At 37.7% G+C, this 44,945-nt stretch carries 39 protein-coding genes, 3 pseudogenes and 1 riboswitch; of the genes and pseudogenes, 19 read left to right on the forward strand and 23 right to left on the reverse strand.

Annotation, left to right across the window (positions count from 1 at the left end):
- The 3 genes and pseudogenes from ED2_RS08555 to ED2_RS08565 form a co-directional block, all read right to left on the reverse strand.
- Positions 1-758 (reverse strand): ABC transporter permease (locus tag ED2_RS08555; RefSeq protein WP_164703922.1); only part of this gene is annotated, 758 nt, incomplete at its 3' end.
- Positions 759-1,006: 248 nt separating this feature from the next.
- Positions 1,007-2,266 (reverse strand): extracellular solute-binding protein, encoded by a 1,260-nt coding sequence (locus ED2_RS08560; protein WP_016176626.1) that lies wholly within the window; start codon positions 2,264-2,266, stop codon positions 1,007-1,009.
- Between the two features lie 99 nt (positions 2,267-2,365).
- Positions 2,366-4,134, reverse strand: a pseudogene (locus ED2_RS08565) (glycoside hydrolase family 13 protein).
- A 1,208-nt stretch (positions 4,135-5,342) separates the two neighbouring features.
- Here ED2_RS08565 and ED2_RS08570 point away from each other — a divergent pair.
- The 6 genes and pseudogenes from ED2_RS08570 (at position 5,343) to bsh (ending at position 10,105) form a co-directional block, all read left to right on the forward strand.
- Positions 5,343-6,191 carry a YitT family protein gene (locus tag ED2_RS08570; RefSeq protein ID WP_005877607.1) on the forward strand — a complete coding sequence of 283 codons (849 nt, stop codon included), beginning with the start codon at positions 5,343-5,345 and terminating at the stop codon, positions 6,189-6,191.
- Positions 6,192-6,666: 475 nt separating this feature from the next.
- Positions 6,667-7,077 carry an organic hydroperoxide resistance protein gene (locus ED2_RS08575; RefSeq protein ID WP_005877605.1) on the forward strand — a complete coding sequence of 137 codons (411 nt, stop codon included), beginning with the start codon at positions 6,667-6,669 and terminating at the stop codon, positions 7,075-7,077.
- A 59-nt stretch (positions 7,078-7,136) separates the two neighbouring features.
- Positions 7,137-7,568 (forward strand): MarR family winged helix-turn-helix transcriptional regulator, encoded by a 432-nt coding sequence (locus tag ED2_RS08580; protein WP_005877603.1) that lies wholly within the window; start codon positions 7,137-7,139, stop codon positions 7,566-7,568.
- Between the two features lie 120 nt (positions 7,569-7,688).
- Positions 7,689-8,723 (forward strand): AI-2E family transporter, encoded by a 1,035-nt coding sequence (locus ED2_RS08585; protein ID WP_025481333.1) that lies wholly within the window; start codon positions 7,689-7,691, stop codon positions 8,721-8,723.
- Positions 8,724-8,876: 153 nt separating this feature from the next.
- Positions 8,877-9,000 (forward strand): annotated as a pseudogene (locus ED2_RS16385) (DUF3788 family protein); the annotation flags it as partial.
- A gap of 130 nt (positions 9,001-9,130) precedes the next feature.
- Positions 9,131-10,105 (forward strand): choloylglycine hydrolase, encoded by a 975-nt coding sequence (gene bsh / locus ED2_RS08590; RefSeq protein WP_016176622.1) that lies wholly within the window; start codon positions 9,131-9,133, stop codon positions 10,103-10,105.
- A 425-nt stretch (positions 10,106-10,530) separates the two neighbouring features.
- Here bsh and ED2_RS08595 read toward each other — a convergent pair whose 3' ends face one another.
- Together ED2_RS08595 and ED2_RS15690 are read right to left on the reverse strand one after the other, a co-directional pair.
- On the reverse strand, positions 10,531-10,836 hold the full coding sequence (locus ED2_RS08595) for an LPXTG cell wall anchor domain-containing protein (RefSeq protein ID WP_016176621.1): 306 nt from the start codon (positions 10,834-10,836) through the stop codon (positions 10,531-10,533).
- Between the two features lie 120 nt (positions 10,837-10,956).
- The gene (locus ED2_RS15690) at positions 10,957-11,688 is read right to left on the reverse strand and encodes a prolipoprotein diacylglyceryl transferase (protein WP_016176620.1); all 732 of its coding nucleotides are present in this window, start codon (positions 11,686-11,688) and stop codon (positions 10,957-10,959) included.
- A 143-nt stretch (positions 11,689-11,831) separates the two neighbouring features.
- Between ED2_RS15690 and ED2_RS08605 the strand changes: the two genes are divergently transcribed.
- From ED2_RS08605 to ED2_RS08640, 8 genes are all read left to right on the forward strand, one after another.
- Entirely contained in the window at positions 11,832-13,205 is a 1,374-nt protein-coding gene (locus tag ED2_RS08605) for a hypothetical protein (protein WP_016176619.1), read from the forward strand.
- 152 nt (positions 13,206-13,357) lie between these two features.
- Positions 13,358-13,921, forward strand: a complete 564-nt coding sequence (gene ahpC, locus ED2_RS08610) for an alkyl hydroperoxide reductase subunit C (RefSeq protein WP_016176618.1) — start codon at positions 13,358-13,360, stop codon at positions 13,919-13,921.
- A gap of 11 nt (positions 13,922-13,932) precedes the next feature.
- Positions 13,933-15,462: an alkyl hydroperoxide reductase subunit F gene (gene ahpF / locus ED2_RS08615; protein ID WP_016176617.1), complete on the forward strand. Its 1,530-nt coding sequence runs from the start codon at positions 13,933-13,935 to the stop codon at positions 15,460-15,462.
- Positions 15,463-15,819: 357 nt separating this feature from the next.
- A complete protein-coding gene (locus tag ED2_RS08620) occupies positions 15,820-16,167 on the forward strand; it encodes a DUF2200 domain-containing protein (RefSeq protein ID WP_005877591.1) in 348 nt (115 codons plus the stop codon).
- A 71-nt stretch (positions 16,168-16,238) separates the two neighbouring features.
- Positions 16,239-16,763 (forward strand): HdeD family acid-resistance protein, encoded by a 525-nt coding sequence (locus ED2_RS08625; protein WP_016176616.1) that lies wholly within the window; start codon positions 16,239-16,241, stop codon positions 16,761-16,763.
- 148 nt (positions 16,764-16,911) lie between these two features.
- Positions 16,912-18,063: a cation:proton antiporter gene (locus ED2_RS08630; protein ID WP_005877587.1), complete on the forward strand. Its 1,152-nt coding sequence runs from the start codon at positions 16,912-16,914 to the stop codon at positions 18,061-18,063.
- A 73-nt stretch (positions 18,064-18,136) separates the two neighbouring features.
- Complete coding sequence (locus ED2_RS08635; protein ID WP_016176615.1) at positions 18,137-18,601, forward strand: MarR family transcriptional regulator; 465 nt, start codon at positions 18,137-18,139, stop codon at positions 18,599-18,601.
- Between the two features lie 95 nt (positions 18,602-18,696).
- On the forward strand, positions 18,697-19,914 hold the full coding sequence (locus tag ED2_RS08640; RefSeq protein ID WP_016176614.1) for a tetracycline resistance MFS efflux pump: 1,218 nt from the start codon (positions 18,697-18,699) through the stop codon (positions 19,912-19,914).
- A 184-nt stretch (positions 19,915-20,098) separates the two neighbouring features.
- Here ED2_RS08640 and pbp4 read toward each other — a convergent pair whose 3' ends face one another.
- The 5 genes and pseudogenes from pbp4 to ED2_RS08665 all read right to left on the reverse strand — a co-directional run bounded on the left by pbp4 (position 20,099) and on the right by ED2_RS08665 (position 25,801).
- Complete coding sequence (gene pbp4 / locus ED2_RS08645) at positions 20,099-22,138, reverse strand: penicillin-binding protein PBP4(5) (RefSeq protein WP_016176613.1); 2,040 nt, start codon at positions 22,136-22,138, stop codon at positions 20,099-20,101.
- Between the two features lie 105 nt (positions 22,139-22,243).
- Positions 22,244-23,121: pseudogene (locus ED2_RS08650) on the reverse strand (LCP family protein).
- Between the two features lie 81 nt (positions 23,122-23,202).
- Positions 23,203-24,393, reverse strand: a complete 1,191-nt coding sequence (locus tag ED2_RS08655; RefSeq protein ID WP_016176611.1) for an FtsW/RodA/SpoVE family cell cycle protein — start codon at positions 24,391-24,393, stop codon at positions 23,203-23,205.
- Positions 24,394-24,503: 110 nt separating this feature from the next.
- Positions 24,504-24,669: riboswitch (M-box (ykoK) riboswitch) on the reverse strand.
- Positions 24,670-24,870: 201 nt separating this feature from the next.
- On the reverse strand, positions 24,871-25,077 hold the full coding sequence (locus tag ED2_RS08660; RefSeq protein WP_016176610.1) for a hypothetical protein: 207 nt from the start codon (positions 25,075-25,077) through the stop codon (positions 24,871-24,873).
- A gap of 109 nt (positions 25,078-25,186) precedes the next feature.
- Positions 25,187-25,801, reverse strand: a complete 615-nt coding sequence (locus ED2_RS08665; protein WP_016176609.1) for a flavin reductase family protein — start codon at positions 25,799-25,801, stop codon at positions 25,187-25,189.
- A gap of 203 nt (positions 25,802-26,004) precedes the next feature.
- Between ED2_RS08665 and ED2_RS08670 the strand changes: the two genes are divergently transcribed.
- Both ED2_RS08670 and ED2_RS08675 read left to right on the forward strand, forming a co-directional pair.
- Positions 26,005-26,772 carry an ankyrin repeat domain-containing protein gene (locus ED2_RS08670; RefSeq protein WP_016176608.1) on the forward strand — a complete coding sequence of 256 codons (768 nt, stop codon included), beginning with the start codon at positions 26,005-26,007 and terminating at the stop codon, positions 26,770-26,772.
- Positions 26,773-27,016: 244 nt separating this feature from the next.
- Positions 27,017-28,195 (forward strand): IS256-like element ISEfm2 family transposase, encoded by a 1,179-nt coding sequence (locus tag ED2_RS08675; protein ID WP_060789748.1) that lies wholly within the window; start codon positions 27,017-27,019, stop codon positions 28,193-28,195.
- A gap of 300 nt (positions 28,196-28,495) precedes the next feature.
- Here the strand turns inward: ED2_RS08675 and ED2_RS08680 are convergent, their stop codons facing one another.
- Both ED2_RS08680 and ED2_RS08685 read right to left on the reverse strand, forming a co-directional pair.
- Positions 28,496-30,256 carry a 1-deoxy-D-xylulose-5-phosphate synthase gene (locus ED2_RS08680; protein WP_060789749.1) on the reverse strand — a complete coding sequence of 587 codons (1,761 nt, stop codon included), beginning with the start codon at positions 30,254-30,256 and terminating at the stop codon, positions 28,496-28,498.
- An 855-nt stretch (positions 30,257-31,111) separates the two neighbouring features.
- Complete coding sequence (locus ED2_RS08685; RefSeq protein WP_005875238.1) at positions 31,112-31,507, reverse strand: carboxymuconolactone decarboxylase family protein; 396 nt, start codon at positions 31,505-31,507, stop codon at positions 31,112-31,114.
- Between the two features lie 161 nt (positions 31,508-31,668).
- Between ED2_RS08685 and ED2_RS08690 the strand changes: the two genes are divergently transcribed.
- Positions 31,669-32,028 carry a MerR family transcriptional regulator gene (locus ED2_RS08690; protein WP_005875240.1) on the forward strand — a complete coding sequence of 120 codons (360 nt, stop codon included), beginning with the start codon at positions 31,669-31,671 and terminating at the stop codon, positions 32,026-32,028.
- 186 nt (positions 32,029-32,214) lie between these two features.
- Here ED2_RS08690 and ED2_RS08695 read toward each other — a convergent pair whose 3' ends face one another.
- The 4 genes from ED2_RS08695 to amaP are packed head-to-tail and all read right to left on the reverse strand — an operon-like array spanning position 32,215 to position 33,837.
- Positions 32,215-32,457, reverse strand: coding sequence for a GlsB/YeaQ/YmgE family stress response membrane protein (locus tag ED2_RS08695; protein WP_005875242.1), 243 nt, complete (start codon positions 32,455-32,457; stop codon positions 32,215-32,217).
- A 46-nt stretch (positions 32,458-32,503) separates the two neighbouring features.
- Positions 32,504-33,061: an Asp23/Gls24 family envelope stress response protein gene (locus tag ED2_RS08700; RefSeq protein ID WP_016176606.1), complete on the reverse strand. Its 558-nt coding sequence runs from the start codon at positions 33,059-33,061 to the stop codon at positions 32,504-32,506.
- 12 nt (positions 33,062-33,073) lie between these two features.
- Complete coding sequence (locus ED2_RS08705) at positions 33,074-33,262, reverse strand: DUF2273 domain-containing protein (protein WP_005875246.1); 189 nt, start codon at positions 33,260-33,262, stop codon at positions 33,074-33,076.
- A gap of 11 nt (positions 33,263-33,273) precedes the next feature.
- Complete coding sequence (gene amaP / locus ED2_RS08710) at positions 33,274-33,837, reverse strand: alkaline shock response membrane anchor protein AmaP (protein ID WP_005875247.1); 564 nt, start codon at positions 33,835-33,837, stop codon at positions 33,274-33,276.
- 1,049 nt (positions 33,838-34,886) lie between these two features.
- Here amaP and ED2_RS08715 point away from each other — a divergent pair.
- Both ED2_RS08715 and ED2_RS08720 read left to right on the forward strand, forming a co-directional pair.
- The gene (locus tag ED2_RS08715; protein ID WP_005875248.1) at positions 34,887-35,351 is read left to right on the forward strand and encodes a DUF2975 domain-containing protein; all 465 of its coding nucleotides are present in this window, start codon (positions 34,887-34,889) and stop codon (positions 35,349-35,351) included.
- An 11-nt stretch (positions 35,352-35,362) separates the two neighbouring features.
- The gene (locus ED2_RS08720; protein WP_005875249.1) at positions 35,363-35,584 is read left to right on the forward strand and encodes a helix-turn-helix domain-containing protein; all 222 of its coding nucleotides are present in this window, start codon (positions 35,363-35,365) and stop codon (positions 35,582-35,584) included.
- Between the two features lie 321 nt (positions 35,585-35,905).
- Here the strand turns inward: ED2_RS08720 and ED2_RS08725 are convergent, their stop codons facing one another.
- The 7 genes from ED2_RS08725 to ED2_RS08755 all read right to left on the reverse strand — a co-directional run bounded on the left by ED2_RS08725 (position 35,906) and on the right by ED2_RS08755 (position 44,569).
- Positions 35,906-36,250 carry a type II toxin-antitoxin system PemK/MazF family toxin gene (locus tag ED2_RS08725; RefSeq protein ID WP_005875250.1) on the reverse strand — a complete coding sequence of 115 codons (345 nt, stop codon included), beginning with the start codon at positions 36,248-36,250 and terminating at the stop codon, positions 35,906-35,908.
- Complete coding sequence (locus ED2_RS08730) at positions 36,240-36,521, reverse strand: type II toxin-antitoxin system RelB/DinJ family antitoxin (protein ID WP_016176605.1); 282 nt, start codon at positions 36,519-36,521, stop codon at positions 36,240-36,242. The genes ED2_RS08725 and ED2_RS08730 overlap by 11 nt, the downstream gene beginning before the upstream one ends.
- 746 nt (positions 36,522-37,267) lie before the next feature.
- On the reverse strand, positions 37,268-37,624 hold the full coding sequence (locus ED2_RS08735; protein ID WP_016176604.1) for a hypothetical protein: 357 nt from the start codon (positions 37,622-37,624) through the stop codon (positions 37,268-37,270).
- A gap of 8 nt (positions 37,625-37,632) precedes the next feature.
- Positions 37,633-38,667 (reverse strand): helix-turn-helix domain-containing protein, encoded by a 1,035-nt coding sequence (locus ED2_RS08740; protein ID WP_016176603.1) that lies wholly within the window; start codon positions 38,665-38,667, stop codon positions 37,633-37,635.
- Positions 38,668-38,876: 209 nt separating this feature from the next.
- Positions 38,877-39,374: a wall-associated protein gene (locus ED2_RS08745; protein WP_005875254.1), complete on the reverse strand. Its 498-nt coding sequence runs from the start codon at positions 39,372-39,374 to the stop codon at positions 38,877-38,879.
- 35 nt (positions 39,375-39,409) lie between these two features.
- Positions 39,410-42,049 (reverse strand): hypothetical protein, encoded by a 2,640-nt coding sequence (locus ED2_RS08750; RefSeq protein WP_016176602.1) that lies wholly within the window; start codon positions 42,047-42,049, stop codon positions 39,410-39,412.
- A 24-nt stretch (positions 42,050-42,073) separates the two neighbouring features.
- Entirely contained in the window at positions 42,074-44,569 is a 2,496-nt protein-coding gene (locus tag ED2_RS08755) for a hypothetical protein (RefSeq protein WP_016176601.1), read from the reverse strand.
- Positions 44,570-44,945: the final 376 nt, after the last annotated feature.

Below are 44,945 nucleotides of genomic sequence, written 5' to 3' on the forward strand. Positions count from 1 at the left end.
AAAATATTCGAAAAACTCATGATAGTGATAAATGCTGGTACAGCCCATGGTAAAAGGAAAATGATCCCAAAGATCCGAAGAAACTTGATGAACTTTTGATGTGCCACTACTGCTGTGAAAATCCCTAATGTGATTTGGAGCGTTGTTGCACAAAGTGTCCAGATCACTGTCCAAGAGAATACAGATAGGAATGTGTTTCGATAAGAGCTTAAGAAAAAGATACTAAAGAAATTTTTTGCTCCCACCCAGTCAATCAGACTAGCCGGAGGGATATGCTTGAAATCATAATTTGTGAATGCGGTGAACAATGTCACTAATACGGGAAAAATAATGGTAAAAATCATTAAGAGATATGCTGGAAGCGTAAGTAAATAAGGAAACCCCTCATCCCCTACATTATGTATGACTTCCTTCATCGTACGATTTACTTTTTTATTTTCCTTACGCAAAGTAGCGACTCTTTTTGCGTCTAGTAGATTCAATCCATAAAAAATGAAAAAGATGATCGTAATGATCAATTGGAGCGTTCCTTGAATCAAAATGAATAAAGAATGGTCTTCCATCGGTACGCTACCTAATGTGATCAATCCTATCAATGATTGAAACCCGCCTAAAATCATTTGGATGATGAATGCTAGAAAAATAACGATAAAGACAATTCCTTTAAATCTTTGTCCATTGGCAAATTGCCCCATGCCTGGGATAAGTGATAGTAAGGTCACTTTTTTTACATTGACTTCATTTTTGTCTTGTTGCATCTTGATGCCCCCTTATACTGCTGATCTATACAAAACTTGCTGCTTAATGATCCAACTCGTCAAACGGCTATCTCTGTCTTTTGACAATAAATCAAAAACTCTCAAAATAAGAAAAACTATTTCGAGAGTTTTCTTTTTTCTCACTTCAATCAAAACGCTTCTTTTACAACTTCTACACTTTCTGATAAAAGCTTTGCTTGGAACATCTATTTTTAATGGAAAACTCTATTACTTTCTAGTGCGTGATTTTAATATTTTTGTTCAATTGCTTCTTTGATTGTCTTAACTGCATCCGTTGCAGATTCTTTTGGTGTCTTCGTTCCAGAAGCAGCATCGAACATCAAGTTTTCAGCGCCAGTCCAAACTTCTGCCATCTCAGGGATGTTTGGCATTGCTTGCGCATTTTCATACTGGTCAATAACCGCAGTAGTCAACTCGTCATTTTTTGATTTTGCTGTTTCACGTGCAGTTTGGTTTGCAGGGATCTCATTGACCATTTCAAAGAATTTTTCTTGGTTCTTTGTGTTTGTCACATAATCCAACCATTTTTGAGAAAGTTCTTTGTTCTTAGAATAATTACTTGCAACCCAGCCTTTTCCACCACCAAATGGTTGATATGCTTCACCGTTGTCCAATGTTGGGATTTTTGCTACGCCATAGTTCATTTTATTGTCTTTATACGTTTGTGCTTGCCAAGGTCCGTCAATGATTGCCGCTGATTTGTTATCCATGAATTGTTGGCTAACGAAGTCCCCAGCACTCTTGATATCTTGCATTCCTTTAGGCCATACATTTTGGAACCAGTTTGTTGCATACGTGATCCCTTCAATCGAACCAGCATTATCTAGACCAATATCAGAAGGATCTGTTCCGTTATCACCGAACACATAACCGCCGTAACCAGCTAATAAGCCATAAGAATAATAGAAGTCTGTCCATTTCGCTAAGAAACCGGTATTTTTACCTGATTCAGATTCAAAAGCAAAACGATCATCTTTTGCTAATGCTTCTAAGTCTTTGAATGTTGTTGGTGCTGTTTCCACTAGATCTTTATTGTAATAAAGTACCAATGTTTCAATAACTGCAGGTTCTCCGTAAATTTTGCCATCGTAAGTGACCTGAGCTTTATCTGTTTCGTCATAATCCGCTTCGTTCCCTAGTTTTACCTCTGCTAGGTGTCCTTGTTGACCTAACGCACCGATTCTGTCATAAGCCGCCATCATTACGTCTGGTCCTTTTCCTGCAGGTCCATCAAGCGAAAGTGCTTCCAATTGTTCGAACATGTCTTTTTCGACTAATTTGATTTTTACATCATTTTCTTTTTCAAAATCACCCTTGATTTCATTGATGTAATCTTTGTACCCAGAATCGACCGATACTGTTAATGTTTTTTCGTCGCTTTCGCTGCTGCTTGTTGAAGAACTTCCGTTACCACAAGCTGCTAAACCACCTAGAATACCAAGTGACACTAAACCTAACCCCAATTTTTTCACATAGTTTTTCTTCACTTTCTTTTCCTCCGCTTCTTTGGATTCGTTGCTATATAAAAAGTATACTGTTATAAAACCACCTTTTGCAAACGCTTTCTGCATGTTACCGGTAACAACTTATTCACACATAATCAAAAATCCATATTGTTGGATCTCTGCTTTGCCATCATTCAGCAGTTCGCTGTTTTGACTGAACATGACTTCGCTTTGTTGCTCAATGAGATACGCTTCTTGTCCCTGATTGAAGATGGCATGGATTTTTTGTCCATTTAATTCTCGTGAAAAATGGATGACATTTCGACTGTCATCGACCAACTCCCAACAGGTTGTTCCATTGATCAAAATCTCAGATAGTCGTTTACGAAATAAATCAATTCTTTAGTAAATCCATATAATTCCAAATCCTGTTGTTCTTCTTCCCAGACCATACATTTACGACAATCTGGATCTTCACCGCCAGTCAAGCCGATTTCTGTGCCATAATAAATACACGGTGCCCCTTTTTGTAAAAACATGAATGTCAAAACTGACTTCATCAGCTCTTTATTTTCCTGACATAATGTCAAGATTCGAGCAGTATCATGGGAATCTAATAGATTGAACGTTCCCTCATTGACCTGGTCTTGATACAGCATTTGCTGATGATTCATTCCACTTACCATTTGCTGCGCACTGATCTTTTGCTTCACAAAATAATCTTTTATAGAATCCGTATAGGCATAGTTCATCACTGCATGGAATTCATCCCCTTGTAACCAAGCTTGTGAAGAATGCCAGATTTCACCTAAAATATAAATATCTGGTTTGATTGCAGTTACCGTTTCATGGAATTTTTTCCAAAAATGATGATCGACTTCATTCGCTACATCTAGGCGCCAACCATCGATATCGAATTCTTTCACCCAGTAAGCCGCTATTTCCAATAGATATGCTTGCACTTCTTTATTTGCTGTATTCAACTTCGGCATGAAAGGCGTAAACGCAAACGTGTCATAAGCTAAATTCGCCGCAGTTTCGGGGATTTCCGTCATTTGGTACGTATCTACAGGGAAAGAATGGATATGGAACCAATCTTTATATTCAGAGTGTTCCCCGTTTTTTACGACATCTTGCCATTGTGGCGAATCACTACCGATATGATTGAACACCGCATCAAGCATGATTTTCATCCCTTTTCGATGCGCTTTTTCAATCAATTCTTTCAATTGTTCTTCCGTCCCGAATGCGGTATCAACTGCGAAATAGTCGATCGTATCATATTTATGGTTCGACATTGCTTTGAAGATCGGACAAAAGTAAATCCCATTGATTCCTAGATCCGTCAGATAATCTAGATGATCGATCACCCCTTGAAGATCCCCGCCAAAGAAATCATCGCGGTCAGGCGCTTTACTGCCCCAAGGCAACGTACCTTCAGGATCATTACTAGTATCGCCATTTGCGAAACGTTCTGGGAAAATTTGATACCAAACGGTTTCTTTCGCCCATTGTGGAACTTTGAAGCGATCGATCTCATGGAAATAAGGAATGCGAAAATAATAATTTGCCTCTGCTAAAGTAGCTGGCTCGTAAGGGAAAATACCTTGATCTCCATAAAAACACTCCATTCCATCGATTCCAACGATGTGGAAGCCATACTGTAAGCGTCTCGTATCACTCGTTTGTTCGATCTCCCAATAGTCATGTATGAGTGTACTTAATCCTTTTTTCATCGGAACTTCCTGTAAATACCATTTCTTAGACGTAATGGTATAAGGATCGCCACTGATAACATAAACTTTTTTAACATCGTCCTTACTAGTACGCAGACGAATTCGAAACGTATCTTTTTCGTACAAAAAAGCATATTCACTTTCTGGACGGTGATAAATTGCTGCCGTATTCATATATTTCCTCCTTTTTTTAAGATTACGTTCTCACTATAAAAGACCAAAAAGAAAAAGACAACGCTTTCAAAAATGTTATCGGTAACAGAATTTATTTGAGGAAAAGAAAAAAACAGTTCCAAAAAGTGAAAAATCACCTCTCACTTAATGGAACTGCTTCGTAAATTTCTATGAAATCGAACTTCTTTTCAGTCAATGTGCCATAACTCATTTGAAATGGAGGTATCAAAGGTAAATGTAACTCGAAAAGTTTTGCTTTTTCAATTCTCATTTCTTCTCTTCACCATCCATTCACTCACTACCAATTCAAACGAATTAGGCTGTTCGGTATGGATACAGTGACCGCCCCCTTGAACAACAACCAATTCAAAACGGTCTTTCTTTGTAACAACTTATCACCCGATTTCTCTAAATTTCCAATTATATTCTCCGATAAAAAACAGTATTGGTATCTATAGGGAAGTGAGTAACAGCCAATCATTTTTCTGTTTTCCCGTCCCTATGTACTACAGACTCATACCAAATTCGAAGCGCTTTTGTTTCCTCCTTCTTTCTCTATCTTTTTTGTTACTGATAATTCATTTTCTAGCAAAACCTGCATTTGCGGAAAAGATGGAGTACCCTTCTCAAATAAATGATCAAATATCCGTACCCAATATTACACGTGATTCAAAAGTTTTTTAAAAGACTTATCTTTCGTTTCCACTGTTCGGACAACGATCAACTCTTATTTCACTTGTTTGATCCATTCAATATCCAACCATCAAATCCGCCTAAAGAACCTCTTTATTCTGATTGTTTTGATCGAAAGGCGAACCACTGAAAAGCTCTGGTTGTTCTCTTCTTTAACTTGCAAAACAAAAAATCTTTTAAAAAACTCTTTTTTCGGACTACTTATTTTGTATGATGTTCCTTAACTTTAGCTCGTCTGTTTTTCCCTAGCCTGATTAATCCAAATTGTCGATTTGATGTTTATCAAAAAAGTGTGTTCCTTTTATTTCTTTAAAGAAACTTCCTCCACTTTTTTTCCATTATTTGTCCTTTAACATTTCTTAGAAACTCCTCTTGACCTAAAGAGAAATAAGATAGTAATAGCAAAAAGTTAGGCATATCCAACTTAAATGTTAATCTCTTGTTAACTTTTAGAGATTATTAGGTTATACTAATAACATAACAATAAAATTAAAATAGAATGAGGAAGTGAATGGATGAATAATATAAAAAAAATCACTTGGACTTACATAAAAATAGTCTTTGCGTTAACGATCTTAGGGGTAAGTATCAATATGTTCTTAGGCCCCCATCATATTGCAGCAGGCGGCGTAAGCGGGCTTGGTATCCTCTTAGAATCTGCATTAGGATTTGACCGTGCAATGGTCATCTTGGTACTGAATATCATTATGCTAGTATTGGCTCTTCTTTTCTTAGGCAAACAACCTTTCTTTAAAGTTCTCTTTGGAAGTCTTGTCTTCCCGCTGATCATTGCCATCATTCCTGAAACAATGATTACTCCTGATCGTTTGCTCTCGGTCATCTTCGGTAGTGCCATCTTTGCACTCGGTGTAGCAATTTTATACAAAAATAACTCATCAAGCGGCGGTACAACGATCCCTCCACTGATCTTCAAAAAATATTTCCATTTAAATACCTCAATTGGCCTACTATTTACTGATGCTGTTGTCGTTTCGCTGAATTTATTCGTCTTTGGATTTGAAGAATTCTTATATGCGATCCTCTCTATCGTCATCACGTCAATCGTCATGTCTTATATCGAAACAGGAACGAATCGAAAAAAATCGATCATGGTCATGAGCGAAGATTCGCTAGAAGAAATCAGACGCCGTTTGAGTGCGGAGATTGGGCGGGGATTGACTCTCTTGGAAGCTAAAGGCGGGTATAATCGAAAGTCGAAAGAAGTGTTACTGATTGTTGTCACTGATCATGAATTTTCACGAATCAAACCATTGATTGAAGAAATCGATCCAACTGCATTCGTTATCGTCAATAGTGTAGCTGAGGTAATGGGTAGTGGTTTTACGTACCATCCAATCGAGTGACCCTGATCCATAAGAGCATGAGACAAAAGTATGAAACACTTTTGTCTCATGCTTTAAAAACGAATAAACGGCTGGAGCAGAAGCAACCCCTTCTTAAATAAGCCGGAATCCACAAAAATTTAAAAAGCAATTTTCGTTCATTTCTTCTTATTTCTCGGAGTTAAACACTTCTGCCCCAACCTCTTTTTTAAGGTTACGTGTTTATTTTGAAGTTATCCCAAAAATCTTTTTTCATTCTTTTTCTCCTGATCGTTTGCTGAACGATCCACACGAAACAGCATAGCCCCAGATTCCTGAAACAGACGTTTCTATTTTGGCAATCTGGGTCTTTCTTTAGCCATTCTTGTCCTTCTCCAAGCTATTATGTTTCTCTCAATGACCTTTTTAACGAGTACTGAAATCTTTTAGTTTGCTCTTTTCCGTTTAGTTGTATAAAATTAAATTGTACACAACTAAATTTAAAGGAGTGTTTCTTATGAAAAAAATGTATTCTACAAAAATGATCAATACAGGTGGACGTTCTGGAGAAGTGCATAGCCCTGACCATTCATTCGAATTAAATATTGCTGCCCCTGGACGTCGTGTCGAAAATGCGACAAATCCGGAACAATTGTTTGCTGCCGGTTTCAGTGCTTGTTTCAATAGTGCGTTGGAATTGATCAAAAACCAAAAAAACATTGCTGGAGCTTCTACTATCAGTGCACAAGTGTCATTGTATGCTGAAAACGAAATGAGCTTTGTTTTAGGTGTCGAAATTGAAGGACATGTTGATGGTCTATCATTAGAAGAAACACAAGAATTATTGGAAGCAGCTCACAAGGTTTGTCCTTATTCAAAAGCAACAGCAGGAAATATCGAAGTAACCTTGATAGCCGTTGAAGGCTAGACTTTTTTTTGAAAATCAGCTATGCTAACAAAGGACTCTAATGAATGGGGTGAATAAAAATGGAAGACTTATATTTAGAAAATCAGTTGTGCTTCCCTTTGTATGCAGCCTCAAAAGAAATCACCAAATATTATACGCCACTATTGAAACCATTAGGACTAACCTATACACAATATTTAGTAATGCTTGTCTTGTGGGAAAAACATCAAGTGACGATGAAAGATTTGGGTAAAATCCTTTGTTTAGATTCTGGTACGTTGACACCAGTGATAAAAAAGCTAGCAGAAAAAGAATATCTTACACGGGCAAGAGACACTTTAGATGAACGGATCGTTCGCATCAGTTTAACGGATAATGGTAGGATTCTAGCAAAAAAAGCAGAATCGATTCCATCAGAGATTTTTGCTCATCTTCCTTTAGAACCTGATGAATTAGTCCTTTTGCAAAAACTAACAACTAAAATGGTGAATAATTTTCGTCATACTACTTGATTTGAAGTTTACTGCTGACTTTTTGTATAAATTGTCAGCAGTTTTTCTTTCTTATTCTTGGAATCCACACTATAATCAGTTACATAAGCTATTATTTCATTACACTTGGAGGTTGTTGTGTTGTCTGTTTATCAGCGTTTCTTGGCGAATGAAAAAGTTCGTCGTTTAACTGTTTTATTATCGATCATCGTTGTTCTCTTTCTTGTAAGGAGCATGATCACCACTATTTTACTTACCTTTATTTTTACCTATCTGATGATCCATTTAGTTCAAGTCATTCAACGGTTTGTAAAGGTTCCGACTGGCGCATTGACGATCATCATTTATGCCTTAGTCGTTTATCTGATCTATCTTGCATTTACAAAGTATATCCCTGTGCTGATCCATCAGACATTCGACATGATACAATCAGTGATCAATTTCTACGAACATCAGCCAAAAGATGCTGATCCTGTTCTCTTGTATATCCATAATTACATTGAACGAAACGATTTTTTTGAGCAACTACAAAATGGTGCATCGATCGCATTAGGCTATTTACAAGATATCGGTAAGTTAGCCGTTGCTTTTGCCATGTCATTCATTTTAAGTTTCTTCTTTATGATTGAGAAGAAAAAAACAGTTGTGTTCTCACGATTGTTTTTAAAGAGTGAATTTGCTTGGTTTTTCCAGGATATCTATTATTTTGCCTATAAATTCGTCAATACATTTGGCTTGGTTTTAGAAGCACAATTCATTATTGCCTTACTAAATACATTATTGACGACCGTTGCCTTAGCCGCTTTTGGTTTCAACCAATTATTAAGCTTAGCCATCATGGTTTTCTTTTTAAGTCTGATCCCAGTTGCAGGTGTGATCGTTTCATGTGTCCCTCTTTCGTTCATTGCTTATTCTCAGGGAGGAATCAAAGATGTCGTCTATATTCTTTTAACGATCTTAGTCGTCCACTTGATTGAGTCGTATGTCTTGAACCCAAAATTGATGTCAAGCAAAACAGAATTACCGATTTTCTACACCTTTATCGTTCTATTAGTTAGTGAACGATTCTTCGGCGTCTGGGGTTTGATCGTCGGAATTCCGATCTTCACTTTCTTCCTTGATGTCTTAAAGGTGAAGGAAATTCCTCAACACGTCACAAAGGAAACCAATCCCTGACCTAGCGCTTATTCGTATTTAGAGTGAGGTCGAAACAAAAGCCGTTTAGGTTTGAGAAATTAGAAAAAAACGAACAATACGTTTTTTGTATTGCTCGTTTTTTTTGAAATTTCCGAAAAACTTGACTTTGGGACGCCGTTTATTTGAGAGAGGCTGGGACAGAAGTGTTTAACTCCGAGAAATAAGAAGAAATGAACGAAAATTGCTTTTTCAAATTTTTGTGAATTTCGGCTTATTTCCGAAGGAGTTGCTTCTGCTCCCGCCGTTTATTCGAGTGTTTGTAGCAAAACTGATTTTTAAATTTGTTCCACATCCACTCTTTTTTGATCATCTATTTAGTTATTAGTGGAAAAAAATGAAAAATCGTCCTATGATTAAATTACCATCATCAAAGGAGGCAATGTACAATGTGTACATCGATTACTTATTCAACTAAAGATCATTATTTTGGTCGTAATTTGGATTTGGAGATTTCTTATCATGAAGTGGTAACCATCACTCCTAGAAATTATCCATTTAAATTTCGGAGAGTGACGGATATCCCCACCCATTATGCATTGATTGGTATGGCAACTGTTGTCAACGACTACCCTCTCTATTATGAAGCAACGAATGAAACTGGTTTAAGCATGGCGGGACTAAATTTCCCTGGGAATGCGCATTTCTTTGATGAAATGTCCGAAAAAACCAATATTTCTCCATTTGAGTTTATCCCTTGGATCCTAAGTCAATGCCAAAATGTCTTCGAAGCAAGAGCATTATTAAAGGAAATCAACTTAGTCAACATCGATTTCAGTGAAGACTTGCCCCTTTCGCCTTTACACTGGATGATAGCAGATCAAAAAGAGTCGATCGTGGTCGAGTCTACAGTTGATGGATTGAAAGTATATGATAATCCTATCGGTGTATTGACGAACAATCCTACTTTTGATTACCAACTCTTTAATTTAAACAACTATCGACATGTCTCTACTCATACCCCAGAGAACACTTTTTTTAAAGATCTAGAGTTGACTGTCTACAGTCGCGGCATGGGTAGCATTGGTTTACCAGGCGACTTATCTTCTAGTTCCCGATTTATCAAAGCTGCTTTCACCAAACTAAACTCAGTTTCAGGAGATTCAGAAGCCGAAAGCGTTGGGCAATTTTTCCATATCTTAAAATCGGTGGAACAACAAAAAGGGTTATGCGATGTTGGAAATGGTCAATTTGAATACACTATCTATTCCTCTTGTTGCAATATGGATAAGGAAATCTACTACTATACGACCTACACAAATAGCCAGATCACAGCGATCGATATGCATAAAGTAGAGTTAGACGACTCAAAATTGTTCACCTATCCTTTAATTGAACAAGAACAAATCAACTACCTCAATTAAATGCGAAAAAAAAAAAGCCAATACAAAAGTCATTTAGGTTTGATAAATTAAAAAAAAAAAAACGAACAATACGTTTTTTGTATTACTCGTTTTTTTGAAATTTCCGAAAAACCTAACTTTTGGACGCCGTTTATTTGAGAGAGGCTGGGACAGAAGTGTTTAACTCCGAGAAATAAGCCGAAATTCACGAAAATTGCTTTTCAAATTTTTGTGAATTTCGGCTTATTTCCGAAGGAGTTGCTTCTGCTCCCGCCGTTTACTCGAGAGTCTATAGCAAACCTGATTTTTTAGATTTGTCCCACATTCTTCATAACATGTTCCATCTTTTACAGGCATTGTACATGTAGCCTTTTCTTTCCAAAAGCTTTGATTTTAGTTCTGTAACATTCATGAGTCAAAAGTTTTCTTTTAACATAGGTTCATTCTTATTTTCTTTTTAACTTCAAAATCGCGAATCCTAGAAAGACTAAACCAACAGGGACTAGGAATAAATTGGATTTTTCTGCTGTTTTAGGCAATGTTGATTGACGATCAGATGAAGAAGGATTTTCTTCGTTTTGGTAATTTTCATTACTATTATCATTCGCCTTTTCATTTTTGTCGATTCGAATACGTGGAACTTCTTTTACGTTCGCATGTGTATTTCTATCAAAATCTTGTGTTTTGATAATACCATTATTTATGTTTTTCCCATGACTATTGACCTTTGAATGATTCGTATTCTCAGACACTTCTTTGTTTGTTTTATCAGAAGGATTCCCATTAGTTTCCGTTTGGGGCGGTGTTGTTTCTTGACCATGCCCTTCTGGTGTTGTGACTCCTTGTCTTGGTTCTTCTGGCTCTGTGACTTCTTACCCTGGTTCTTCTGGCTCTGTCACTTCTTGTCCTGGTTCTTCTGGTTCTGTCACTTCTTGATCCGGTTCTTCTGGTTCTGTGACTTCTTGTCCTGGCTCTTCTGGCTCTGTCACTTCTTGATCTGGTTCCTCTGGTTCTGTGACTTCTTGATCCGGTTCTTCTGGTTTAATCGTCGGTTTATTTCCACCGACATTGCCATCTGTCTCTGGGATCTCAATTAGATCTTCGTCCCCTGAATCTATTGACGCTTCTTCAATCGTTTGTCGTTGGCTATATGGTGTCAGATGTTGGTTATCAGAAGGAGTACCATCTGCTACTTTAACTGTAAACAGTGCGGGCTTTGTTAATGATCGATTAAGTGTTACAGTAAAAGAAAAACTTGCTGCTCTTTGATTGATTACAAGTGAACTAGGATCGTACCCAATCGTTAGTGCTGGATCAACCCCTTCAAATAAAACACTTGATTGTAAGATAGGTGCTAAATCTCCTGAATAATCGACCGTTGCGTTTACCGTGATCGTTTCGCCAACGGCCACTTTCATAATACCTGAATTCGTTGGTAAAAAGATATCTTGTAATGTGATACGATTGACATTCGCCCAACCTGGTTCTGTTGAACGTATGGTTATGGGATATTGTGGCGCAGCTTCATTAACTTGTGCTGCGTCAACTGGTACTGCTAGACTAGCTAAAACAACAGAAGCAAATAAAACATTTAAATATTTCATGCTCTTTCTCTCCCATCTTTTTTCTTTATTACTCACAAGGAATAAGATAATACAAATTGTTAGGAGATTTTTACTGTCTTTTTGTTTAAAAACAAGAAATTTTCAGTAAAATTATTCAAGATCATACCAAATGGAGGAACGCGATGCAGACACAAGAAGCAATAAAAAAGTACTTATTGAAGAAAAAAAACGTGACCAAACTTGATATTTTCCTTTTTCTATCGGAACACCGTTTTTTTATTACCACACATTATCTAGCTGATTATTTTGATATGTCTGATTCCAATCTTTTATTGTACATCCAAGAACTTGAACAAGACTTCACTACACTTGAATTCGAAGAGATCGCTATCGTAAAGCAGAAAAATTTTATCAAATTAGCTTGTGAAGAAATCGATATCGCCAAGTGCTACTATGGACTACTAGGAAAATATTGCTCAGAATTTACCAACTACCAAATTCTAACTGCCTTACTAAGCGAGAATGGCAATACGATGACTAGTCTCAGCCAACAAACGAATTACAGTCCTTCCTATCTTTATTCCAATGAATCGGAACAAACAATCGCTTACACTCTCAATGCTTACTTCAAGAAGGATTTGTTGATCGCCTTGAATGGCGGCATGATCGACAAGCTGTACTTACTATTAAAAATATGTCAGGAGAATTTTCCAGCTACTACTTTGAAAAATGTTCAAAAAGAATTTACGGAACACGGCTATATCGATTATTTAGTGGACCCTGTTTTCGATTTGCTTCATCCCAATTTGCCTATTGGTTATGAACAACGTATTCTGATCAATGTTTTAGCACGGTTAGCCATATCTAAAATCGAGAGCGACGAATTGAGCCAGTACCAATATGAACTATTATTGAAAGCCAAAGTTCCCCATATTATGTATTGTAAAAAAATGGTTGAGGCCTTCGCTACTCATTTCAGCTTGAACATACCAAGAGATCAGCAAGCCTTATATACGATGAACTTTGCTCGTAACAAAATCTTTAGTACTTTTTTGAATCACGATCAGCCAAATACACCTCTACCGACTTTTGTGTTGTATCAAGGCAAGAAAAATTTTACTGTCTTGCAAAATGAGATCGAGCGATTCTACCTGCAATTCAGAGAAGAACACCACCATTATTTACCTGAGATTCTCGAACGTGAAAATGTCCAATGGATCGTGGAAGATTTACTGCATCTTTATGATCGCTTTAAAGCACAACCCACTATCGTTATTGGGATCAATTACACAAAAAACTTTTACGTAGGTAAAGATCTATTGGTAAAAATCGAGCAAATTTTTTCTTCAGATTCAATCATCATCCAAAAGTACTATATGGAAGAATGCGATATCATCGTGAGTGATTCCCCCCTTGACCATCTTTCAAAAGATATCAAGAAAATCTATTTGTTAGATGGGATCGTTTCTCCAAATGATTGGAAAAGGGTCGTAACGAAAATCGCTGAATATATCTTTGAATTAAAACAAGAAAATGACTATAGTATTTGTCCGTAAAGTGTTTAGTCAAGATCCAACTTGCTTGATGACTGTATTTTTATCACACCTTTTTTAGCGAAAAAATTTAATATAACAAAAAAACATTGACTTATTCTCTCTTTCTAAATTATATTTATTATAAATAAATAATTATTATCGGAGGTTTTATTATGTCAATGATCGGAAAAAAAGTTGAAGAATTTACAGCACAAGCTTATCGTAATGGAGAATTTATTGAGGTATCAGAAAAGAACCTGATTGGAAATTGGAGTATTCTTTGCTTCTACCCAGCCGATTTTACCTTTGTTTGCCCGACTGAACTTGAGGACCTACAAGAGCAATACCATGAATTAAAATCACTTGGCGTAGATGTTTTTTCTTGTTCAACGGATACCCACTTTACCCACAAAGCTTGGCATGACACATCTGAAGCTATAGGTAAAATCAATTATACGATGATTGGTGATCCTTCTCATCACATCTCTCGAATTTTTGATGTACTAGATGAAGAACAAGGACTTGCCCAAAGAGGAACGTTCATCATTGACCCAGATGGAATCGTACAAGCAATGGAAATCAATGCAGACGGGATTGGACGTGATGCAAGTACACTGATCGATAAAATCAAAGCAGCTCAGTATGTCCGTACGTATCCTGGAGAAGTCTGCCCAGCTAAATGGAAAGAAAGTGGCGAAACATTGAAGCCAAGTTTTGATCTTGTAGGAAAGATATAGAGGGTCGCAAGATGTTAGATAAAGAAACGAAGCAGAATCTCGCCCACTATTTAGAGATGTTGGAATCTCCCGTTATTTTTTCAACAAGTACAGATGACTCTAATGATTCAAGAAAGTTACTTGAGTTCTTAAATGAGATTGCCCAGATGACGGAAAAAGTGACAATCGAAGAGAAAAAGTTGTCTCGCACACCAAGTTTCGAGATCAACCCATTAAATGGAACTAGCGGGATCGCCTTTGCTGGGATTCCTTTAGGTCACGAGTTTTCATCTTTTTTGCTTGCCCTACTACAGGTCAGTGGTCGTCCTCCAAAAATCACGGATTCTTTAACGCAGCAAATCAAGCAAATTCAGCAGGACTTATATTTTGAAACCTATGTCAGCTTGACTTGTCATAATTGTCCAGATGTCGTACAGGCATTAAATATTCTATCTGTTTTGAACCCGACGATCCATCATACGATGATCGAGGGCGGCATGTACCAGAATGAAATCACTGAAAAACAAGTGTTAGCAGTACCTACTGTCTACTTAAATGGGCAAGAATTTGCAAGTGGACGTATGACACTTGAACAAATCATTGAACAGATTACAGGTTCTCAAACAGTTACGCCATCTAGTGAGTCAACGCCTTATGACGTTTTAGTTATCGGTGGTGGTCCAGCAGCGAGCAGTGCAGCCATCTACGCGGCACGAAAAGGCATTCGTACTGGTCTTGTAGCTGATTCTCTTGGTGGCCAAGTGATCGAAACGTTGGGTATTGAAAATATGATCGGGACGCCTTATACAGAGGGTCCGCAATTGATGAAACAAGTTGAAGAACATTTGCGTTCTTATCCGGTGGACATTATGACCAATCAGTTAGTGACCTCACTTCAAAAACAAAACGATTCTTTTGCTGTTTCCTTGAAAAGTGGTCGAAAATTAACAACAAAAACTGCTATTATAGCAACTGGCGCACGTTGGCGATCAATCAACGTACCTGGAGAAAAGGAATTTAAGAACAAAGGTATCGCCTATTGTCCTCACTGTGACGGGCCATTGTTCACTGGGAAGGATGTTGCGGTGATTGGTGGCGGAAATTCCGGGATTGAAGCTGCCATTGATCTGGCAGGACTAGCAAACCATGTTTACGTATTGGAATTTCTTTCTGAACTAAAAGCAGACAAAATCTTGCAAGATAAATTAGCTACACTTTCAAATGTGACCATTTTATTAAATGCAGAAACACAAGAAATCACAGGAACTACTTATGTCGACTCAATCACTTACAAAGACCGAACTACTGGGGAAAATCAAACATTGGATGTTGCTGGTGTCTTTATTTTGATTGGATTGGTTCCAAATACAGAATGGCTTTCAGCCCTTCTTGAGATGAACGAGCGTGGAGAAATCATTGTTGATCTGCATGGAGAAACATCGATTAAAGGATTATTTGCTGCTGGCGACTGTACAAATAGTTCCTATAAGCAAATCATTATTTCAATGGGCTCCGGTGCAACTGCGGCTCTCGGAGCATTTGATTATTTGATGAGGAATTAAGAGCAGCTAATAGAACTAAAAAAAAGAGGTCGAGACAAAAGTCGTTTAGGTTTGAGAAATTGGAGAAAAAGCGAACAATACATTTTTTGTATTGCTCGCTTTTTTTAAAATTTCCAAAAAAACTGACTTTTAGACGCTATTTATTCGAGGATCTGTAGCAAAACTAACTTTTAGATTTACTCCACATTCGATTGCTCCTCTTTTATTCCAATTGCTTATCCACTTCACTTTTAGTCGTTGTCCTACCTATTCTGTCCACACTCCACTTCTTTTGTTTTTGACCTTCTATTAAAACCTCTTTACTACCCTTTCTTCATGTAAATCAATATAATGAAGAAAAAGGAGAAAGGAGAACCTATGACAACTAAACTCTATACTATGCCTTTTTCTACTGTCTATCCTCTCTATATTGCGAAAGTCGAGAAAAAAGGACGTTCAAAAAACGAAGTCGATCAAGTGATCGAATGGCTGACTGGGTATGGACAAGATGCGTTGAGCCAACAAATACAAAATAAAGTCGATTTTCGTACTTTTTTTGCTGAAGCACCCCGTTTGAATCCTAAACGTGATTTGATTACAGGACTCATTTGTGGTATCCGCGTAGAAGAGATCGACGAACCACTTATGCAGAATATCCGTTATTTAGATAAGTTGATCGATGAATTAGCTAAAGGAAAGAAAATGGAAAAAATCCTTAGAAATTAAAGGCTACCATAAGTTATCATTTGGTAAAAACAACTTTTCCAGTTAGAATAGAATCAAAGGAGGTTTGTGTTATGTTTGATATGGTGCGAAAGAATTTCCAACGCTACGCTTTTCTACGAACAGCAATTTACATTATCGCCGGTCTGGCTATTGTGATCAATCCGACTGCGGTCTTTCACTTTATCGGCTATCTGATCACTGCATATTTTGCATTACTTGGGTTGATAAATATTTTAGAAGCGCATAAAAATAAAAAGCAAACAGGTGATTGGGGATTTGGCTTGGTAAGTGGCATCGTCTTTTTGATCATCGCCTTGATCGTTCTAGTTTTTGCCTCTGCTATTGTATCGATCTTACCAATCATTCTTGGACTAGTGATCATTGCAAATGGACTATTTCAATTGTTCTTTGGCCTAAATACTAAGTCAAAAGGTTGGAGCTTATATAGTGTCTTGCTATTGATCGGCGGATTGATCTTATTATTCAATCCCTTCAAAAGCTTGATGTTCCTTTTCCAAATTTTTGGCGCTATTTTGATTTTTATGGGTATATCAGAAATCGTCAGTTTTTTCCGAGTACGTAAAATGTATTCGTAGGTTTCTCAAAGAAAGCAAAAAAGCCTTTTGCACCTTTCGTGTTTAAAGGTTTTTTTGTTGAAATAGAGAATATTTTTTCTCGCTTTTTAAATAATATTTGTTATTAAACAGAAGTTTGATTATTCGATTGAAAGGACTGTTCTATTTTATGGAATTCATCGGTATTCTATGTCTTATTTTGATTTCAACGACTATTGGTTCACATGTATCAAGACGAATCGGTATCCCGGCAGTGATCGGACAGTTATTAGTCGGTGTGTTACTTGGAGAAGCTGGGTTAGGCTGGGTCCATCCTAGTGTATTAGTCCATAATTTTTCTGAAATCGGGGTCATCTTATTGATGTTCTTAGCTGGTCTAGAAAGTGACCTTTCTTTACTGAAAAAATACTTTAAGCCTGGGATGTTCGTCGCTATTTTAGGTATCTTGTTCCCTGTCGTGTTTGGTTGGTTGACAGGAGAAGCGTTCCAAGTTTCCAATAATGAAGCGATTTTCTTCGGAATCATTTTAGCGGCAACTTCAGTGAGTATCTCCGTTGAAGTATTGAAAGAATTGAACGTTGTCAACACGAAAGAAGGCTCGACTATTTTAGGCGCCTCTGTCGTTGATGATATTTTAGTGGTCTTGGTGCTAAGTTTTAGTTTATCCTTTTTGACTGGGGAGTCTTCCAGCAACCTTCCCCTTCCGCTGTTATTAGCTGAACAAGTCATTTATTTCATTTTCATCTTCTTATTGGTGAAATGGATCGCACCTTTTTTGATGTCCTTTGCTGAAAAAATTTACGCGAATTCAGCTATCATCATCGTTTCATTGGTTATTTGTCTAGGCATGTCGTTTGTTGCAGATTTGATTGGCCTAAGTTCTGTCATCGGCGCCTTTTTTGCAGGTATCGCTGTCAGCCAAACGAAAGTCAAACACGAAGTTTATCATAATGTTGAAGCGTTAGGTTACGCTGTATTTATTCCTGTCTTCTTTGTCAGTGTTGGATTAGAAGTTGATTTTTCAAACTTTGGCGAACAACTTCTATTTATTCTTGTATTGACAATCATTGCTATCCTTACAAAACTTTTTGGAGGCTATTTAGGCGCAAAAGTGGCAGGTTTTTCAACAAACAGTTCATTGATGGTCGGCGCTGGAATGATTTCTCGTGGTGAGATGGCATTGATCATTTTACAGATTGGACAGCAAAGCAAGTTGATCGAGCCTCACTATTATTCTCCACTTGTCATCGTTGTTCTGCTAAGTACCTTGATCTCACCTTTAGTGCTTAAACATTTCACGAAAAAAGTGCATGAAGTATAGCAAAGCGCCTTATAGTATATTATGATTAGGGAAATGGATCTTCGTTAAACTAAAAGAAAAAAGAGGTTGCTCAATGGACAAGAGAATAAATCTGATCAGTGAGATGCTTGATTTAGCAAATGAAATCACTTGGTTAAACAAGCCGAAACTTGAAGAGGTCATCGAGGGATATCCGCTAAATGAAATCGAGTTGATCGAGAAGATAGCGAAACTTCCTGAACCCAATGTCACAAAATTAGCAGCTGCCAGCTACCTGACACGTGGTGCTATCAGCAAACAAACAAAGAAGCTTTTGGCAAAACAGTTAATTGAAAGTTACCAAAAACCAGAAAATAAAAAAGAACTGTATTTTCGTTTAACGGAAGAAGGTAAGCGGCTGAACGACCGACATCAGCAGCTTCATCAAGAATTTCTCAAAGAAAATGAAGCCGTATTTGAGCAGATGTCTGCAGATGAATTCGATACCGTCTTCCGCTTTATCGGACGTTTCAGAGAGCAGCTAAAAAAAACCGCAAAAAAAGAGGACTCAACCATTTAAGGGTTGAGTCCTCTTTTTGTTGACAAGGAAACAAAAATCGTCTACACTACTATTTGTTTACTAGGAAACAAAAAAACAAATAGAGGAGCATTCTTTTGACAACTATACAAACAAAACATTCATTGATCTTTGGTTTCACATCTGTCTTCATGGTGGGGCTTGGCTTAACGCTCATCACCCCTGTTGTCCCATCGTTAGTCGCATCTTATACCACTTCACCGCATCAACAAGCGGTGGCAGTTTCATTGCTGACTTCCGTCTATGCATTTGCTATGTTTCTAGCTAGTCCTATACTTGGTGCTTTAAGTGACCGCTTTGGACGAAGAGTCGTTTTGATCAGTAGCTTGATTGGGTCTTCCATTGGTTACTTGATCTTCGGGTTAGGTGGTGCGTTATGGGTGCTATTTTTAGGTAGACTCATTGAGGGACTAACTGGTGGTGAAATTTCCGCGATATTTGCATACTTCGCAGATATTACCTCTGAAGAAAATCGAACAAAATATTTTGGTTGGGTCAGCGCAATTGCAGGTATCGGAACAGCAATGGGGCCATTGATTGGCGGTGCTCTCAGCCATTTTGGTTCTACGGTCCCGTTACTTGCGGCTTCCCTTCTTACATTCATCAATGCAATCTATGGTTATTTCTTGATGCCTGAAAGCTTGAACAAAACGAAACGGGCTGCTAAGATTTTTTTAGGACAACTCAATCCCTTCAAGCAGTTACGATCGATTTTTTCCATTACCTCGGTGAAATGGTTCATGGTCTGCGGCTTTTTTATTTGGTTACCCAATGGCTCACTACAGGCTATTTTTGCTCAATTTTCGATTGATACCTTTTCATTAAAACCTCTCGCAATTGGCTTTACATTTTCTCTGATGGGCATTATGGACATCTTCTCTCAGACTTTCATCATGCCCCTACTCTTGAAGTATCTAAAAGACCAACAGATCATCCAGTTAGGGATCAGTAACGAAATCATTGGGTATGGTTTGATTTTTTTATCCGTTTTTATTCCGAAAGTCTGGTTTTTCATCTTAGGAATGATCTTCTTCGGGTTTGGTGACTCCATTTTTGGCCCTTCCTTCAATGGGCTGCTCTCCAAAAAAGCAGCTGCTCGCGACCAAGGAAAGATCCAAGGCGGCGCTCAAAGCATCCAGGCGTTGGCTAGAGTAATCGGCCCCATTATCGGTGGACAACTTTATGCCAGTATCCATCATGGCCTACCCGCGCTTATGGGTATCTTTTTACTAAGTTACTCTCTCTTCTTATTAAAGCAGAAAAGTCATTCCAATTTGACTTCCTATCAACGATAAACAAAAAAGCTTCGATCAACCAAAGAATATCCCTTGGTTGACCGAAGACATTTCCAATCATTACTTATTAGATCAAGCGGATCGTATAGCTACTAAGCTTACTTGAACCTAAAGCCAATCAAGGGAACAACCAGTCATCGGTTAGTCTCTCATTACAGCTCTAGTTACGGTCAATGACTTGGTTTTATTGATAGGTTTGATTCAAGTATTGCAACAGTTCAGGGGCCCGTTTCGTTGCAGAATCCCCTTCTTCTTTATTTTCTAGCATGCTGACCATCAAATAACCATTCGTATCTGGATTTACAGCAAACAAGAAGCTATTTTCCTGGCCTTTTTCATCTTGTTTTTCTTTGATTTCTGCTGTACCAGTTTTTGCAGCGATCGGGATATTCAGTGAAGCTAATGAATGGGCCGTTCCATTTACATCTTGGACAACGTCCTTCAAATCTGGGATGATCGTTTGCACCGCAGATTGGCTAATGACATTTTTCTTATCTTTTGTTTCATGATCTAAAACCAATTTTGGATACACAAGCGTTCCATTATTGGCAAAGACAGAGTACATCGTTGCTTGCTGGATCGGATTGATCAACAGCTGCCCTTGTCCATAGCCAGTGTCTGCTAACAAAATGTCTGAGTTGAAACTTTTCTCATTAGAGATTTGCGCGGGATTCATACTAAGCGGTAGATCTAGTTCTTCGCCAAATATAAATTTATTCAACCCATCACGGAAGGCCTTTTCGCCCATTTTCAGCGTTTCTTGTGCCATATAGATATTATCAGAATATACTAACGCATCTTTTAGATTTACCTGAGGGACATCACTCACCCGTGTTACTTGATACGAACCCCATGACGAATCTTTTTGCCATTTCAACCCATTGATTGCTAGAGATTCTTCTGGATTGATCGTCTGATTATCTAAACCGATGGCTGCAGTGATCATCTTGAACGTCGATCCAGGAGCATAACCTGTCGCAAAACGACTGATGAATGGTTGGTTCTTGTTTTCTGAATATGCTTTATAGTCTTCCTGAGAAATACCATTGGTCATTTTATTTGGATCATAGCTAGGCGAACTTGCTAATACCAATAAATCTCCTGTTTTTGGTGAAGTCGCAACAGTCGATCCTGGTTTTCCCCCTAAGCTATCATAGGCTATTTTTTGTGCATCTGCATCAAGAGTCAATTTGATGTCCTGCCCATTTTTTACTTCATGATCGATCAACACTTTTTTCTCTGTACCATTTTCATCCGTAATACTTAATTTTCCGCCATTCGTTCCTCTCAGCTCTTTATCATAGGCCATTTCTAAACCAGATCGGCCGATTTTCCCATTACTACTTAATTCTGCATTTTTCTTGATATCTTCGGCAGTGATTTCTCCAATATAGCCGACCAACTGGGCAGCTGCTTCGCCTAATGGATAATAACGACCGTCAACTTCTTGAATAGTGGCACCACTAGGTAGTTCTGGTGTTTCACCATCAATGATTTTTAGGGGAACAAAATAGTCGGGTTGTACCCAGCTTTGAGAAATTGCCTGATTGATTTCCTCTTCAGTCAAATCAAACGATTTAGCGATAGCCGAGATATTCGCTGTTTTTTCTTCGCCTTCTCCTAGTTTACCTGGTACGACCCCTAACTGTTTCAATTTGCCAGTTGTCGCCAAAGGTTTTCCATTGCGATCCAAGATATTCCCTCGTTTTGCTGTTTCAGCGGTCAAGCTTACTTTATCGTTGCCTGACATTTGAGGGAAGATCAAGTTAGGTTGCCAGTTGATTTTAGTTTGATCATTTTTTTTCGATAGAGTCCCTTCATAAGAAAGACCCTTTAGCTCTCCTAACGTAGTATTCATTTTTGCTTTATAACCAAATGTATACGTGTCACTGTCTTTCTTATCGATTTTCAGATTTGAAACTTCGATTCCTTTGACATCGACTGCACCATAGATATTTTGATACTTCTCCAAAACTTCTTTTTTTGAAAAGCGATTCTTGCCTTTATTATCTACTTGGATAAGTGCCACTGCTTTTTCATAGTCGCCCTTATTTAGCTCTGTTACAAATTGTTGGATCGTTTTTTCACTAGCTTTGACTGCCTTTTCTTCTTGTTGATGCCGGTAAAGAAAATAGCCGCCACAAGCCGCTGCAAGAACCAGAATAACCCCGCCACCAACAATCAGACCTGTTTTTTTCTTTCGATGAGTATCACTTCGTTTCATCTTTTCCCTCCACTCGTCAAATATATTCCGTTTCATTCTAACACAAGAAAAGAAGCTAGAACATAGCTTTGATTGCTTGTTCTAGCTTCTTTTACGAAAAACTTACTAATCTAAAAATTGCTTGAGAGCTTCTTGATTTTTGGTCAAATCTAATTCCAATACACTGCCAGAAGGCGTATCGTTATTGAAATCCCAACTTCCATCCACAGGGACAGATAACGTAGCTATTTTTTGTCTTCATTCAAAAAATCAAGTCCGCAATCGATCAATACGCTTTCCGGTAAATTTGTTTTGATGCTTCCTAATAATTTGCCCACCGCTTTTGGCAATTTGAGAATGGAAGTCACATCTTTAAGCTGTGAAGAGAGTGCCTTGATTACTTGTTGCTGCCGTCTGATACGGCCAAAGTCGCCTTCTTCATCTTCTCTAAAGCGTGCATATTGCAGCAATGTATTGCCATCCATGGTTTGCTCCCCTTTTTTGATATAGACCTCATCTAAATCCAGATCTTTTTCTGCGTTGATCTTCACACCATCTGGAAATAGTTCGTTCACACAATCAATAAAATCTTGGAAAGTGATGCTTGCATAATAAGGGGCTTCAAATTTGAAGTTTTCCTTTAAAGTCTTGTTAAGCAGATCCACGCCTCCGTATGAATAGGCCGCATTGATCTTATTCATACCATAACCGGGAATATCTACGTATGAATCACGCATGATCGATACTAATTTTGCTTCTTTTGTTTTTTGGTTATACTGTGCCACCATCAAAGAGTCCGAACGCCCTTCTTCTTCTTTGGATCGAGCATCTGAACCTATCAATGCAACATTGATGATCGTAGGTACATCTTTCGCTTCTACTTTTTGGACACCAGCTGATTGGTTCCCAGATGAGAATCCATGAACGAATTCAAAGGAAAAATAGCCAACTACAATGGCGATCGTTGCCAAAAAAACTAGAATTATTTTTTGAAATGTTTTCATTTCATATTCCTCTTTCTAATAAGAATCTCTTACTTGAAAAATCGATCGTTGTCCTTTATGATAATCCAAGCTGAGAAATTCTCAGTTCTTCTTTTTTAGTACTTTGGGTCGATCGAGCTGCAACTCGTCGACCTGTTTGTTTTTTTGCATTTGTCTAGAGGTGATATTCAGACTTAAACCAACTGCAAAGGATAAAATGAAATAACTCGTGCCACCATAGCTAACGAACGGCAATGGTACTCCCGTCATGGGGATCAAGCCTAAAATACTTCCGACATTGATGCTTGTTTGCATGAGTAACCACGTACCGACTCCGATCAAAATCAAACTTGCTTGCTGATTTTGTGATTGGACACTCCTTTGAAAAATCCTAAAACACATCAGAAAAAGCAATAGTAATACAAGCAACGCCCCAATCAATCCGAATTCTTCTGCAATGATCGAAAAAATAAAATCTGTTTCAGATTCTGGCAAATAGCCTTTTTTTGTGATGCTATTTCCTAATCCGCGTCCAAATAACCCACCATTATAAAGCGCGTAATAAGAATTACTCATTTGATATCCTGCCCCATGTTCATCGAGGAACGGATCATGGACCATCGCAATACGGCTATAGGCATGTTCAAAAAAAGAGGGGAGCAGTCCATGTTTTTCGAGTAATATTACCAGTCCTGCCATCAGGATCAGACCAGCAGCAGAAGAAAAGATAAGCGCTACTCCTTTTTTTATTGGAATCGCTGCTGCCCAGATCATTGCTCCAGCAATTGTTAAGATCATGATTGCCCCTGCTATTTTAGGTTGAAATAAAACAAGCAGAGCCATTGTGCCAACGAGTAATAGCGGCTTATGGATCTTATCTGGCACCTTGTCACCATCTCTAAAAAAACGGCTAAGGTATAAAATCAAAAAGATCATTCCCAGTTCAGAAGGCTGGAACTGAATCCCTCCGATAGATATCCATCGTTGCGCTCCATTGACTGTGACAGCGAATAGACCGACTTTCATCATGAGCAATAGTAAAATAGACACCATGATACCGTAATTTATTTGTTTAGGTTTCAGCAGTATGCGCAACCTGACAGAAAATGTGAACGCGATCATGCACCAACTAAGCAGAATAAAGCAGAATTGACGAACAAACAGACTCTTCGGATCTTCTTGCGTTACGAGCAGTCGATACGAACTTGCACTATAAATTTCTAAAAGACCGACAATTGACAAGGCCATATATGGACCTAAAATCAACCAGTCGATCTTTCTATTTTTCCACATCGCATTTCTCCCTTCTTTGACACAAGTTAGGTGAACCACGAGCGGGTAAACATCAGTTATTCAAGCACAAGAAAAGGTCAGAAACCTTTTCGAACAAGAATTCTGACCTAGCATCATCTCATCGTCCGAGTTTTAGCACTATACAACGTAAAGAAAAATCCTTAGCTATTTGAAAAAGCCTTAATCCGACAATTCCTGTTTGACCCATTGGCGTCTTTCGACGTTTCTGAGCAATAGCTTGTGTTTGTATAGGAGCCTCACCTAACAAGGTTATTACTATTTTTATTTTTTACAGATTAATAGTAATTGTCTGAACGTTTTTACGCAATAAATTCTGGGATAAAAAAACGAAATTAAACAATCTTTAAGATATTTATTCATCAGTTTAACACTATATAAAAAATTCCTCTAAGACACTATATATGTTTTAGTGTTTAGAGGAACCGTTTTTCACTTTTCGGAATAAAAAGAACTATTTTACTTGTTCAATAGATTGAACAGTCCGCCGATCGTTTGATCTTTTAGTGTGACTTCTTCCCCATCGATCGTTGCTTTGATGACTTTGAAATGGTCTTGTAATGGTGGTACTTCTAGGTATTGACCTTGAAGAAACTCGTTTACTGATCCATATTCTTTTTCCATTGGTTTTGCATCTTCTGCTACTTGATAATAAATGTTTAACATGTTAAAGACCCCTTATCTATGGGATAACGATTGTTACCCTTTTATAAATTAATTTATTTTAGCATAAACAAAGAAAAATAACAGCAGTATTTTATTTTTTACCCAGCAGTTAGTCTGGTCGTGCCAACGTGATGATTTCTCCAATCGTAGCGTAATCACTTCCAGCAAGCCGGCTGATTGCATGAAGCGCTTCAGGATCGATCCGTCCTGTTTCTGGATCATAAACCAATTCATCCAAGTGGTATGCTTCAATAGATAGCAAAAATAGATCGGCAGTCGTTGCTGTTTCATTTTTGATCTCTACATGATCGTAAAGACTCGTTTCAAAGGTAACTTTCGCCTCATTCAGAATCGGGATCGGTGTATTTTTTGACTTTCTTGTCGTTAGATTCGTCAAGTCCAGTTCACTTTCGTCGTTTGGAAGACTCGCCGCTGTTTTGTTCACTTCAAGTAAAATTTCTGCATCAAGTACTTGGATCACCGCTTTCTTTCTTCCTACGATGTTTCTTGCAGTATCCTTCATTTCACCATCTTTTCTCTGGATTGCTAAGGATAACATCGGTGGATTTGAACTCACGATATTAAAATAGCTGAATGGCGCAATGTTCAACACCTCTTTGTCAGAAATTGTCGATACGACGGCTACTGGTCTAGGAATCACCGAGCCGATCAATAATTTATAATTTTCTCTTTCAGATAATTCTGAAGGCATACGTGTAATCACTAAATTCCCCTACTTTCTTTCAATAATTGCTTGTACGTAGCAAATCAACGTTGCTTTTAACTATCTATGAAGGCTGTCTCTTTGTCAAGAAACTCTTCCTTTTAGCAAAAGCAGCACATGTTTTTAGATGCTCAATATTTCCCAAGTATAATAGTTGCCCTCATGTACATTTATCCATATGATAGTTAAAAGGAGTCGCTTTTATGAAACGTTTCTTCATACTATCACTCTTGGGCCTGAGTCCCTTGTTTCTCAGTGCTTGTACTCTTGATCCCCAAAAAGAGAACTCCCCTATTTCACAAACAACAGTAGTGACTTCAAGTACTGCCCAAGCAGAATCTAGTCAAACAACAAAGGAGGAAACAGTCATGCCGATTGTTCCAGAAAGTTTATTACAAGCTGTCACTGCCAATGATCTTCAACAAGTACAAGAATTATTGAAAAATCCAGACTACCCCATTGATGAACAAAATGAAGCTGGTGAAACTCCGTTGATGATCGCTACTCATCTGAATCAGCTTGAGATTGCAAAGACATTGATTGATCATGGAGCGGATATCAATCAACAAGATGGGATACAAGACAGTCCTTATCTCTATGCTAGCGCGCAAGGGAAAACAGAAATTTTAGACTATATGTTAAAAAATGGCGAACCAGATCAGCAAATCGTGAATCGCTTTGGTGGAAATGCACTGATACCCGCTGCAGAAAAAGGCCATTTAGAAAATGTCAAACTCCTATTAGCAGATGAACGAGTAAACATTGATCATCAAAACAACTACGGGTACACAGCACTGATCGAAGCAGTCGCTTTGAGAGATGGTTCTGCTATCTATCAGGAAATCGTTCAAGTATTACTAGATAACGGAGCAAACAAGGAGCTACGGGATAATTATGGAAAGACAGCTGAGGACTATGCTAGAGAATTAGGTTATTCACAACTATTGACCCAATTGACCACTACTTCCTAAAGAAAAAAGAGATTTTTAGATAAAAAGAACAGCCCATCAAAAGGTTTCTTTTTGAACCTATGGTGGGCTGCTCTTTTCGTTACTTTAAAGATATTTTAGAATAATCCTGCTCAATCTTCACTTATTTTGAGCCTGCTGTCTTATTTAAAGAGAGTGTAAAATATTTTGTGTAAATAGAAAAAAGGAAGTCCCTTCTGTAGAATAGAGTTAACGACAACCAATTCACAGAAAAGAGGACTTCCATATGAACGATTTTACTACAGAAATTCTAAAGACTCTAGCGAACAAAGGCGATTTGAATGAATTATTCCGTGTCCATTTGGAAAAAGCTGTCAATACGCTTTTCAAAACGGAGTTAACGGCTTTCCTCGATTACGAAAAGTACGATCGCATTGGTTTTAACACGGGTAATTCTCGTAACGGCTCCTATGACCGTACGGTCAAGACCGAGTACGGGGAACTTCATCTCCAGATTCCGCGCGACCGCAACGGCGAGTTCAAGCAACAGACTGTTCCTGCTTATAGACGGACGAATGATACCTTAGAGGAGACCGTCATTCACCTCTTCCGAAAAGGTATTACCATGTCGGAAATCGCAGACTTGATTGAGAAAATGTATGGGCATCACTACACGCCCCAAACCATGTCCAACATGACTAAAGTGCTGACTGAAGAAGTAAATGCATTTAAAGTTAGAACTCTAAATGATAAGTATGTCGCTATTTTCATGGATGCTACTTATATTCCTTTAAAACGGCAAACCGTCTCCAAAGAAGCAATCTATATTGCCATTGGTATACGAGAAGACGGCACTAAAGAAGTACTAAGTTATGCGATTGCCCCGACTGAATCGACCTACGTTTGGAATAAGTTGTTACAGGACATTTACTCCAGAGGGGTTCATGATGTCTTACTGTTTATTACCGATGGCTTAAAAGGCATGAAAGATACGATTCACCAGATTTATCCTAAAGCTAAATACCAACATTGCTGTGTTCACGTTTCCCGTAATATTGCTCATAAAGTACGTGTCAAAGATCGAAAAGAAATCTGTGATGATTTTAAGGCTGTTTATCAAGCTAGCTCAAAGGAAGAGGCAAATACCTTTTTAGGGAGTATGATTGAGAAGTGGCAGAAAACCTATCCTAAAGTGACGCAGTCACTGATAAAAAATCAAGATTTATTGACTTTTTATGAGTTTCCGCCTGGTATCCGCCGAAGCATTTACTCAACTAATTTAATCGAATCTTTCAATAAACAAATCAAGAAATACAGCCGCAGAAAAGATCAGTTTCAAAATGAAGAATCACTAGAGCGTTTCCTAGTATCCATCTTTGATACATACAATCAAAAATTCTTAAATAGAAGCCATAAAGGCTTCCAACAAGTGACGGATACATTAGCTTCAATGTTTACTGAGTAACCCATTATTTTGCAGAAGGACGAGTTATTTACACAAAATTATTGACGCTCCCTATTTAAAAGTTTGTTTACATAATAATTATATAGTAAATATCATGTCGTTATCTACTTCTCTATTCATAAATAAAAAAATGAGGTAAAAGTAATCACTCACTTTTACCTCATTTTTATTTTTAAACACTTAAGAAGAACAGCAGTCACCAAAAAGTAAAATTGGACAAAAATCAATGAGCCAGTTTCTAGACTTCCTCTTAGTTCTTAAAGTTCTTGACTCGTTGCTCTACGAATAGTACCACTAATACTATTTAGAAAGTACTTTTTGTGTATCTTCAACGATTTGTGCAGGCGTTAAATGATAACGTTCGTAGAGTTCTTGTGTTGGAATGCTATCAGTAAATTCTTTTTTAGAACCAAAATTCAAGACATTGATAGAAGAATCACCATAATAACGGCTGATTTTTTCGCCAAAACCACCTGCCAGGCTACCATCTTCTAAAGTCACAACTACTTGATGGTTTTCTTTTAACTGATCCAATGTTTCACGATCAAATTCTGTGATTGTTCCAGGATTGATCAATGTTGCATCGATTCCTGCTTTTTTGAATTCTTCCACTGCTGCTTTTCCAAGTTCAAGGAACCCACCTAAAGCCAAAACAGCTACAGTTTCGCCTTCATTCAACACTTGGTACGCTGGTGTCGAGTAATCTTTGGCAATTGCTTCACCATGTTGTACGCCATGTGTTGGAATTCTGATTGCTACTGGTTGTTTTGTTTGCGTCAATGCCCAGTCAAGCATTGAAAGTAGATCTTCTTTAGTTGCAGGTGCAAGATATTTGATATTAGGGATACTTGAAAGATACGCAATGTCAAATGTTCCTTGGTGTGTACGATCGCTTGCAGAGATCGTTCCACCTCCGACCAAAATCACGGCTGGATTTTCATTGATTGCTAAATCATGTGATAATTGGTCATACGCACGTTGTAAGAATGTGCTTGATTGGAACACTACTGGACGAACCCCTTGTGAAGCTAAAGCTGATGCAAAAGTAATCGAATGTTGTTCCGCGATACCTACGTCAAAATAATGATCTGGATGTTTTTTCTGATACTCTTTCAAACCAAACATACCTGGAATTGCCGCATTGACAGCAACGATTGGTGTCTCACTATTCGTTGTTTTTTCATCCAAGTAGGCAATGATTGCTTGATTCAACCTTTCGCCAGTTGCTGGATGTTTTGCTTCACCAGTTGCTAGATCAAAAGGAACATGCCAATGGTATTTCATCTTGTTTTCAATTGCAGGTTCATATCCGTGACCTTTTTCAGTGTGCACATGAAGAACGATTGGATGATCGATATCCTTGATTTCTTTAAATACTTGGATAACTGTTTCAAGATTATTTCCATTTGCTACATAACGGTAGTCAAATCCCATCGCTTTGAACAAGTTATTGTCACTTTGACCATTGCTTTCACGCAATTCTGCCAAATTTTGATACAAGCTACCGTGATTTTCATCAATCGACATTTCATTGTCGTTGACCAATACGATCAGATTTGAGTCCAATGCTCCGCCGTTATTCAATCCTTCGTATGCCAAACCACCACTCATTGAACCATCACCGATAAATGCCATCACATTTCCTGTTTCATGTTTCAAATCACGGGCTTTTGCTAAACCTACAGCCAAACTGATAGAAGTTGATGTATGCCCTACCGTAAAGTAGTCATGTTCACTTTCATGTTGATTAGAATAGCCTGTTACTTCATGATAATGTCCTTCTTCAAAACCGTTCTTACGGCCTGTCAATAATTTATGCCCGTAAGATTGATGGGACACATCCCAAACGATTTTATCCTTTGGTGAATCAAATACATAATGAAAGGCAATCGTTAATTCAGTTACTCCTAGGTTAGGACCCACATGTCCACCGACTGCGCTATCTTTCTGTAAAATCATTTGACGCATTTCATCAGCTAATAACGTCATTTCTTCAATTGTTAATTGTTTAACGTCTGCAGGACCATTTACTTTGTCCAATATACGTTCAGTTGTAGTCATGAATTGTTCTCTCCCTTATCAGCTACTTATTCGCGCTGCTTTTTGCAAGAAAATAGAGTTTCTAGCACAGGAATCATTGTACTACTTGGAGTCAACTCTAAGTCAAGGGGATTTTCAAAAAAAATAAAAAAAAGAGGAGCGATTTTTCTAGCAAGTAAACATCTATATGTAACTTTCTAAAATTTTCATCAAACAGCTGTTTCTCTTTTCATTGTGAACACTTGCGGATATTATAAAAACAAGGAGCCTGTCTCTTCATTTTGGTTCTGAGCTTCTTCTGTATAAAAGTATCCCATTCTCCATCTTTGCTACTATAAATATTTCCTGAAGACTTAAAGGTCCTTGGATCTTCTATTGATATAGCTGCATCAATACAAAAAGAATATTCCCAATGTTATGACCAAACTCATCACTAAATAGAAAAGTTTTGTCTTTCGCGACATTTGCGATTCCACGTCATTCCCAACTTTCTATAGTTTATTTATGTACAATTCGATTTTAGCATGTTGATTTTCTGTTGTTGTGAAGGTCTCCCGAACATACTGAAAAAGCATCATGAACGACAAAAATCTTCGGCAATCAATAAGTATCAGATGCGTACATACTATTATTAGAAGTAAAAATATTGTTTGCAATGAAGACAAAAAAGTCCAAACGATGTCTGAACTCTTTCTATCCATAGAGAAGGGTGTGGGACAAAAGTGGGAAACACTTCTGTCCCAGTCTCCATATCTTCTGTCTCGATCTCTTTCCACCATAGGATTAAAAAACTTAGTGTTAATAAAAGGTTAAAAAATAAAACCGTATCCGCATTTTTTTAAAGTACTAAGAGTTAAAAATTTGCGTCCAAATAATCTAAAGCCCACTTTTCCCCTCATCTCTCTCCTCAAATACCTGCTTAGCAACTGTCACTGCATTTAATACTCGGGGAAATCCCACATATGGAATGGCTTGGATAAACGTTTCAATGATTTGTTCTCGTGTCAAACCAACATTTAGCGAACCATTGATATGAACGTATAGTTGAGGAGCTGTATCTCCTTGGGTTAGTAAGCTTGTAATAGTAATCATTTCTCGTTCTTTAAGATTTAAAATATCACGATCATAGATATCACCAAAAGCAAACTCAATGATATAGCGGCCAATGTCTTGTGGTAAACCTTCCAGTGAATCAATCACCGCTTGTCCAGCTTGACGATCAATTTTTTCCAAATTTTTCAATCCGTCATTAAAACGTTCCGTATTTGTCATAATGGTACCTCCTTAAAGTCCACATTATTTCTTGTGGTTGAAATAAGATTAAATGCTAGAGTACTGTCCATGTCAATATTTTTTATTTTCACCATTGACAATCAACAGTAATGAGAGTAGCCTACGACATAAAATACAGCAATGAGAATGGAGCGAATCCTATGCATTATTCGATTGGTAAATTTTCTAAAATGTGCGGACTAACGATTGATACACTTCGCTTTTATGAAAAACAAGGACTGATATTTTCGAATCGTGGTGCTGACAATAGACGATTTTATACAGAGAAAGACTTGATTTGGGTAGAATTTATCCTCCGCTTAAAGAAAACTGGCATGACTATCAAAAATATGCAAGAATATGCGCAGCTTCGTTACAAGGGGGATGAAACAATTCCTGATAGAATCAAACTTTTATTCGATCAATTAGACTCGTTATACGAACAACAAAATCAAATCAACGATCACATTGATTTCTTAGAGAAAAAAATACAACTATATCAAGAAATGAAAGTAAACTAAAAAAGTCCAAACGACGTCTGAACTCTTTCTATCCATAGAGAAAGGGACAGATGTGTTGTACTCCGAGAGATAAAGTCGAATCCCTGAAATTCATCAACGATGATTTTCATGAAAGTCTTTTTTATCCTCTTCACACATCTGTCCCTACTACATATTCTTACTTAATGGATCGACTTAAAAGTCCTCTTATAATTTACGAGCAAAGAAAGAGACGATCAATACAAGTATGATTGCTCCAATCAATGAAGGAACGATTGCCATCCCACCGATTATTGGTCCCCATGAACCTAGCAAAGCTTGTCCGATTGCAGACCCAACTAAACCAGCGATCACGTTTGCAATGATGCCCATTGAAGACCCTTTATTTGTAATTGCTCCTGCAATTGCTCCGATAATACCACCAACGATTAATGACCAAATAAATCCCATTTTAATTTCCTCCTATATGCTACTTTTTCCAGTTTTTTTCTTTTTATTATTGTACACGAGGTTCCGCGTTATCTTTTACTTTTTGTGTTCCTTTGCTTACAGCAGATTTTGCTTTATCTGTTTGTTTTGAAGCAAATTGTCCTGTTGTTTTTGCTGCATCTGTCACTTTATCTTGGACAGTTTCTTGATCTTTTTCATATTCTTCTTGTGTTTTGATGTCTACGACGTTCACATTCACTTCGATCACATCTAAGTGAGTCATGTCGTTTACTTCGCGACTGATCAAGTCTTTGATTTGTTCGTAAATGTCTTCAATGTCTTTACCATATTCAACAACAACGTCTAAATCAACAGCTACTTGTTTTTTGCCGACTTCTGCATTGATACCAGCAGTAACGTTATCTGTATTGACTAATTTTTCAGCGATGTTTGAGAAGAAGCCGCCGTCAAGTGTCAATAATCCGTCAACATCTTTCAATGCGTAACCAATGATCTTTTGGATGACTTTATCTTCATAAGTCAATTCACCTTTAGAGATATGGCTGTCTTCTGTGTGAGTACCGTTAGCAGTTACGTTCATGTTTTTCATCTCTTTGTTTTCCATCTTTTATTCCTCCTATGATTTAAAAAAATGATCTAAAATTTTTGTTTCTTTTAAATAAAAACCAATTCCTACGCCAATCGCAGTCATGATGATTATCAAAAGAGTTTTAAAAAAGCCTACTGTAAGCCATAAGATAGCTAGTAGTAACCCAAGTCCCCCGAAAATAATCGGGAGCTTGTATGTTGAAAATAATTCTTTCATTTAAGTCCCTCCTATTCTACTCGAGAGTGCTTGTTGTCTCTAGTATTTTGCTCTTCATAGCCACTATATGTCACAGCTACACCAATATTTTGCTCTGTGCCAAGTACGTTTCTGACTTTTTGCTCGATTTCTCGCATCAATGCACTTGTTTTTCCAACTAATGAAGATGTACGTTTTAAATCGCCTTTCACATGAACATTGATCTTGTTTTTCGTTGAACGTATTTTTACTTTCGGCGAACCAACAAATTCTTCTTCATGCAATTGTGACCGAACCAATCCTTCGATTGCTTTCTTGTCCAACGTCAGTGTACCGTCCTTTTGTTTTAGTACAAATGTGCCTTTTGATTTTGGATAGAATAGTACGACCAATAACAAAATAAACACAAGAATAGCAAAAACGACAGCTGCCCAAAATAGATATTGCTGCATATAGTAGTTTGTGATAACGAAGAAGCGAAATCTTTCCAACTGTTTTGGCATGATATACGGGGCATTGATCACAGCTACACCTAGAAGTACGGATAATAAAAACAAACTTGCGATAATACCGATTATCTTCCACCCTTTATTCATTTTCCACCTCCTACCCTTACTATACTGATGATATTTTTTCGTTATCTAAAAAAGCCAACTGCCTAGAATATCGAAGCGCTACCAACCATTGCTGACTCGGATAGGCGTTTTCTCTACTTCTAGCCCGATAAACATAAATAACGAATAAACTCAAAAGTATTTTTTGCTTTTTTTCTATTGGGTATAGTTAAAGTATAGTATCCAACATTAAAAATTGCAAAGATAATGCTCAATTAATATTACAAAAAACAAATCAATTATTAGATTTTTCTGATTATTCATCGATCACAGGATTTTATACAAAAATTAAAAACATGATGTTTTCAACGTTGTTACCCTTTTCAAAAAAGCATAAAATGAATTATACTGAAATTAGCTCATCTAATTTTTTTGAATGTGATAACCTAAAAAAAACAGATTCTTTTGAATCGATAAGTGAGGTGCTCTCATGGTAAAAAAAATCGTTTATGCCTGTATAACAACAATAATTTATCTAATTGTGTAAAATGTTGGTAATTTGTTTTTTGGTGTTTCGAAGGAATTCAGCTGGACGACTACGCTTTGGGAATCCTTTTTCTTCTTTATTTTTGTTCTTTTATTACAGAACTATCGAAAAAAGTAAGAAATTTTACAAGCTTTTTTCTCAACCAATCATAGGTACGTTTCTATTGTTGCCAAATGTTTCAGCGGGTACGATCTTTAAAGAACTATTGCATCGATCAGTAGGACTACGAAAGATTTAACTATTTATTTTGTGCATATCATGCTATAATAAAGAAAGTACGAAAAATATGTTATGCGACATTTTAATTTGTTTTGTTGAAATTTAATCCCACTGGCGTAACTTCAGGGTTACAAGGATGTATTAGTGGTTAGGGAATACATTGTTTAAATGAGAAATAGTTAATCTTTAGTAATGGTTTTACAGCTTTAAATAATAATATTGATTCGTTAGATCGCCTTTTCTCAAAAAGAAGAGGCTTTCGTTCACCTCTCTATTTATCGATAAACAATAAAGATATATCGTATAACGAAAAGGAATGATGTATATGAACGTATTTTTTACAAAAATGATTGTGGTCCTCTTAAATCTTGGTTTTATCCTTCTTGGATTGCTTTTAACCGTCCAAGTGACTACAAGCGCCCCCCACACCTATGATTGGCAAACCCTTCTAATGGTGGGTATGCTTTACTTTATTCTTTTGAACTGTCTATTCATTGGCAGTAGATTATTCCGATTATTGACCCAAGCAGCGAATAATCAAGTCTTTTCCTCAGCCAGCTTAGCTATCTTCAAACAACTACGTGGTGCCTTACTGCTGATTGTTCTAGCTGTTTGTGGCTTATTGCCTAAGTTTTATCTTTTAGCAGATTTGAGTGATTCACCTGGGATCATGCTTCTCGGTGGTTCTATCATTTTATTCCCATTCGCTATTTATGTGTTATCGACTACCCTTTGCCGTCTACTGGAAGAAGCAATTTATTTAAAGAACGAGTCTGATTTAACTGTGTGAGGAGTGAGAAGATGGCAATAATTATCCATTTGGATGTGATGTTAGCAAAACGAAAAATGAGTGTAACTGACTTAAGTGACAAGGTTGGGATCACGATGGCCAATATCTCTATTTTAAAAAATGGCAAAGCAAAAGCGATCCGCTTTTCTACCCTCGACAAAATTTGCGAGGTCTTGCATTGTCAACCTGGAGATATTATCGAATACGTAAAAGATGAGCCAATGGAAAAATAACTACAAAAAAGCTGTTAAACTGATTCCTTAGTGTAGTCATCGAGTATAGGAAAAATCTAAAAATCAGGTTGCTATAGACTCTCGAATAAACGAAATTTCCAAAGTCATTTTTTTCGGAAATTTCAAAAGAAAAGCATGATACAAAAGTAAGAAACACTTTTGTTTCATGCTTTAAAAACGAATAAACGGCGGGAGCAGAAGCAACTCCTCCTTAAATAAGTCGAAATCCACAAAGATTTGAAAAGTAATTTTCGTGAATTTCTTCTTATTTCTCGGAGTTAAACACTTCTGTCACAGCCTTTTTTCATTTTACAAAAATCATCAGTCCTTATTGACAAAGAGCCGATTTTTCTCTATAAATCTATTTAACTTTTTCGTATCATTTACTGATAGCATTCCAACTTTTTTAAAAGTTATGTTTTCTTTGCTTTTGGGTATAGCCTTTAAAGTACCAACGTCAATCCATGATTGTTTTTGTAAACCTACTTCTTTCCATTCAGTAATTGGAAAATACACTCTCTTTATTTTTTCTAACTTATTCTCATATTGGCTTGTGATTCCAAAGAACTCTACCCTATCTTTTTTATCACTAACTACCAAGATTGGTCTTCTTTTCCCACCATCTTTAAATGCTACGTATACCATCACTATTTCATTACGCTTCATCGAACCACACATCTAACTTTTCATCTGTATCTAGAACATCCACCGGCATATTCTTAGTTAGCTGTTGCAATCTGATTGCTTGCTTTTCTTCTTCACTTAGCTTTATATCTACTGGAAATTCGCCTCTAGCGACAACTTGTTTGTAAAAAATTGTAATTGCTGTTGTAGCATTTAAGCCCAACTCCTCCAGTATCATTTCTGCATTCTCTTTTAGTTCTTTGTCTATTCTAACTTGTATCCTACTTTTTTCAGTTGAATTTTTTACCTTCATTAACTTTCTCCCCTTTTGAGTAATTTATACTCTTTTTAATGCCATTATACTATATTTATGATTATAATATACTCTTTTTAGTAATTTGCAAATAATCCAATACATAGTTCTCAAGCTTGCGTCTTCATGTTCACTTAATACAATTTCATCTTCATTACTGATTTTTAAAGTTAGAAAAGGCCACACATATTTTGAAATCAAATTTTCACTAGAAATAATCTTTGTGCCTAAATATATTTTAAAATCTTATGAAGTGCATTTTGGTATCTTCTATCCACAGAGGAATTTGATAGAATAAATGACTGCTCCTCTGTACTAATCAAAGGAATATCCACTCCATCTTCATGAAGAACTTCAGAAAAATTGTGCAACACAACCGTTTTAGATTCGGCATTCATTTCTGATCATTCAACTACCTATTTTTCTTGGTTAATTGTTGCTATAGAATCATCCGTGATTATAAAGAGATAATAATCGACAAAATTTTTAAAATAATCTAGCCTATTTCTTGAAAGCTTTCCTGCATCAATAAATACGGTGTCTAAGTTCCTAAAATTATTTGCTTTGTTCATAAACGTCTGCACATGCAAATCTTTGGAGAGCTCATCCAGATTTCATTTTACAAAATTCATCAGTCCTTATTGATAAATAGCCGATTTTTCCCGCGGTGTAGCATTCCCCAAATGGATCATTCGTCTAATTCGGGGAATGCTACACCATAAAAAAGATCAGTAACAGCTTACTTTTCAAAGAGAAAAGTCATTGACATTTTGTTGATGGAATCTGATTAAATTATGTATTTCTCTTGTCCTTGGCATAACTGAAATGCCAAAGACCGGTATACCAGAAGACTGACTGAGTGCCACTGTTGATATGATACAATCATATGTGTTTTTGAGTCTTACCTGATCGCTCAAACATCCAAGATCGTTCTTTATGAACCGATAACGATTCCCTAAATACAGCTTTAATTTACCTACTATGTAATCTGCATGATGGATACCATCCATAACTAGCAACGCCTTCACTTGTTTCCCGACTTCTTTTTCTTTTATCACCGCAGGCCAATGAAACACCAGCCAAGTCACGATTTTTTCTAGCATCTCACTATCTACTTCATTGTCTTTTTTTCTCTTATCAAATATTTTTCTAACTCCACTTGGATGGATTTGATAAAGGGATGGAATTGCTGAAAAAATATCCGATATCTGTCATATAAGATATATGAGCACTCTTGCCTACCAGTGCTGCCATAAGCAACTCTTTCGATTACATCAGTACGATCGGTACATAAAATTTGATATTTTATTTCCAGATAAGTAATAGCTAAATCGATGATCGCCCGAATATGGCTCATTTTTTCATGAATCATCTGCTGATCCAACCGCAAGATTTTACGAAGAAAGGGATGGTGGATCATTTGTTCGATCTGTTCTTTATACCAATTATCCCAAGTCTCTTTGTCCTTCCCAGATTCTTCCCTCTCTTGTTCTGCCACGCTTTCGTATTGTGTGAGTGTACTTGCAATGTAAAAAAGCAATAAATCGTTTTCTTTTTGATCTAGTTGCAGGATTCTTTTCTGAAGCTGGTGATACATATCAAGTTCTGTCAGGAACCATCGGCTTTTTTTGCAAATGGTTGGCGAAAAAACTTCTTCTAAGCAAGTATACTTTTCTTGAAATAAACAAGCCATCAATTGAGTGATGGTTTCTTTTTTACCGATGATCTTGATTAGTCCGCGTATAGTCAACTGGTGTTTTTTAAGTACCTGATTGATTTTCTTCACTATCCGTCGCAAGGTACTTTCTGAAATGAACAATTCTTCGCATAGTTCCAAATACGAGCCATAGTGATTCAATAAAATCGACTCTAAGAAACGGAATTCGATCGATTCCTTCAATATCGTCCGATAGATATAATCTTCTGTGATATGCGGCGCAATCGTTACAGTGACACCGATATCCCGATCCATTTGGATATGGATCTCTTTTGCGTATGAAATGATATCATTTAGGTCGTTTCTTACTGTTTTTGCAGAACAGGCCAGCTTTTTTTCTATGTCCTGAAAGCGATAGTTTTCTTTTTCAAAAAGCAACTCTAATAAATGAAGCTGACGTTTTAATTTATTTGATAAAATATCGAACATGTTATTCACCGTATTCTTTCATCTTGAATAAATTTAAAAAGCACTCAATTAAAGAGTATTTCATCTAATTGAGTGCTTCTATTCTTTATTTTAGAGAAGTTTGTTCGGGATAGAAAATTATTTTTTCTAAATTCAATAAAAAATGGTCTTGCGTTACTCTACTTTTTTATTTTCTGAATGGTCTTCTTTTTTTCGTTTCTTCCAAAACATCAGGAATCATATGGCACCGAAACATCCCTTGCAGTGACCCCATCTGCTGTCGCTACTTTGACATTCAGCGTTTTTGGTCCAGCTGTGTTCGTATCAAATGCATCCACTTGCTCTACAGTATATAGGTTTTCGGCTAATTTTTGACCATTGAATCGAACATTTTCAATCAATTTCGTCGGATCTACTTCACTAGGATCTTCCCCTAAAGTCAATTCTTGTGTCACTGTATCTGCCTCGATATCTGTGATTGGTTCAAATTCATGGTTCGATACTTGATAATGGGCATAATTCGAGCCACCGGTAAAGTTTTTGACCAAATCATCCCGCATCAATAAGTTTCGACTTCCTGGTTCCGCATGGTAGACTTTGATGACATCTCCTTCATCAATTGTCAAAGGCTGCCCTTTGTTGAAGCCTTTGATTGCTTGCCCGATCGTCATATTGCCAGTCACTTCATAGCTGTATTTCACTTTATCTGTGGATTCAGCTAACGGCATTCCCTCGTTAACGATCACTAGTGGCGGTTCTGAAGCTACAGTAGGCGTGTGCTGGTTTCAGTCATTTCTCCATTTTGTAAAGTTCGGATTGCTTCAAGTGGCGAGGCAACTTTCTTCGCATCAGGATTTTCCACGACCTCGATTCGGTAATACACATCTCGTCCAAAAACATTGTTGACAGGGTTTTCCAGAACAGTCGTATCTTCCCCTTTTGTTGCTTTGATCGACCAGTTATCATCTTGATTGATCATACTGAAAGCACCCACTGTAGCATCTTCCAGTCCTTTTAAGACAACCGTACTGCCCCAACGTACTTTATAAGGCACGTCCATCTCAAGATCAGCTAATCCATCTTTCATTTCAAGGCGGATTTTAATCGTTTTATCCCCAATCGTACTTGTATCAAAATCAGATAATTTTTTGATCGTATATGCTTCCTCATCTACGGTTTCACCATTGATCCGCACATCCGCAAACAAGTCATTCAATTTTGTTTCAGTTGTTTCTACGCCTAAGAAGAACTCCTTGTTGGCAGATTCAGCCTCCATCACTGGTAACGCTTTGAAGCCATAGGCAGTTACTTCATAATACGCATAAGGTGATCCATAGGTGAAGTCTTCCTCTGATTCATTGACATATAACACAGAACTACCGTCTGTCCGTTGTGGGTGATAAATCTTAACAACATCCCCAAATTGGACGCTGATGGCCTTATTGGTGCCAAAGTTATCCATGACTTGTTGCAACGTGGCACTGCCAGGAATTTCTTGAGCATCCGTAGAAACTCCCTTGCGAAGGACTTCAATCGAATAGTACAAAGAAGAGTCGCTACTGATTTGTTCATCTGCTGGTGTAGCTAAACCAGTGTGGATCGCTAATTGGCGTCCAGAACCATTCGTTGTATGCAGGGAGAAGGCTCCCGCTGAATGCCCATTTTCTGACTTAAGCAAGATCGTGTTGCCCCATTTGACTTCATACGGTACCGTGATTTCTTTAGAGATATTGCCGTCTTTCGTGTCAAATTGGATTCGTAGATCTTTTTTGCCAGCCGTTGTCGTATCAAATTCACCCAGTTGTTTTACTGTATATTGCCCCGGTGTCAATGGACTACCATTCACAGTCACACTGTTCACTAGACTTGCTCCATCAACATTTGTCGTGATGTCGCCTAACGTGAATTCCTGTGGTGCCGAATCCACACTCACTGCTAAGATCGGTGTAAGCCCCTCTTCCGTCACTTCATAGTACGCTTCATTTGTACCTACCGTAAAGTCCTTCACCACTTCGTCCATCATAAAGAGGTTTTTGCCATTCGTTTCTGCATGATAGACTTTGATGACATCCCCTACAGCCATCGCAAGTGGGCTGCCATTGTTAAATCCATTAATTGCCTCTCCGATCGTACTATTCCCTAAGACTTCATAGGTATAGCTACTACTTACTCCTTTTATCACATCCAAGCGGTAATAGACTTGACGCCCGAGCAAGTTATTCACTGGGTTACTTAAGTTGGTGCCATCCACACCTTGAGTTGATTGAAGCAACCATTGTTTGTTTTGTTTAACTAAACTAAACGCACCAACAGTGGCATCATTCAGTCCTTTCAATACCAGAGAATCCCCCCACTTAACGGTATACTCCGCTTCGATCTCGTCAGATGACAAGCCATCTTTCGCCGTCACTTTCAATTTCACCTTTCGTGTACCTATCGTCTGCGTACTTATATCTGATAATGTTTCTACTGTGTAAAGATTTTCATCGATCTCTTGTCCATTGATTTTGACAGTTGAAACCAATTGATTTGCATCGATCGTGCGCGTCTCTTCCCCTAACAGAAGCTCTTTCTTCGCTCCTTCGGCTGTCATTACAGGGACGGGCACAAAGCCTTGAGGAGTCACTTTATAGTAAGCATATTCTGTCCCATAGGTAAAATCTTTTTCCTGCTCTCCGATCATAACGACTGAACTATTCGCTGTTTTCTCAGGATGGTAGATTTTAATAACATCATTGAGTTGAACATTCAACGATCCATTGCCATAATTAAAATCTTTGATGGCTTGGTTCACTGTAAAACGATTGGCTACTTCATACATGTACACACTTCGTTCATTTCGTAAAACCTCAAAGGAATAGTAAAGACCATATGGATCATTGGTAGGTCCCACTGTATCTTCACCAGTCGTAGCTAGTCCCTTCGTCATGGCAATCTGGACCGATGAAGCATTCGTATCCCCAATCCGTAACGAAAAGGCACCAGCAGCATCTCCAGTAGCCGAACGCATCAGGATCGTATTGACCCATTTCACTTCATACGGCACAGTGATTTCTTTAGAGACCATGCCATCTGTTGTTTCAAATTTGATCCGTAAGTTTTTTGATCCAGCAGAAGTGGTATCAAACTCTTCTAATTGAGTAACAGTATACAAATTATTCGTTAATTCGATTCCGTTGACTTTGATACTCTTGATTAGTTTGGTGCCATCGATCCCCTTTGTGGTTTCCCCTAGAGAAAATTCCTGGGGAGCAGCATCTGCTTCAACATTTAAAACGGCTTCTAATCCGTGGTCCGTCACTTTATAATACGCATAGTTTGAACCAACAGTGAAATCTTTGACCAATTCATCTTCCATCAACAGATTTTTCCCGTTGGTCTCTGCGTGATAGACCTTGATCACATTCCCTTTCTCCACAATTAGAGGCTATCCATTATTGAAGCCATTGATTGCCTCACGAATCGAACGATTTCCTGCTACTTCATAGTTGTATTTTCTGGTACTCCCATCTAACACTTCAATACTGTAGTACGTCTCTCGGCCAAAATGATTATTGACGAAACCACTTAAGTTTGTTCCATTGACACCTTGACTTGACTGAAGTGCCCACTGACCGTTTTGATTTAATAAGCTATATGCACCTACAGTTGTATCATTCAAGCCTTTCAAGACAAACGTACTACCCCACCCAACGCTATAATTGATCTCGAATTCTTCGGAAGCAATCCCATCTTTCATATTGATACGGACACGCATTTTTCGAGAACCGATCGTACTGGTATCAAAATGACCAAGTGCTTCTACGGTGTACTCGCTTTTATCAAGTTTCTCCCCATTGATCGTTGCATTTTCGATTAAACTTGCGGAATCAATATTGCGCGTGTCTTCTCCCAAAACAAATACTTTTCCTGCACTTTCAGCTTCTACTACTGGCGCTGGTACAAAACCGTTTTGGGTTACTCGATAATATGCATAATCTGACCCATAGGTAAAATCATGTTCTTTTTCATCGATCATTACCACTGAACTGTTTGCAGACTTTTCTGGGTGGGTGATTTTGATGAGATCATTCATTTGAACAGTGATCGCCTTGTTGGGTCTTCCAAACGCATCACTGATCTCTTGTAATGTGGAACGATTATGTATTTCTTGTGCATATATTTCATTCCCGTTTCGTAACACTTCAAACTTATAATACGGTGCGAATTGTTGCGCGTTGGGATTGACTGCTTCGTTCCATGGTGAATCCAAGCCTCGCCGCATCACTATAGTCGCATTAGAAGCATTAGAGCTATCTAAGTTCAATGAGAACGCCCCAGCTGATCTACCATCTTTTGCACGCATCAAGATCGTCTGCCCCCAAGAAACATTTACCGAAGTCTCAGCCGATCCTTTGATTATCGTTCCGCTATCAGGATGTTTCGTTTGCAAAGTCATTTTAACTGAATGTCGACCGACAACATCATTTTTGGGTTCGATTGACTCTTCGGGTACAAATTCTACGGTATTCATATCGATCTCTCGACCGTGCATCGTAACAGACTCCACGTAATTTTTAAAAGAAGTTGCCAGTGTCGGATACGTTTTCCCTATTGATCGATTCTCCATCGGCTTTAACTTGATCGTCAGGCCTTCATTTCTTTTGATATTCATTTTTATTTCAGCTTCCGCTTCTCTACCATCCTCTGTTTTCACACGTGCTCTCCATGTTTGGACACCGACAGTTGAGGTACTTGGATTGTTTATCCATTCTAATGTATATTTCTGGGCCGTTACTACATCAAAATAATCTTTAGGATCAGGGACTTTATCATATTGTAAAATATCAAAAGTACCTGATTTAGGGGTGATTAATTTCTCTATACTGATATTAAAGGTCGTGGTTACACTCCTACCCGTCTGATCACTTACCCGGACCCTCACCGGTTGCACCCCCAGTTTGCTAGTATCAGGAGCCACCTCCCATTGATAGGAAACGTTTCCACGTGAATTCCCAACATCCACATACTCTTTTGGATCAGGCACTGCTGCATGTAGTTCAAGGGCATGTGTACCTGATTTTTCTTTAGCGGTCAATGCCCCGATAGTCAATGGAACATCTACTTTAAATTCAGCAGGGACAACAAATGTGTTTAAGTGCGTACCAGCGGAACTATTCCACCCATAATTAACTGGTAAGCGCGGTACCTTGAAGACTTCTTCTTGCGGCGGCGCAACTTTTAAACGAGTAAACGTAGCATTAAGCTTTCCAGCAAGTATTTTGCCGACAGCATCATCCGTTGGTAACATGCGCATCCGCCAATTTCCACTTTCAGAAATGACATCCATATAATAAATAGTGACTCCGAATGTTGGCGAAAAGGCTATCCGTTGCAATACATTGACATTATAAGGAGTAATAGTGAGTAGAGAAGTAGGAAATCCTGAATGATTCTGCGGAGTAGCTATGCCGCTATACCCTGAAAATAAATCATCTGCTGCGATCGTATCCCCCACAACATAATTGTCCGTTTGGGGAGAAAAATTAGCGGTGATCCTTCTTTGCACCTCCCGAACCATCCAGCCGGATATCAGAATGTCATTATTATAATCAGTCTCTGGCAGATTATCAGGTATCGGTTGAGCCAATGAACGCAGCAGGGTATCTCCCTGTAACAAGGACTCCCCTTCAAGTAATTTGACACTTTCTTTTTCCGTTTTCTTTTTGCTCTCCGTCGTACTTTTTTCTTTAGCTGTTGTGGCTGTCGTCTTTTCTTTCTTCTTTTCTGAGGTACTCGTACTATCTGTTTTGCTCGTGCTTCCAATTGCAGAACGTTCAACGGATTCTAGCGACGAGACCGCCTCAACAACTGGACCACTGATATTTCCAAAAGTCAGTCCTAAGATCAAGGAACTATGTAACAGTTTTTTACTGGTTTTCACCTATTTCTCCTCCTTTTATTCATTTACCATTGAAATACGTTGATCGCTATCCTGATCACATCGCTTACTTTTCAACAGATTTTTATTTTATACGTATGTAGTTACATCTAAAAAAGCAAACTAGCCTTTATTTGTTATTTATAATTGAAATGCAGATTATGTTCTAGCTATAAATTTCAAAAAAAGATTTGCTTTTTTTATTTGACCGAACTTGAAAAAGCTCTATCCTCTTAAATTTAAAGCAATTCACCCATGATTGAAATGTCATTTTTTCTATATCCATACGGAACAACTGAAAGGATCATTTATCACTGAGGCGTTATTCTAACGATTTTGTCACATTTGAATTGAGCCTATGTAGGTAAAGGACCTATTC

Source organism: Enterococcus durans NBRC 100479 = LMG 10746 (assembly GCF_001544215.1).
Taxonomy (GTDB): Bacteria; Bacillota; Bacilli; order Lactobacillales; family Enterococcaceae; genus Enterococcus_B; species Enterococcus_B durans.

What these genes read in the sequence shown, in the direction of transcription:
- ED2_RS08570 (WP_005877607.1), top strand. Translation starts at nt 5,343, where the DNA reads ATGAATAATATAAAAAAAATCACTTGGACTTACATAAAAATAGTCTTT.
- ED2_RS08575 (WP_005877605.1), top strand. Translation starts at nt 6,667, where the DNA reads ATGAAAAAAATGTATTCTACAAAAATGATCAATACAGGTGGACGTTCT.
- ED2_RS08580 (WP_005877603.1), top strand. Translation starts at nt 7,137, where the DNA reads ATGGAAGACTTATATTTAGAAAATCAGTTGTGCTTCCCTTTGTATGCA.
- bsh (WP_016176622.1), top strand. Translation starts at nt 9,131, where the DNA reads ATGTGTACATCGATTACTTATTCAACTAAAGATCATTATTTTGGTCGT.
- ED2_RS15690 (WP_016176620.1), bottom strand. Translation starts at nt 11,688, where the DNA reads ATGAAATATTTAAATGTTTTATTTGCTTCTGTTGTTTTAGCTAGTCTA.
- ED2_RS08605 (WP_016176619.1), top strand. Translation starts at nt 11,832, where the DNA reads ATGCAGACACAAGAAGCAATAAAAAAGTACTTATTGAAGAAAAAAAAC.
- ahpC (WP_016176618.1), top strand. Translation starts at nt 13,358, where the DNA reads ATGTCAATGATCGGAAAAAAAGTTGAAGAATTTACAGCACAAGCTTAT.
- ahpF (WP_016176617.1), top strand. Translation starts at nt 13,933, where the DNA reads ATGTTAGATAAAGAAACGAAGCAGAATCTCGCCCACTATTTAGAGATG.
- ED2_RS08620 (WP_005877591.1), top strand. Translation starts at nt 15,820, where the DNA reads ATGACAACTAAACTCTATACTATGCCTTTTTCTACTGTCTATCCTCTC.
- ED2_RS08625 (WP_016176616.1), top strand. Translation starts at nt 16,239, where the DNA reads ATGTTTGATATGGTGCGAAAGAATTTCCAACGCTACGCTTTTCTACGA.
- ED2_RS08630 (WP_005877587.1), top strand. Translation starts at nt 16,912, where the DNA reads ATGGAATTCATCGGTATTCTATGTCTTATTTTGATTTCAACGACTATT.
- ED2_RS08635 (WP_016176615.1), top strand. Translation starts at nt 18,137, where the DNA reads ATGGACAAGAGAATAAATCTGATCAGTGAGATGCTTGATTTAGCAAAT.
- pbp4 (WP_016176613.1), bottom strand. Translation starts at nt 22,138, where the DNA reads ATGAAACGAAGTGATACTCATCGAAAGAAAAAAACAGGTCTGATTGTT.
- ED2_RS08655 (WP_016176611.1), bottom strand. Translation starts at nt 24,393, where the DNA reads ATGTGGAAAAATAGAAAGATCGACTGGTTGATTTTAGGTCCATATATG.
- ED2_RS08660 (WP_016176610.1), bottom strand. Translation starts at nt 25,077, where the DNA reads ATGTTAAACATTTATTATCAAGTAGCAGAAGATGCAAAACCAATGGAA.
- ED2_RS08670 (WP_016176608.1), top strand. Translation starts at nt 26,005, where the DNA reads ATGAAACGTTTCTTCATACTATCACTCTTGGGCCTGAGTCCCTTGTTT.
- ED2_RS08675 (WP_060789748.1), top strand. Translation starts at nt 27,017, where the DNA reads ATGAACGATTTTACTACAGAAATTCTAAAGACTCTAGCGAACAAAGGC.
- ED2_RS08680 (WP_060789749.1), bottom strand. Translation starts at nt 30,256, where the DNA reads ATGACTACAACTGAACGTATATTGGACAAAGTAAATGGTCCTGCAGAC.
- ED2_RS08685 (WP_005875238.1), bottom strand. Translation starts at nt 31,507, where the DNA reads ATGACAAATACGGAACGTTTTAATGACGGATTGAAAAATTTGGAAAAA.
- ED2_RS08690 (WP_005875240.1), top strand. Translation starts at nt 31,669, where the DNA reads ATGCATTATTCGATTGGTAAATTTTCTAAAATGTGCGGACTAACGATT.
- ED2_RS08695 (WP_005875242.1), bottom strand. Translation starts at nt 32,457, where the DNA reads ATGGGATTTATTTGGTCATTAATCGTTGGTGGTATTATCGGAGCAATT.
- ED2_RS08700 (WP_016176606.1), bottom strand. Translation starts at nt 33,061, where the DNA reads ATGGAAAACAAAGAGATGAAAAACATGAACGTAACTGCTAACGGTACT.
- ED2_RS08705 (WP_005875246.1), bottom strand. Translation starts at nt 33,262, where the DNA reads ATGAAAGAATTATTTTCAACATACAAGCTCCCGATTATTTTCGGGGGA.
- amaP (WP_005875247.1), bottom strand. Translation starts at nt 33,837, where the DNA reads ATGAATAAAGGGTGGAAGATAATCGGTATTATCGCAAGTTTGTTTTTA.
- ED2_RS08715 (WP_005875248.1), top strand. Translation starts at nt 34,887, where the DNA reads ATGAACGTATTTTTTACAAAAATGATTGTGGTCCTCTTAAATCTTGGT.
- ED2_RS08720 (WP_005875249.1), top strand. Translation starts at nt 35,363, where the DNA reads ATGGCAATAATTATCCATTTGGATGTGATGTTAGCAAAACGAAAAATG.
- ED2_RS08725 (WP_005875250.1), bottom strand. Translation starts at nt 36,250, where the DNA reads ATGAAGCGTAATGAAATAGTGATGGTATACGTAGCATTTAAAGATGGT.
- ED2_RS08730 (WP_016176605.1), bottom strand. Translation starts at nt 36,521, where the DNA reads ATGAAGGTAAAAAATTCAACTGAAAAAAGTAGGATACAAGTTAGAATA.
- ED2_RS08735 (WP_016176604.1), bottom strand. Translation starts at nt 37,624, where the DNA reads ATGCTAGAAAAAATCGTGACTTGGCTGGTGTTTCATTGGCCTGCGGTG.
- ED2_RS08740 (WP_016176603.1), bottom strand. Translation starts at nt 38,667, where the DNA reads ATGTTCGATATTTTATCAAATAAATTAAAACGTCAGCTTCATTTATTA.
- ED2_RS08745 (WP_005875254.1), bottom strand. Translation starts at nt 39,374, where the DNA reads ATGCCGTTAGCTGAATCCACAGATAAAGTGAAATACAGCTATGAAGTG.